Origin of the sequence: Gordonia sp. NPDC057258, from assembly GCF_042668985.1 — a bacterium.
GTDB classification, from domain to species: Bacteria; Actinomycetota; Actinomycetes; order Mycobacteriales; family Mycobacteriaceae; genus Gordonia; species Gordonia hongkongensis.
Window position 1 is genome coordinate 1 of the sequence record NZ_JBHUXZ010000029.1, and the last position, 56920, is coordinate 56920.

Annotated in this window: 56 protein-coding genes (1 of these 56 cut by a window edge); 37 read left to right on the forward strand and 19 right to left on the reverse strand. The window is 68.7% G+C overall.

Translation table 11 applies throughout. The features are described from left to right. The first annotated feature begins 77 nt into the window (after positions 1–77). From ACFUEJ_RS18020 to ACFUEJ_RS18030, 3 genes are all read left to right on the forward strand, one after another. The gene (locus ACFUEJ_RS18020; protein WP_338857771.1) at positions 78–476 is read left to right on the forward strand and encodes a DivIVA domain-containing protein; all 399 of its coding nucleotides are present in this window, start codon (positions 78–80) and stop codon (positions 474–476) included. A gap of 105 nt (positions 477–581) precedes the next feature. After that, positions 582–749, forward strand: a complete 168-nt coding sequence (locus tag ACFUEJ_RS18025; protein ID WP_004019232.1) for a DUF3117 domain-containing protein — start codon at positions 582–584, stop codon at positions 747–749. A gap of 2 nt (positions 750–751) precedes the next feature. Next, positions 752–1723: a putative RNA methyltransferase gene (locus ACFUEJ_RS18030; RefSeq protein ID WP_288812178.1), complete on the forward strand. Its 972-nt coding sequence runs from the start codon at positions 752–754 to the stop codon at positions 1721–1723. On the opposite strand, the gene glgA is transcribed toward ACFUEJ_RS18030, so the two are convergent. Further along, positions 1702–2865 (reverse strand): glycogen synthase, encoded by a 1164-nt coding sequence (glgA, locus tag ACFUEJ_RS18035; protein WP_388030938.1) that lies wholly within the window; start codon positions 2863–2865, stop codon positions 1702–1704. The genes ACFUEJ_RS18030 and glgA overlap by 22 nt on opposite strands. 129 nt (positions 2866–2994) lie before the next feature. Here glgA and glgC point away from each other — a divergent pair, with 129 nt between their 5' ends. Next, entirely contained in the window at positions 2995–4209 is a 1215-nt protein-coding gene (gene glgC, locus ACFUEJ_RS18040) for a glucose-1-phosphate adenylyltransferase (protein ID WP_388030940.1), read from the forward strand. On the opposite strand, the gene ACFUEJ_RS18045 is transcribed toward glgC, so the two are convergent. From ACFUEJ_RS18045 to cofD, 3 genes are read right to left on the reverse strand one after another with little or no spacing between them, the layout of a single operon-like run. Next, positions 4206–4802: an NUDIX hydrolase gene (locus ACFUEJ_RS18045; RefSeq protein ID WP_058252536.1), complete on the reverse strand. Its 597-nt coding sequence runs from the start codon at positions 4800–4802 to the stop codon at positions 4206–4208. The two genes, glgC and ACFUEJ_RS18045, sit on opposite strands and share 4 nt — an antisense overlap. Further along, positions 4799–6148: a coenzyme F420-0:L-glutamate ligase gene (locus ACFUEJ_RS18050; RefSeq protein ID WP_065632649.1), complete on the reverse strand. Its 1350-nt coding sequence runs from the start codon at positions 6146–6148 to the stop codon at positions 4799–4801. Before ACFUEJ_RS18050 ends, ACFUEJ_RS18045 begins: the two co-directional genes overlap by 4 nt. Next, the gene (gene cofD / locus ACFUEJ_RS18055) at positions 6145–7182 is read right to left on the reverse strand and encodes a 2-phospho-L-lactate transferase (protein ID WP_388030944.1); all 1038 of its coding nucleotides are present in this window, start codon (positions 7180–7182) and stop codon (positions 6145–6147) included. The genes ACFUEJ_RS18050 and cofD overlap by 4 nt, the downstream gene beginning before the upstream one ends. 689 nt (positions 7183–7871) lie before the next feature. Between cofD and ACFUEJ_RS18060 the strand changes: the two genes are divergently transcribed. Further along, positions 7872–8129 carry a WhiB family transcriptional regulator gene (locus tag ACFUEJ_RS18060; protein WP_171011557.1) on the forward strand — a complete coding sequence of 86 codons (258 nt, stop codon included), beginning with the start codon at positions 7872–7874 and terminating at the stop codon, positions 8127–8129. A 64-nt stretch (positions 8130–8193) separates the two neighbouring features. Here ACFUEJ_RS18060 and ACFUEJ_RS18065 read toward each other — a convergent pair whose 3' ends face one another. Next, a complete protein-coding gene (locus ACFUEJ_RS18065; protein WP_058252540.1) occupies positions 8194–8715 on the reverse strand; it encodes a metallopeptidase family protein in 522 nt (173 codons plus the stop codon). A gap of 142 nt (positions 8716–8857) precedes the next feature. Between ACFUEJ_RS18065 and ACFUEJ_RS18070 the strand changes: the two genes are divergently transcribed. The 3 genes from ACFUEJ_RS18070 to manA all read left to right on the forward strand — a co-directional run bounded on the left by ACFUEJ_RS18070 (position 8858) and on the right by manA (position 11906). After that, complete coding sequence (locus tag ACFUEJ_RS18070) at positions 8858–9367, forward strand: DUF3499 domain-containing protein (RefSeq protein WP_388030947.1); 510 nt, start codon at positions 8858–8860, stop codon at positions 9365–9367. A 98-nt stretch (positions 9368–9465) separates the two neighbouring features. Then, positions 9466–10623, forward strand: a complete 1158-nt coding sequence (locus ACFUEJ_RS18075; protein WP_388030949.1) for a hypothetical protein — start codon at positions 9466–9468, stop codon at positions 10621–10623. Further along, on the forward strand, positions 10620–11906 hold the full coding sequence (gene manA / locus ACFUEJ_RS18080) for a mannose-6-phosphate isomerase, class I (RefSeq protein ID WP_226513686.1): 1287 nt from the start codon (positions 10620–10622) through the stop codon (positions 11904–11906). Before ACFUEJ_RS18075 ends, manA begins: the two co-directional genes overlap by 4 nt. A gap of 10 nt (positions 11907–11916) precedes the next feature. Here the strand turns inward: manA and eccE are convergent, their stop codons facing one another. Further along, positions 11917–13632: a type VII secretion protein EccE gene (eccE, locus tag ACFUEJ_RS18085; RefSeq protein ID WP_388030951.1), complete on the reverse strand. Its 1716-nt coding sequence runs from the start codon at positions 13630–13632 to the stop codon at positions 11917–11919. 224 nt (positions 13633–13856) lie between these two features. On the opposite strand from eccE, the gene eccB reads away from it, so the two are divergent. After that, positions 13857–15353, forward strand: coding sequence for a type VII secretion protein EccB (gene eccB / locus ACFUEJ_RS18090; RefSeq protein ID WP_388030953.1), 1497 nt, complete (start codon positions 13857–13859; stop codon positions 15351–15353). A gap of 23 nt (positions 15354–15376) precedes the next feature. On the opposite strand, the gene hpxO is transcribed toward eccB, so the two are convergent. Together hpxO and ACFUEJ_RS18100 are read right to left on the reverse strand one after the other, a co-directional pair. Further along, complete coding sequence (gene hpxO / locus ACFUEJ_RS18095) at positions 15377–16534, reverse strand: FAD-dependent urate hydroxylase HpxO (protein WP_388030956.1); 1158 nt, start codon at positions 16532–16534, stop codon at positions 15377–15379. A gap of 109 nt (positions 16535–16643) precedes the next feature. Next, complete coding sequence (locus tag ACFUEJ_RS18100; RefSeq protein WP_388030959.1) at positions 16644–17270, reverse strand: TetR/AcrR family transcriptional regulator; 627 nt, start codon at positions 17268–17270, stop codon at positions 16644–16646. 118 nt (positions 17271–17388) lie between these two features. Here ACFUEJ_RS18100 and ACFUEJ_RS18105 point away from each other — a divergent pair, with 118 nt between their 5' ends. The 6 genes from ACFUEJ_RS18105 (at position 17389) to nrdF (ending at position 23331) form a co-directional block, all read left to right on the forward strand. Next, the gene (locus ACFUEJ_RS18105) at positions 17389–17946 is read left to right on the forward strand and encodes an NAD(P)H-dependent oxidoreductase (protein WP_078112944.1); all 558 of its coding nucleotides are present in this window, start codon (positions 17389–17391) and stop codon (positions 17944–17946) included. A 421-nt stretch (positions 17947–18367) separates the two neighbouring features. Then, positions 18368–18601, forward strand: a complete 234-nt coding sequence (locus tag ACFUEJ_RS18110) for a redoxin NrdH (RefSeq protein WP_004019249.1) — start codon at positions 18368–18370, stop codon at positions 18599–18601. Between the two features lie 188 nt (positions 18602–18789). Further along, positions 18790–19254, forward strand: a complete 465-nt coding sequence (gene nrdI / locus ACFUEJ_RS18115; protein WP_388030963.1) for a class Ib ribonucleoside-diphosphate reductase assembly flavoprotein NrdI — start codon at positions 18790–18792, stop codon at positions 19252–19254. Positions 19255–19354: 100 nt separating this feature from the next. Continuing rightward, positions 19355–21547 (forward strand): class 1b ribonucleoside-diphosphate reductase subunit alpha, encoded by a 2193-nt coding sequence (nrdE, locus tag ACFUEJ_RS18120; RefSeq protein WP_388030965.1) that lies wholly within the window; start codon positions 19355–19357, stop codon positions 21545–21547. 51 nt (positions 21548–21598) lie between these two features. Further along, positions 21599–22339 (forward strand): NUMOD3 domain-containing DNA-binding protein, encoded by a 741-nt coding sequence (locus ACFUEJ_RS18125; RefSeq protein ID WP_388030968.1) that lies wholly within the window; start codon positions 21599–21601, stop codon positions 22337–22339. Positions 22340–22356: 17 nt separating this feature from the next. Continuing rightward, positions 22357–23331 carry a class 1b ribonucleoside-diphosphate reductase subunit beta gene (nrdF, locus tag ACFUEJ_RS18130; RefSeq protein WP_065632743.1) on the forward strand — a complete coding sequence of 325 codons (975 nt, stop codon included), beginning with the start codon at positions 22357–22359 and terminating at the stop codon, positions 23329–23331. A 49-nt stretch (positions 23332–23380) separates the two neighbouring features. On the opposite strand, the gene ACFUEJ_RS18135 is transcribed toward nrdF, so the two are convergent. Together ACFUEJ_RS18135 and ACFUEJ_RS18140 are read right to left on the reverse strand one after the other, a co-directional pair. Then, positions 23381–24190 (reverse strand): hypothetical protein, encoded by an 810-nt coding sequence (locus ACFUEJ_RS18135; protein WP_311277030.1) that lies wholly within the window; start codon positions 24188–24190, stop codon positions 23381–23383. Next, a complete protein-coding gene (locus ACFUEJ_RS18140) occupies positions 24187–27189 on the reverse strand; it encodes a DEAD/DEAH box helicase (protein ID WP_388030971.1) in 3003 nt (1000 codons plus the stop codon). The genes ACFUEJ_RS18135 and ACFUEJ_RS18140 overlap by 4 nt, the downstream gene beginning before the upstream one ends. Before the next feature lie 154 nt (positions 27190–27343). Between ACFUEJ_RS18140 and ACFUEJ_RS18145 the strand changes: the two genes are divergently transcribed. Beyond that, positions 27344–27517, forward strand: coding sequence for a hypothetical protein (locus ACFUEJ_RS18145; RefSeq protein WP_091344398.1), 174 nt, complete (start codon positions 27344–27346; stop codon positions 27515–27517). Positions 27518–27536: 19 nt separating this feature from the next. Here ACFUEJ_RS18145 and ACFUEJ_RS18150 read toward each other — a convergent pair whose 3' ends face one another. After that, positions 27537–28025: a carbonic anhydrase gene (locus tag ACFUEJ_RS18150; RefSeq protein ID WP_211539382.1), complete on the reverse strand. Its 489-nt coding sequence runs from the start codon at positions 28023–28025 to the stop codon at positions 27537–27539. A gap of 140 nt (positions 28026–28165) precedes the next feature. After that, a complete protein-coding gene (locus ACFUEJ_RS18155) occupies positions 28166–29215 on the reverse strand; it encodes an ABC transporter substrate-binding protein (RefSeq protein WP_388030975.1) in 1050 nt (349 codons plus the stop codon). Between the two features lie 291 nt (positions 29216–29506). Between ACFUEJ_RS18155 and ctaD the strand changes: the two genes are divergently transcribed. Genes ctaD through ACFUEJ_RS18175 form a run of 4 tightly spaced genes read left to right on the forward strand, consistent with a single transcriptional unit; the run spans position 29507 to position 33774 of the window. Next, positions 29507–31291: a cytochrome c oxidase subunit I gene (gene ctaD, locus ACFUEJ_RS18160; protein ID WP_065632663.1), complete on the forward strand. Its 1785-nt coding sequence runs from the start codon at positions 29507–29509 to the stop codon at positions 31289–31291. 4 nt (positions 31292–31295) lie between these two features. Further along, on the forward strand, positions 31296–32537 hold the full coding sequence (gene serB / locus ACFUEJ_RS18165; RefSeq protein ID WP_068970709.1) for a phosphoserine phosphatase SerB: 1242 nt from the start codon (positions 31296–31298) through the stop codon (positions 32535–32537). 14 nt (positions 32538–32551) lie between these two features. After that, positions 32552–33328, forward strand: a complete 777-nt coding sequence (locus ACFUEJ_RS18170; protein WP_388030979.1) for a peptidyl-tRNA hydrolase — start codon at positions 32552–32554, stop codon at positions 33326–33328. Next, on the forward strand, positions 33325–33774 hold the full coding sequence (locus ACFUEJ_RS18175; RefSeq protein WP_388030982.1) for a cupin domain-containing protein: 450 nt from the start codon (positions 33325–33327) through the stop codon (positions 33772–33774). The genes ACFUEJ_RS18170 and ACFUEJ_RS18175 overlap by 4 nt, the downstream gene beginning before the upstream one ends. A gap of 21 nt (positions 33775–33795) precedes the next feature. Here the strand turns inward: ACFUEJ_RS18175 and ACFUEJ_RS18180 are convergent, their stop codons facing one another. After that, positions 33796–34797, reverse strand: coding sequence for an LLM class flavin-dependent oxidoreductase (locus ACFUEJ_RS18180; protein ID WP_388030983.1), 1002 nt, complete (start codon positions 34795–34797; stop codon positions 33796–33798). Between the two features lie 99 nt (positions 34798–34896). Between ACFUEJ_RS18180 and ACFUEJ_RS18185 the strand changes: the two genes are divergently transcribed. Both ACFUEJ_RS18185 and ACFUEJ_RS18190 read left to right on the forward strand, forming a co-directional pair. Further along, entirely contained in the window at positions 34897–35733 is an 837-nt protein-coding gene (locus tag ACFUEJ_RS18185) for an ABC transporter ATP-binding protein (RefSeq protein ID WP_065632666.1), read from the forward strand. After that, positions 35734–36561 (forward strand): NUDIX domain-containing protein, encoded by an 828-nt coding sequence (locus tag ACFUEJ_RS18190; protein WP_137809018.1) that lies wholly within the window; start codon positions 35734–35736, stop codon positions 36559–36561. A gap of 12 nt (positions 36562–36573) precedes the next feature. Here the strand turns inward: ACFUEJ_RS18190 and ACFUEJ_RS18195 are convergent, their stop codons facing one another. Further along, positions 36574–37173: a maleylpyruvate isomerase family mycothiol-dependent enzyme gene (locus ACFUEJ_RS18195; protein WP_388030985.1), complete on the reverse strand. Its 600-nt coding sequence runs from the start codon at positions 37171–37173 to the stop codon at positions 36574–36576. Positions 37174–37274: 101 nt separating this feature from the next. Here ACFUEJ_RS18195 and ACFUEJ_RS18200 point away from each other — a divergent pair, with 101 nt between their 5' ends. Continuing rightward, positions 37275–37679, forward strand: a complete 405-nt coding sequence (locus tag ACFUEJ_RS18200; RefSeq protein WP_388031008.1) for a MarR family winged helix-turn-helix transcriptional regulator — start codon at positions 37275–37277, stop codon at positions 37677–37679. Here the strand turns inward: ACFUEJ_RS18200 and ligD are convergent. After that, positions 37660–38640, reverse strand: coding sequence for a non-homologous end-joining DNA ligase (ligD, locus tag ACFUEJ_RS18205; protein ID WP_137809015.1), 981 nt, complete (start codon positions 38638–38640; stop codon positions 37660–37662). The two genes, ACFUEJ_RS18200 and ligD, sit on opposite strands and share 20 nt — an antisense overlap. A 127-nt stretch (positions 38641–38767) precedes the next feature. Here ligD and ACFUEJ_RS18210 point away from each other — a divergent pair, with 127 nt between their 5' ends. The 3 genes from ACFUEJ_RS18210 to ACFUEJ_RS18220 all read left to right on the forward strand — a co-directional run bounded on the left by ACFUEJ_RS18210 (position 38768) and on the right by ACFUEJ_RS18220 (position 41812). Next, positions 38768–39556, forward strand: coding sequence for an enoyl-CoA hydratase/isomerase family protein (locus ACFUEJ_RS18210; protein ID WP_058252172.1), 789 nt, complete (start codon positions 38768–38770; stop codon positions 39554–39556). A gap of 62 nt (positions 39557–39618) precedes the next feature. Beyond that, a complete protein-coding gene (locus ACFUEJ_RS18215; RefSeq protein WP_165629812.1) occupies positions 39619–40593 on the forward strand; it encodes a class I SAM-dependent methyltransferase in 975 nt (324 codons plus the stop codon). A gap of 19 nt (positions 40594–40612) precedes the next feature. Beyond that, the gene (locus tag ACFUEJ_RS18220) at positions 40613–41812 is read left to right on the forward strand and encodes a class I SAM-dependent methyltransferase (RefSeq protein WP_165629813.1); all 1200 of its coding nucleotides are present in this window, start codon (positions 40613–40615) and stop codon (positions 41810–41812) included. Between the two features lie 70 nt (positions 41813–41882). Here the strand turns inward: ACFUEJ_RS18220 and ACFUEJ_RS18225 are convergent, their stop codons facing one another. Then, positions 41883–43220: a PQQ-binding-like beta-propeller repeat protein gene (locus tag ACFUEJ_RS18225; protein ID WP_165629814.1), complete on the reverse strand. Its 1338-nt coding sequence runs from the start codon at positions 43218–43220 to the stop codon at positions 41883–41885. A gap of 125 nt (positions 43221–43345) precedes the next feature. Between ACFUEJ_RS18225 and ACFUEJ_RS18230 the strand changes: the two genes are divergently transcribed. After that, entirely contained in the window at positions 43346–44098 is a 753-nt protein-coding gene (locus ACFUEJ_RS18230; RefSeq protein WP_065632672.1) for an acyltransferase, read from the forward strand. Positions 44099–44137: 39 nt separating this feature from the next. Here ACFUEJ_RS18230 and ACFUEJ_RS18235 read toward each other — a convergent pair whose 3' ends face one another. From ACFUEJ_RS18235 to ACFUEJ_RS18245, 3 genes are read right to left on the reverse strand one after another with little or no spacing between them, the layout of a single operon-like run. Continuing rightward, complete coding sequence (locus ACFUEJ_RS18235) at positions 44138–45445, reverse strand: glycosyltransferase family 4 protein (RefSeq protein ID WP_068970700.1); 1308 nt, start codon at positions 45443–45445, stop codon at positions 44138–44140. Then, the gene (locus tag ACFUEJ_RS18240) at positions 45442–47004 is read right to left on the reverse strand and encodes a glycoside hydrolase family 57 protein (protein ID WP_068970699.1); all 1563 of its coding nucleotides are present in this window, start codon (positions 47002–47004) and stop codon (positions 45442–45444) included. The genes ACFUEJ_RS18235 and ACFUEJ_RS18240 overlap by 4 nt, the downstream gene beginning before the upstream one ends. 2 nt (positions 47005–47006) lie before the next feature. Continuing rightward, positions 47007–47825: a bifunctional 2-polyprenyl-6-hydroxyphenol methylase/3-demethylubiquinol 3-O-methyltransferase UbiG gene (locus ACFUEJ_RS18245; RefSeq protein WP_068970698.1), complete on the reverse strand. Its 819-nt coding sequence runs from the start codon at positions 47823–47825 to the stop codon at positions 47007–47009. Between the two features lie 186 nt (positions 47826–48011). Here ACFUEJ_RS18245 and ACFUEJ_RS18250 point away from each other — a divergent pair, with 186 nt between their 5' ends. The 10 genes from ACFUEJ_RS18250 to ligA form a co-directional block, all read left to right on the forward strand. Next, positions 48012–48797, forward strand: a complete 786-nt coding sequence (locus ACFUEJ_RS18250) for an electron transfer flavoprotein subunit beta/FixA family protein (protein WP_004019278.1) — start codon at positions 48012–48014, stop codon at positions 48795–48797. Between the two features lie 53 nt (positions 48798–48850). Beyond that, the gene (locus ACFUEJ_RS18255; protein ID WP_068970697.1) at positions 48851–49807 is read left to right on the forward strand and encodes an electron transfer flavoprotein subunit alpha/FixB family protein; all 957 of its coding nucleotides are present in this window, start codon (positions 48851–48853) and stop codon (positions 49805–49807) included. Between the two features lie 100 nt (positions 49808–49907). Continuing rightward, the gene (locus tag ACFUEJ_RS18260; RefSeq protein WP_165630808.1) at positions 49908–50894 is read left to right on the forward strand and encodes a GNAT family N-acetyltransferase; all 987 of its coding nucleotides are present in this window, start codon (positions 49908–49910) and stop codon (positions 50892–50894) included. After that, positions 50891–51835 (forward strand): 1-acyl-sn-glycerol-3-phosphate acyltransferase, encoded by a 945-nt coding sequence (locus ACFUEJ_RS18265; RefSeq protein WP_165629815.1) that lies wholly within the window; start codon positions 50891–50893, stop codon positions 51833–51835. Before ACFUEJ_RS18260 ends, ACFUEJ_RS18265 begins: the two co-directional genes overlap by 4 nt. A 62-nt stretch (positions 51836–51897) precedes the next feature. Continuing rightward, entirely contained in the window at positions 51898–52377 is a 480-nt protein-coding gene (locus ACFUEJ_RS18270; RefSeq protein ID WP_159371154.1) for a DUF4334 domain-containing protein, read from the forward strand. A 69-nt stretch (positions 52378–52446) separates the two neighbouring features. Beyond that, entirely contained in the window at positions 52447–53667 is a 1221-nt protein-coding gene (locus tag ACFUEJ_RS18275; RefSeq protein WP_175401208.1) for a cysteine desulfurase family protein, read from the forward strand. Beyond that, entirely contained in the window at positions 53667–54785 is a 1119-nt protein-coding gene (mnmA, locus tag ACFUEJ_RS18280; RefSeq protein WP_058252159.1) for a tRNA 2-thiouridine(34) synthase MnmA, read from the forward strand. Before ACFUEJ_RS18275 ends, mnmA begins: the two co-directional genes overlap by 1 nt. Then, the gene (locus tag ACFUEJ_RS18285) at positions 54782–55798 is read left to right on the forward strand and encodes a vitamin-B12 independent methionine synthase (protein WP_288811326.1); all 1017 of its coding nucleotides are present in this window, start codon (positions 54782–54784) and stop codon (positions 55796–55798) included. The genes mnmA and ACFUEJ_RS18285 overlap by 4 nt, the downstream gene beginning before the upstream one ends. Positions 55799–55840: 42 nt before the next feature. After that, positions 55841–56227, forward strand: a complete 387-nt coding sequence (locus tag ACFUEJ_RS18290; RefSeq protein WP_058252158.1) for an MmcQ/YjbR family DNA-binding protein — start codon at positions 55841–55843, stop codon at positions 56225–56227. Positions 56228–56364: 137 nt separating this feature from the next. After that, a protein-coding gene (ligA, locus tag ACFUEJ_RS18295; protein ID WP_388030995.1) for an NAD-dependent DNA ligase LigA crosses the window boundary here: on the forward strand, positions 56365–56920 show its 5' portion. 1535 nt of this gene lie beyond the right edge of the window; the window shows 556 of its 2091 coding nt (coding positions 1–556); the start codon lies at positions 56365–56367; the stop codon falls past the right edge of the window.

Consider the following 56920-nt stretch of genomic DNA (forward strand, 5'->3'; position numbering starts at 1 on the left):
GCCCTGACGCGGGTGGCCGTCGCCGGGTCGGTGCTGTGCCGGGCCGTCGTCCGGGCGCTTCTGCCAGGATGGAACGCATGCAGACGCTGCTGCTGTACCTGCTGATCATGGGACTCGTCGTCGCGATCGTGTTCGCTGTCGTCTGGTTCGTGTTCGGACGCGGAGAAGATCTGCCGCCGGTCGAGCCCGACACCACGCTCACCCGGTTGCCGTCGGTGGGCATCACCGGTGACGACGTGCGTGCGTTGCGCTTCGCCCAGACCCCGCGTGGTTACAAGCAGGCCGAAGTCGACTGGGCGCTGGCACGTCTCGCGCGTGAGGTCGACGACCTGCGGTCGGTGATCACGCGTCTGCGCGAACGGGAGTCGGTGCCCGGGGCGGAAGCGGGCGCGGCTCCGGACGATCCCGCCGCTGGTATCACCGGGAACGGCGGCGTGGAGGCCGGGCGGTCCGGCCCGCCGAGCACCCCCCGGTAGGGGCCGTACGTCGAGACCGCGCGGCGCGCGTGTCGCGCACTGACAATCGTGTGCGACCCGGGCACGTATCATGTTCGGAGCAGGGACCTTGAAGGGAGCTTGAGAATGGCGGCAATGAAGCCACGTACTGGGGACGGCCCCCTCGAAGCGGCCAAAGAAGGGCGTGGAATCGTTGTCCGGATTCCGATCGAAGGTGGAGGTCGACTGGTCGTCGAGCTGACCGCCGACGAAGCAGCCGCGCTGGGCGAGGAACTCCGCGGGGTAACCGGCTGAACATGCCCCACGAGGGCAGTTCCCATGAGGCCCGGGCGGACCCACCGACTCCGCACCGGGCGCATGGCCTCACTCCGGTACTCGAGATCCTGCGCTGCCCGGTGTGTACCGGGCGCCTGTCGGCCGACGGCGCGTCGCTGCGCTGTCCGCAGGCGCATTCTTTCGACCTCGCCCGTCAGGGCTATGTCTCACTGCTCGACGGCCGGTCCGGCGCGCTGCGCGCCGACACCGCAGCCATGGTGGCCGCCCGAGCCCGCGTGCACGACTCCGGTTTCCTGCTCCCCGTGGTCGATTTCGTCGCCGGCCGCGCGGCCGAGGTCACGGGTGGACACGACCGGCCGGTGATCCTCGACGCGGGGGCCGGTGGCGGACACTATCTTCGCGCCGCGGTCGAGGCGAGTGGGGTGCCCGGCGGTGACGGACGGTCCTCGGCCGCCGGAATCGGCCTGGACCTCTCGAAGTACTGCGCGCGGGCCATGGCGCGGGGACCCCGGCCCCTCGCTGCCGTCGTCGCCGACGTCTGGCGCGGACTGCCCGTCGTCGATGATGCTGTCGCGGTGGTGCTCTCGGTGTTCGCGCCGCGCAACGCGAGCGAGTTCGCCCGCGTACTGGCCCCTGATGGCGCACTGATCATCGTGAGTCCGGGGCCCGACCACCTCGGCGAACTCATCGAGCCGATGGCGATGCTGCGTGTCGACGAGGCCAAATCCGAGCGCCTCCGTGCCTCGCTCGACGCGGGCTTCGAAGTGGTCGACGAGTCACCTGTCCGGTACTCCGCAGACGTCGACGCGCAGACCGTGGGGGATCTGGTCGCCATGGGCCCGTCGGCATTTCACTCCGACGAGGCCGACATCCGCTCGCGGGCCGCGGCCTTCGCCGGGGACGGTCGGGTGCCGGCCACGGTGTCGGTCGTGGTGACCACGTGTCGGCCCGTCCGCGGACGCTCACCCGCTCAGCGCCGTACGGACTCGTAGACACCCAGCGTCTGTTCGGCGATCGACGCCCAGGAGAACTCGGCCTCGGCGCGTTCGCGGCCGGCCACCCCCATCGCCGACGCCGCCGCATCCGAGGCCACCGCGTTCACCGTGTCGGCGAGATCGTGTTCGAAGGTCGCCGGATCGACGGGGTCGTACCGCACGAGGCGGCCGGTGACGTTGTCGCGCACCACCTCGGGAATGCCGCCGACCGCCGAGGCCACCACCGCGGTACCGCAGGCCATCGCCTCGAGGTTGACGATGCCCAGCGGTTCGTACACCGATGGGCACACGAAGACCGTTGCCGCGGTCAAGATCTCGCGGATCCGGGGGAGTGGGAGCATCTCGCGCACCCAGTGGACGCCGGGACGCGAGGCGGAGAGTTCGCCCACCGCGCTCTCGATCTCGGCGCCGATCTCCGGCGTGTCGGGGGCACCAGCACAGAGGACGAGCTGGATGTCCGGATCGAACCGGTGCGCCGCGGCCACCAGATGTGCGACGCCCTTCTGCCGGGTGATCCGGCCGACGAACGCCACGATCGGGCGGTCCGGGTCGAGCCCGAGTGCGGTCGGCGTCGAGTCGGGTCCGAACGGATCGTAGACCGGGAACCATTGAGATGTGTCGATCCCGTTGCGCACCACATGGACACGCTCAGGGTCCAGACGCGGGTAGGTGTCACAGATCTCGGTGCGCATCCCCGAGCTCACCGCGATCACCGCGTCGGCGTACTCCACCGCGTTGCGTTCCACCCAGCTCGACACCCGGTACCCGCCGCCGAGTTGCTCGGCCTTCCACGGGCGCGACGGTTCGAGCGAGTGGGCGGTCAGCACGTGCGGCACGTCGTAGAGCCGTCCCGCCAGGTGCCCGGCAAGGCCGGTGTACCAGGTGTGGGAGTGCACGACGTCGGCACCGGACGCACCCACCACCATCCGCAGATCGGCCGACAACGTGGTGATCGCCGCATTCGCCCCGGCCAACCCCGGGTCGGGGGTGTACACCGCGGCGGTCTCCCGCTCGGCGCCCATGCAGTGCACGTCGACGGTGATGAGATCGCGCAGATACCGGACCAATTCGGTGACGTGGACCCCGGCGCCGCCGTAGACCTCAGGTGGATATTCCCGTGTCATCATCGCCACCCGCATGATCTCGACGCTAGTGCCAACGCGCGCAGATCGCCATCGGTGCTGCCAAACCCTGGTCGCGACCGACGCCACGCATACTGACCGCCCGGTCATCTGGCCGACGGCTTCGATCGCGGTTAAGTTGGGGGAGTGAGATCTGAGCCGCACGTCCTCGGCATCGTCCTCGCAGGCGGCGAAGGCAAGCGTCTGTACCCGCTGACGATGGACCGCGCCAAACCTGCGGTGCCCTTCGGCGGCGCCTACCGGCTCATCGACTTCGTGCTGTCGAACCTGGTCAACGCCGGTTACGAGCGCATTTGCGTACTGACACAGTACAAGTCGCATTCGCTGGACCGGCACATCTCGCAGACCTGGTGGACGTCGGGATTCCACGGCGAGTACATCACCCCGGTGCCGGCCCAGCAGCGACTCGGACCACGCTGGTACACCGGCAGTGCCGATGCGATCTTCCAGTCGATGAACCTCATCACCGACGAACGACCCGAGTACATCGTCGTCTTCGGAGCCGATCACGTGTACCGGATGGATCCGTCGCAGATGGTGGCCGCGCACATCGAATCCGGCGCCGACGTCACGGTGGCCGGGATCCGCGTGCCCCGAGCAGAGGCGGTGGCCTTCGGCTGCATCGACTCCGACGAGAGCGGGAAGATCACCCGCTTCCTGGAGAAGCCGGCCGATCCGCCCGGCACGCCGGACGATCCCGACGTGACGTTCGCGTCGATGGGCAACTACGTGTTCACCACCGAGGCGCTGGTCGACGCGCTGCGCGCCGACGCCGCCGACTCGGACTCCGACCACGACATGGGCGGTGACATCATCCCGGCCTTCGTGCGCCGGGACACCGCCTTCGTCTACGACTTCAAGGACAACCAGGTACCCGGTGCCACCGAACGCGACACCGGTTACTGGCGCGACGTCGGAACCCTGGATGCGTTCTACGAGGCGCACATGGACCTGGTGTCGGTCCACCCGATCTTCAACCTCTACAACGGCCGCTGGCCCATCCGCGGCGAGACCCACAACCTGCCGCCCGCCAAGTTCGTCCAGGGCGGGGTCGCGGAGGACTCCGTGGTCGGTTCCGGATGCCTCATCTCCGCCGGCACGGTGCGCAACTCCGTGCTGTCGTCGAACGTCATCGTCGAGGACGGCGCGGTGGTCGAGGGCAGCGTGCTGATGCCCGGCGTGCGCGTCGGCAAGGGCGCGGTGGTCCGCAAGGCCATCCTCGACAAGAACGTCGTGGTCGGTGACGGCGAGCAGCTCGGTGTCGATCTCGAGGCCGACCGCGAACGGTTCTCGGTGAGCGCCGGCGGTGTGGTCACCGTCGGCAAGAACATCCAGGTTTAGCGCCGCCGCCCGTCGCGTAGGGCCGCGTCGATGAGCGTCGCGATGTCGTCTCCGGCGTCGTCCGGAAGCGCGTCGACCGGCCACCAGCGGAGGTCCACGGACTCGTCACTGCATACGACGCGGGGGAGTTCACCGTCGGGCGTCGGGGCGGCGACCACCCGGTAGCGGACGTCGAGGTGGCGGGTGGGGACTCCCAAGGAGCAGGTGATCGGGTGGGTGTGGAGGTGGACCATCCCGTCACCGGCGAGCGTGGGGTCGGCGGTGTCGAGCACGAGTTCGGGCATGCCCGACTCTTCTCGCGCCTCGCGTAGCGCCGCGCCGGCGAGGGAATCGTCGGAGGGTTCGCAGTGACCGCCGAGCTGTATCCACTTCCCGACGCGGGGGTGCAGGGTCAGCAGGACGTGTCGGCGCGTCGCGTCGAAGACGATCGCCGAACCCGTCAGATGTCCTGGTGCGCAGGCCCGAAGACACCCGTCCGGGGACGCGGCGAGGAACGCGAGATATGCGTGACGCAGGGAGTCCTGGGCGGGATCGGGTGTCTCCCACCGTGTCAGGGCCTCGACGGCGGAGGCGTGCAGCGACTCGGCGGTCACAGTTCGACGACCCACTCCGCGGTGGGGGCGGGGTCGCGCAACCCGGCCGGTTCGAGCGGATGTCCGATGGCGACGGCCCCCAGCGGTTCCCAACTCGGATCCAGATCGAGAACGCGGCGCACCGTCGGCGCGGCGAAGATGGTCGACCCGACCCAGCAGCTGCCGATGTCGCGGACCGCCAGCGCGGTGAGCAGGGTCGCGACCGCCCCGCCCGCGGCCACGGTGAACATCGTGTGCTCGGCGGCGTTGCGACGATCATCGGGGTAGTCGTGGGCGCCCTCGGGTACGAGGAACGGGATCACCAGTTCCGGGGCGTCGTAGAGGATCTGCCCGCGTCGAAGTCGCTTCTCGATGGATTCGGCTGTCTTGGAGTCCGATTCGAGGTCGGTGCGCCAGTCGCGCGTCATCGCGTCGAGCAGTTCGCGGCGTCGCGAGGCGGAACGCAGCCACACGAAGCGGACCGGATGTGTGTGGTGGGGTGCCGGGGCGGTGAGCGCCTCGGCGAGGGCGTCGCGCATCTCCGCGGGGTCGACGGGCCGGTCGGCGAAGGTGCGCACCGAACGCCGGGTGCGGATGGCCTCTCGGCGGCCCTCTGCGATCGCCTCTTCGGTCCCGAGACGGAACAGGTCCTCGTCGTAGGGACGGATGAGGTCGGCGGCGGTGGTGCCGTCGTCGGCCGGAGCGAATCCGCGGACGACGGCGACCGGGACGGCGGCGAGCTTGCCCTTGACGAGGTCCGCCGCAGCGGCGAGTTCGTCGGCCACCGCTATCTCGGTGACGATCAACGGATTCCCGTAGTCGTCGACGCCGCCCTCGTAGGGATGGGTCACGGCGATGCCGGCCGCGCCGATGGCGACGTCGGTCTGTCCGGTCCGCCAGGCCCGACCCATCGTGTCGGTGATGATCACCGCGACGTCGAGGCCGGCGGCGTCGGCTATGGCACGCCGCAGTGACGCCGCACTGCGGTCGGGGTTCTCCGGCAGGAGTGCCAGTTGGTCGCTGCGCACATTCGAGCCGTCGATCCCGGCCGCTGCCTGCACCAGGCCGAGGCGGTTCTCGGTGATGAGGGTTCGGTTCTTGCGGGCCAGGACGCGCACCGATTCGGCGTCGACGAGGCGACGACGCAGCGCGTCCCGCTCCTCGGGGTCGCTGGGCGCGTCGACCATCCGCCCTTCGGCCTTGGAGATGATCTTGCTGGTGACCACCAGGACGTCGCCGGACTCGAGCCAGGGTGCGGCGCCGAGGATCTCACCCGCGACGTCGGAGTCGGCGGTGAACTCGGGCAGGCCGGTCACCGGCCGGATCTCGAGATGTCCCGGTGCGCGGTGGTCGGGGCGAGCGGTCACCGCACGCCCTTGTTGGTCTCGGGCAGCGGTACGTCGACGAGCGCGCAGGCCGCACGCACCATCTGCGCGGTGGCCGCGGGGTCGGTCATGAGCAGCGGTGCGGCGCCGACGGCGATGCCGTCGACAGCGGCGTGGTCACCCTCGGCGATGAGCCAACCGTCGAGAATCCCGTTGCCTCTGCGGGCGCCGTAGTGTCCGGCGATCCCCTGTGCCGAGGACTCGACCTCGATCACGGACAGGCACTCGTCGGCCATGCCGCGCAGGGGACGGTTGTCGATGACCGGTGAGATCCCGACCACCGGGGCCCTGGTCTGGCGCAGCGCGCTGCGCATCCCGGGAACACTGACGATGGCGCCGATGCTCACGACCGGGTTCGACGGCGCGAGGAGGATGACATCGGCGTCGGCGATCGCGTCGAGGACGCCGGGTGCCGGCGCCGTGTCGTCCGAACCGACCTGCGCGAAGCCGAAGGTGGGGATCTGCGCGCGATGGCGTACCCACCATTCCTGGAAGTGGATCGCGACCCGTTCGCCGTCCTCGCCGTCGGGTTTGGCGACCACGACGTGGGTTTCGTGACGATCGTCGGTGACGGGCAGGAGCCGCACCCCGGGGACCCAGCGCCGGCACAGGGCGGCCGTGACGTCGGACAGCCGGTACCCGGCGTCGAGCATCTGGGTCCGGATGAGGTGGGTCGCGAGATCGCGATCGCCGAGTCCGAACCAATCCGGGTCGGCCCCGTAGGCGGCGAGTTCCTCTTTCGCGCGCCAGGATTCGTCGCGCCGACCCCACCCGCGTTCGGGATCGATCCCGCCCCCGAGGGTGTACATACAGGTGTCGAGGTCGGGGCAGATGCGGACGCCGTGCATCCAGGCGTCGTCGCCCACGTTCACGATGGCGGTGATCTCGTGCTCGGTCGCCGGGGCGCCGGACGCGTCGTCCTGGGGGGCCGGGAACGCCGTCGGGCCGAACAATTCGCGCAGACCGAGGAGGAATCGTGCCCCTCCGACGCCCCCGACGAGTACGGTCACCTTCACAGCAGGTACTCCTTCACACCGCCACTGTAGTGCGCGGTGCGAGTCGGCGGTCAGGCGCTGTCGGTGCGGTGCGGATGGTTTCGACCCGTGCCGGGTTCGGTGTGACATTCACGTCGGGTTGAGGTCAATGTCGTGTCGAGTCACAGGGTTGTCGGATCCTGGTGGTAAACAGAGAATCTTTGACTTCAACTTGACCGGGACCGCCTTGGGCGTGTGTAATCACATCAGTGTCATTCCGAGTTTGAGATCGAGAACCTTCGGATCGAAAACCGCTGGACTTCAACGGATTCGATCGTATGTTCGAACTCGGGAGAGGGTCGGTTCCGGCACTTCGCGGGCCGTCGCTCGGGCGCTGTGTACGTCTGATGTGGGTGTTTCCACATCCGTAGTACAAGTGGTGTGGCAACAGTGGTGGGTGCGGCACACAGGCCGTGTTCGCAGAGGACGCAGAAACTACCAACATCCCGAGCTAGGAGGCGCCGACGATGGCTTTGGAAAACCCGATCGGCAATCCGCTTGAACCACAGAACCGCCCGCAATTCACCGCCGAATTCAACACCCTTGGCCCCGTTGATGATTCGATGATCGGCGGCACTGCCGCCGCGTCGGCCATCGGCATCGGGACCGATTTCGGGTCGCCGCACGGGCCCGTCGCCGACGATGCCGACCCGGGTCGTCGTCATCTTTCGTTGGTGCCCAACGACTTCGACGATCTCTTCGACGCCGTCGAAGAGCAGTGGCAGGACCGTGCCCTGTGTGCGCAGACCGACCCCGAGGCGTTCTTCCCGGAAAAGGGTGGGTCGACACGTGAGGCCAAGCGGATCTGCCAGGGCTGCGAGGTCAAGTCCGAATGCCTCGAGTACGCACTGCACAACGACGAACGCTTCGGTATCTGGGGCGGCCTGTCGGAGCGTGAGCGCCGGCGTCTCAAGCGCGGCATCATCTGACCGGCGTCACCATCTGAGCGGACGGCTCGCGACGGAGTCGTCCCCACCGATCATCGACCGCGGATCACTCTGGTCCGCGGTCGATCGTGTCTTCGTCGACGCCCAGATGCGTCGCCACCTGTTGCACGAGTACCTCGTGGATCAGATCCAGCAACTCGGTGCCCTTCTTGGCCCGGGACTCCAGTGGCCGGCGGAACAGGATGATCTGCGCCCGCGTCGGTGCGCCGTTCACATCCATCCCGGCCGGGATCAGCCGTGCGAGCGGCACCGCACCGTCCGCGGTTACCTCGTCGGGCCACTCGACCGTCTCGGGGTCGCGGGGCAGGAGCCGGGGGATCTCGTCGACGGCGATGTCGAGTCCGGCGATCTGGTCATGCCACTGCGCGTCGATCTCGGCGAACGCCTCCAGGGCGACCGCGTCGAATTCATCGGACCGGCTGTTGTGGGCGGGCACGCCCTGTGGCAGCAACGGCGAGCGCAGTCCCCGTCCGCGACGATCGCGGTGACGACCCGTCCGCCGACGACCGCGGCGCGCCTCCGGCAGGCCTGAGGAGCCACGTGGAGTCGGCTTCGGGTCGATACGCATGGCGAGAGTGTAGGAGGTCGGACGAGTCCGTGTCTCCTCCGGTCGCTGCGTGTCTGCTCCGGCGGTCCGGGTCTTCGCCGGCCGCCCGCCCGGTGAGCGTGTCGCCGACGCGGTTGCGAGCGACGAGGGCTAATCTCGTCACGTGAAGCTTCCCCGACTGTGCTGCCGACCCGGCTGCGCCCGATCCGCGGTGGCTACCCTGACCTTCGTCTATGCCGAGTCGACCGCGGTGATCGGTCCGCTCGCGACGTCGCAGGAGCCGCACTCGTGGGACCTGTGCGACGATCACGCCCGCCGGATCACCGTCCCGCGCGGCTGGGAGATGCTGCGCAGCGAGCGGGGATTCTCCGCGCCGCCGGCCGAGGATCAAGAGCTGACCGCGCTCGCCGAGGCGGTTCGGGAAGCCGGAGCCGTCGCCGGCGGTGGACGCCCGCGGTACGTCGACCGCAGTCCGATCGACGCCCTCGATGCCTTCGAGGACACCGCGTTCGTCGAGGTCCATCGCGATGCCGTGGACGACCGTCGGACGGGTCGGCACCGCGCCGGCCCGGTCGATGCGCCCGCCCCGACCGCCGGGGCGTCGCGTCACCAGACCCGGCCGCGCCCGGGGCGCCGCGGACACCTGCGGGTACTGCCGGACCCGGTCGACTGACCGGTCACCACCGCGCGGGGGGCGTGGACCCCGAAGGCATCGCCGCAACTGTGCCGAGTACGTGCGCGCCGACTTCGCGACCTGGCTACCCTGGTGACATGCGAACCGGTTCCCCCGACCTCGACGACGCCGAGGAGCTGATCTCGGCCGATGTCGACGGTTTGCTGAGAGCGGTCGCGCTCGCCGGCGCACAGGTGCGCGCCGTCGCCGAAGCGGTGCGCGAAGGCGTGCTCGCCCCGCTCGCGGACCTGCGTCCCCGTAGCGTCATCGTGGTCCACGGTTCCAGCGGCGTCTCCCATCGGGCGACCGACTTCGCGGTGGCCACGCTCGGGGCCCGGGTGGACGTCCCGGTGGTCAGCGGTCCGGTGTTGCCCGGGTGGATCGGCCCGCTCGACGTCGTGATCGTCGCCGGCGACGATGCCGGGGACATGGCGCTCGCCGACGCCGCCGCGCGGGCGTTACGCCGGCGGGCCGAGGTCGTGGTGGTCGCACCCGTGGCCGGGCCTCTTCGAGATGCGCTGGGCGGCAACGGGATCAACCTCGCGCCGCGGTTCGACATCGAACCCCGCTTCCGCTTCGTGGGGTTCGCCGCCGCGCTGCTCGCGGTGTTCGGTGCGCTGACCCAGGTCCGGTTCACCGGGAGCGTGCGCGCACTCGACGACCTCGCCGACGCACTCGACGACGAGGCCTCGACCGGACACCCGGCCCGCGACGCCTTCCACAATCGCGCCAAATCGCTGGCGCTGCGCGTCCAGGGCCGCCCCACCGTCTGGACGGCGGACAGCCCGGCCGGCGCGGCCATCGCCCGGCATGCGGTCGCCGGGCTCGTCGGACTCTCCGGGATCGTCAGCGCCGCAGCCGAACTCACGGACGTCTCGCGAATGGTGCAGTTGCTCGGGTCGCGCTCGGATGTCGCACCGAGTGCGGACTCGATCTTCTACGATCCCGACTTCGACGGACCGCCGGCAGCTCCCGCGCCGCGTGTCCAGGTCGTCTCGACCGGGCGGCGGGAATGGTTCACGCGTCAGCGGGTCACCGGCCTCGGCGAGGTCGATCTCCTCGTCGGAATCGATCGTGCGCAAGAGACTTCGGCCGCCGGGGGCGCGGACGGCCGCGAGTGGGAGGACCGGCGTCCGGCGCCGGGTGAGGATCCGGTGGCCGACGGCCCGGGGGATGTACTGGATTTCCTGATCGTGGCACTACGGGTCGAGATGGCGGCGGTGTACCTCCGCCTGGTTGGGAACGCGTTGCAATGAGGATCATCGACGGAGTGGTGCGGCCATACGCCTGGGGGTCGCGGACCGCGATCGCGTCCATGCAGGGTAGGTCCGTGCCGTCCGCGCACCCGGAGGCGGAGCTGTGGTTCGGGTCCCATCCCTCGGGGTCGGCTCGGTGCGTCGATGTCGCCGGGATCGAGCAGGATCTCGTCGACGTGATCGACGCGGATCCGATCGGCACGCTCGGCGCGGCGAGCACGGCGGCTTTCGGCGAGCGTCTGCCGTTCCTCCTGAAGGTGCTCGCCGCCGAGGAACCGCTGTCCCTGCAGGCACATCCGTCCGCCGAACAGGCCCGGGCAGGATTCGAACGCGAGAACGCCCGCGGTGTCGCGCTCGAAGCCCGCGACCGCAACTACCGCGATCCATGGCACAAGCCCGAACTGATCGTCGCGACGACCCCGTTCGACGCCCTGGCCGGCTTCCGTCGACCGGAGGACACCATTCGGTTGCTCCGCGCACTGCAGGTCAGTGAGCTCGACCCCTATCTGGGGATGCTCGCGGGGCAGCCGGACTCGGAGGGGCTGCGGGCGCTCTTCACGACGTGGCTGACGCTGCCCGAGTCGCTGCTCCGTCAGCTGGTCCCGGCGGTACTCGCCGGCGCGGTCACCGTGCTGAGCACAGGTGAGACGGAGTTCGTCGCCGAACTGCGGACGGTGTGTGAACTCGGGGAGGCCTACCCGAACGATCCCGGTGTCCTGGCATCGTTGCTGCTCAACAACATTCACCTCGAACCCGGGCAGGGTCTCTATCTGTCCGCGGGCAACCTGCACGCCTACCTCCGCGGTACGGGCGTGGAGATCATGGCGAACTCCGACAACGTGCTGCGGGGCGGACTGACGCCCAAACACATCGACGTTCCCGAGTTGTTGCGCGTCCTCGACTTCACCCCGGTCGATGTCTCGGACCTGACACCGCAGATCCGGACCGTCGGCGCCGAGCGCGTCTACCTCACCCCCGCTCCCGAATTCCGGCTGTCGCGTGTCGAACTCGACGGGACGGGCCTCCACCACGCCTCGTCGATCTGCTTCGACATGCCGGGCCCGCAGATCCTCGCCGTGCTCAGCGGCGCGGTGGAGGTCCGACCGGCGGGTGGGAACCCGCTCACCGTGACGGCCGGACGGGCGGTGTGGATCACCGACGACGACCCGGACGTCATCGTCCGCGCGGCGTCGGCTCGTGCGGTCTTCTACCGCGCGCTGGTGCCGGCCGCGGTCTCGGCGCAACCCGACCTGACCTCATCGGTGGCGTCCGCGTCCGAATGATGTCAGTCCGTCAGCGCCGAACCGGAGTCGCCGCGGCGGTGCCCGCGGGTTCGGGGTAGCCGCCGATCAGGTTCCATTCGTCGGGGGTCGCGACCATGGTGACCAGGATCGGTCGCCCACCGGTGTCGAGTGCGATGTCCTGTGGCGTACGCGGATTCTGACGCAGCGCGACGGTGGCGCCGTCGGCGGGTTCGCCGAGGCCCGGTGCGACGACGATCATCCGCGTGGTGTCGGGCTGTGGGGAAGGTGGCGCCACACCGTCGACGATGACCAGGCCGGGGCCGGGGCGCGCCGGGGTGCGGTCGCCCGAGAGTGACAGCGCGCTCGGATCGCCCACGGCGGTGACCACCGGGGTCCACCGGTGCGGGCGGTCGGTGTGCACGCGCACCGCGGCGCCGACCGCGACTGCGCGGAGAGCGATCTGGGCCACGACGTGAATGCCCGCGGCGACCGAGACCGTGGCGATACCGGGTCCGACGAGCCGGGTGGCGACCGCGCGGCCGGCGTGATCGGCGCCGATGAGCTGGCCGCAACCGCCTGCCGGGATACGCGCCGAGGCGAGGAACGCCTCCGCCTCCGAACCCGTGAGTGCGGGTACGGCCCGGTCGAGCCGGGTCGGCGTCGAGATGGGGAGACTCGCTGCGAGAGCGTCGAACTGGCGGCCGTCGAGGGGGATCAGACCCGCGGGCCATCCACCGAGTGCGCGCCTCGCGGCGGGGAACTCGTTGACGCGGACGATCCCGGACACCTCGACCGTCGTGCGATCGCCGCGACGCCTGCCCTCGGTGACTCGTGGGCACAACTTCACGGTGACGGTCGTCGAGACCGCGGAGTTCACCCAGATGCCGCGCAGCACGTCGGTCAGGGCGGCCGGTTCGACGGCGGCGCTGCGCATCCGCAGACCGGCGACGCCGACCGAGTAGCGTTCCTCGGCGAGCGAGTCGAGGCTTGCGCCCTCGATGAGCTGCGCCGTGATGGCGGTGATCTGTGCCGCCGACAGGATGGTCGTCGACAAGCCGTGTTCGGCGAGCCTCTTGGCGACGCGGCGGGTGGTCACCGTCGCGGTGCGCAGTGCACCGGTCGCGCCGCCCCCGCGGCGGGCGACGGCGTCGGCGCAGTCGAGGGGATTGAGCCGGAGGACGACCAGCACCGACCGTTGGGCCGTCGCCGACAGCGGGCCCAGGGTGCGGTCGTAGGTGTCCGGCGCGATGCCCGAACCCCACACGCGCACACCGTGACTGATGACCTCGATAGAGCTGAGCCGGATGTCGTAGGGACTGATGCACTCGGCCAGGACGCCGAGGGGCACCACCTGGCCCGATTCGTCGCCGAGTTCGCTGTGGCCCGGGGTCAGGTAGGTGACGGCCGGGCTGCCCGGGTCCACCCGGACGACGGTGACCAGGGTGTCGCCGACCCACCTCGCGCCGATGGTCGTCGGAGCCGATGTCCGCCGTGCGGTGGCGGGGGTGCTGGGTGCGGGCAGCGGGATGTCGAACGGGGCCGGGGCGAGATCGGCGTGGTCGCGGCGCATCCGCGACCACGAGAACGACAGATTCGCCACGATTCGGCCGAACACCGACGGCCGGCCGCCGACCCGCACCAGACCTGCGGAGACGACCGCGGCCACGCCGAGTGCGGTTGCACCCCAGACGCTGCCGGACACCACCCAGACGACGAGTCCGAGCGCCAGCACCGCCTCGATCACGACGAGTGTGGGCAGTGCCATCCCACGCCTGTTCCGCTCCACGGTTGCGACCCCCTCGATCACCGCTGCCGACTGCCGCGTGCCGTCCACCGAGAGTGTGCACAAGCGGTGGAGCCCCACACGTCAGGGGCATGTTTGTCGGCTAGGCTACTACCGCGCGGCAGGGGGTATGCCGCAGGAGATCACAACCCGCTCGCCGCCGGAGAATGTCCGACGCCGCGGCCCGGGTGCGGACAGGGGGAGCCGTGGCACGTCAGCTGACGACCAAAGCCCAGGTCAACGGCTACCGTTTCCTGATCAAGAGGCTCGAGCACGCGCTGGTACGACGCGACGTCCGGATGTTGCACGATCCCATGCGTTCACAGTTGCAGGCGCTCGTGGTCGGGACCGTCCTCGGCTTGCTGGTCCTCGGCGGGTGCGGAATCTGGGGCCTGATCCGGCCGCAGGGGTCCGTCGGCGACGCCACGATCATCGTCAGCAAGAACAGCGGCGGCACCTACGTCCTGATCGAGGACACCCTGCATCCCGTCCTCAACCTGGCCTCGGCACGGCTGGTGACGGGTAGCTCGGAGTCGCCGACCTCGGTCGGGGACAACAAGCTCAAGCCGTACCCGCGCGGACCCCTGTTGGGCATCCCGGGTGCGCCGGCGGCACTGCCGAAGTCGTCGCACGCGGACTCCTCCACCTGGACGGTCTGCGATTCGTCGACCGTGTCGGAGGCGCCGGTCGAGTCGATCGAGCAGACCGTCATCGCCGAGACGCCGCGTCTGGGTGACGCGATCGGGACGGCGAACCCCGCCGACGCCGTGCTCGTCGACGGCGGGGACCAGACCTTCCTGGTGTATCAGCTGTTCCGGGACGGTGTCTGGAGTCCGGTCCGTGCCGCTGTCGACACCGAGAGCGCGCCCGTCATGCGGGCTCTCGGTCTCGAGGGGGCCACGCCCCGGCAGATGTCCACCGGCCTGCTCAACACCTTCCCACTGGTCGATCCGCTTGCCGTGCCGGAGATCTCGGGCGCCGGCCGGCCCGGGGCAGTCGACGGCGCGAGCGTCGGCAGTGTCGTCAAGTCGGTCGGTGTCGACGACACGACGTCCTATCACCTGGTCCTGCGCGACGGGGTGCAGGAGATCAGCGCCCCGACCGCCGAACTCATGCGGCTGGCCGACTCCGACGCAGCGCCGGTGACGACCGTCGCCCCGGGGCAGCTCGCCGCGCTGAGAACCGTGGAGTCGGAACCCGTCTCGGACTTTCCCGAAGTCGCGCCGACGCTGCTGGACGTGAGCGGCGATCCGACGCTGTGCCGCACCTGGACCCGCGGGACGGGGGAGCCCCGCGCACAGACGACGTTGCTCGCGGGGCGCGAACTGCCGCTCGCGTCGGATGCGGTGCCGGTCCGGCTGACGTCGTCCGATGGTGCCGGACCGAACCTCGACGCGGTCTACATGCCGCCGGGCTCGGGTGAGTATCTGCAGGTGACCGGCAACGAGGCGGACAGCTCGCGTACCGAATCGCTGTTCTACGTCAACGATTCGGGTGTGCGGTTCGGCGTACCGGACTTCGAGACCGGCGGCATCCTCGGGCTCGGGGATTCACCGTCCCGCGCGCCGTGGTCGGTGGTGTCGCTGCTGGCGCCCGGGCCGACCCTCTCGCGCGAGAACGCCCTCGTCGCGCACGACGGCCTGGAGACCGCACGACTCGACGCCGGCGGGGAGCACACCGAAGGGCCCTCGACCGGCGGATGATCGACGGCGCTCCCGTCGCGGCCCTACGTGAGCGGGCCGCCGACGATGTTGCCGACGATCCCGCGGATGACGTTGGTGCCGTCCTCGGATCGCAGTTCCTCGTACCAGGCCGCGGTCGCCTCCGGGTCCTTGCCGTGCGTGACGTCGCAGCGCTTGCGTGCGCGGAGCACGAGGTCGGCGGCCCGTTCGGTGCGTGACGCCTCATAGGTCGCGAGGGCCGCGTGCAGGTCGTCGGGGTGATCACGGAAGGCGAACTGCAGGGTGATCGCATCTTCCATCGCCGAACAACCACCCTGTCCGATGTCGGGGGTCGTGTTGTGTGCGGCGTCGCCGAGTAGTGCGACACGTCCCCGGACCCAGGTGTGGAACGGATCGATGTCGAGGATCTCGACGCGGTTGGTGGTCGCGGGATCCAGTGTCTCGATGAGCTTCTGGACGCCGGGCGCCCATCCGGCGAACTCCTCGGCGAGCACCTCGCGTGCGGTTCCGCGTTCGAACGGAACCCCTTCGGGCGTGGTCACGTCGAAGAAGAAGTAGAACCGGTTGCCCGCCACCGGCATCACCGATACCCGACGCGAATCGCCCACGTAGGTGGTCCATTCGGTGGCCGGTCCGATCTCCTCGTCGATCGGGACGAGTCCGTTGAAGTTCACGTACCCGGCGTAACGACGCTCGACCGCGTGACCGAGCACATGGTCGCGGGCAAGCGATCTCGCACCGTCGGCGGCGATGACGACATCACCCTGGGCAGTGGTGCCGTCGGCGAATTCGACCGTGGCGCCGTCCGGACCGTCGTGGACGGCGACCATCTTCTTGCCGAACCGGATCTCGTCGTGGCCGAAGGCGTTCATGAGCATGAGCTGGAGTTCGGCGCGTGCGATCGGGTAAGGACGTTGCCCGACCTCGTCGATGAGCGGTGCCATGCTGAAGCGGCACATCGTCTCTCCGGTGAATGCGTCGATGTAGCTCATCGAATCGACGATGCCGCCCAGCGCGGCGGTCTCGGCTTCGAGGCCGAGGTGGTTCAGGCACTTGACCCCGTTGGACCACACCGAGATCGCCGCGCCGACGGGGCGGTTCTCGGTGACCTGCTCGTATATCTCGACCTCGTGCCCGAGCTGTCGCAACGCGATGCCCGCCGAGGTCCCGCCCATACCGGCGCCGATGATCACTGCTTTCACAGGAACCCAGGCTAGGTGTCCGCGAGCCGCGGCGCGCGGCGAGTACGCCGGACGCCTCGCCGCCTGACCGCCGCCGCGACGACGTCGTGACCGGGATGGACCCGACGGGTCAGGACCGGTCGTGTCCGGTGACGAGCGCGGTGACCATGTCCTGCCACTGATGGGTGATCGTCTCGAGGTCGAGCCCGACGTCCACCAACAGGTAGCGGACCGAACTCGCCGAGAGCGGCGCCTGGACAGTGAGGGCCAGGAAATCCAGCGCGCCGTCGAAACCCAACTGGCGCAACAGGATCTGCACATGCTGGGTGGACGTTCGGGCCACCGGGTGGGTCATGAAGTCCTCAGCACCGGCGCCGGCCTCCAGCAGGATGTCGAGGTGGTCGGCGGTGAGCTTGAGGCGAGCGCGACCGTAGGCGAGGAGTCGGTCGAGCGGGGGAGCGCCGGGACCCAGCGGCTCCGGACCGGACAGATACGCCTGCTGGATCTCGGACTCGCTGTGGTCGAGGAGAGCCAGCATGAGCCCGGTCCGGCTGCCGAAGCGGCGGAACACTGTGCCCTTGCCCACACCCGCTTCGCGGGCGACCGCCTCCATCGTCACCGCGGCCGCACCGTGGTGATCGATCAGGTTCTTGGCGGCAGCCAGCAACAGACGCCGGTTACGTGCGGCGTCGGCACGTTCGGTCCCCGAAGAATTGAGAGAGATGTGGAGGGGGGAGTGGTCGGGCCCGTTTGGCACGTGATGAGCGTAACTCTTGACCAGAGGGGGAATGAATCGGACCCTGGTCCGGTTAGAGCATGTCGTAGACAAGGTCGCGTGGACTTCCACGGACCTCTGTGCCATCGAGAGGAATCACATGTCGGAACGAGTCGTCGAACTGGTCGCGCTGGTCGGAAGCCTGCGTACGGCCTCGGTCAACCGCCAGCTCGCCCACCTGGCCGCGGACAATGCGCCGTCGGGAGTCTCCATCACGGTCGTCGACAACCTCGGCTCGCTGCCGTTCTACAGCGAGGACATCGACATCGAGGAGCAGCTCGACCCAGCCGTGGCGAACCTGCGCCAGGTCGTCGGCGCCGCCGACGGCGTGCTGATCGCAACCCCCGAGTACAACGGCACCATCCCCGCCGCACTCAAGAACGCCATCGACTGGTTGTCTCGGCCCTACGGCACCGGCGCGCTCACGGGCAAGCCCGTCGCGGTGCTGAGCGCGGCCCTCGGCCAGTACGGCGGCGCGTGGACCCGTGAGGACACCCGTAAGTCGGTCGGCATCGCCGGCGGTCGCGCGATCGCGGAAGCCGACCTCGGTCTGCAGCTCGCGGCACTGCCCGAGGCCGGCCTGGATTCTCCGGAGGTCGTCGAGAAGGTCGTCGCGTCCGTCACCCGGCTCGTCGACGAGGTCGCTGTCAGCGCCTGACCCCACACCGACGTCCCGACGCCGCGCCCGGCCCTTGCCCGCCGCGGCGTCGTCGTGTCCGGGGGTGCCGGCGTCGGGCCGCGAGTGCGACCGGGGGCGGATGTGGATGGTCGGTGGACATGTTGTGGACCGCCTCGGGACAGCCTGTGAACGACACGCCGGACACGCGGAGGACACGCGGGGGATTTGTGATCGTGCACCGCTCCGACCTGCATGTCTTCCATCAATGTTATTCACAAGCCCTTGTGGTGACCAGAAATGTCAGCCACTAGGTGTAGTGTTTGAGCTACCAGTCAGGCAGACGACGAGAAGCAGTTCGACTCCTCGGAGAAAGCCACCACGATGGTGATCCAGGTCACCATCTTCACGCTGGGAAACCGCACGTCACTGGCGATTCCTACGACCCGAGGAGTACCTCCGAATGTCTATCACCGTCTACACGAAGCCGGCCTGCGTCCAGTGCAATGCCACCTACAAGGCCCTCGACAAGCAGGGTCTGTCCTACGAGATCGTCGACATCAGCGAAGATGCCGAGGCGCGTGACTACGTGATGGCGCTCGGCTACCTGCAGGCACCCGTCGTGGTTGCCGGCGACGCGCACTGGTCGGGCTTCCGTCCCGACCGCATCAAGGCACTCGCCACCGCCGCTGCCTGATCTGCCGTCACCATCACGGTGACATCGCCCGCCCGACCGGCGGTGCAGAGGCGATCCGACGGGGAAGCCGGATCACACCGCATCGCGAGGTCCTCGAGGAAATGGTCACGCCGCTCACGGCGTTGACACCGACAGTGCCGGGCCGGACACGGCCGGCGAGATCACGAGAACTACCGGCTGGAGGAGACATGGCGGCAGAATCGCCGTTGATCGTGTACTTCTCCTCCGTCTCGGAGAACACCCACCGGTTCGTCGAGAAACTGGACATGCGCGCCGCGCGCATCCCGGTCCTCGATCGGACCGGTGTTTTCCGTGTCGACGAGCCGTATGTCCTGGTCTGCCCGACCTACGGCGGGGGCAAGGCGACGGGGCAACCCGGCGGCTACGTACCCAAGCAGGTCATCCGCTTCCTCAACGACGAACACAATCGGTCATCGATCAGGGGGGTGATCGCGGCGGGTAACACGAACTTCGGCGAGGAGTTCTGTTATGCCGGCGACGTCATCGCACGCAAGTGCGGCGTTCCCTACCTCTACCGATTCGAATTGATGGGCACCTCCGACGATGTCGACCGCGTCCGCGCGGGACTCGCCGAATTCGCCCAGAGTCCGGCGTTCGCGGCGAGCGTGTCGCTCAGCGCCTCGCCCGCCTGAACTGCGGATTCCGCTCGATCAGGCTTTGTCGTACCCCTCCCATACTCTGGCCGCACCGGCCCTCGGTAACAGCCACCACTACCCGCAGGAGTCATCTGTCGTGTCGCCCACCGCCGCCGTCTCGGACACCACTTCAGCCAGCAAGTCGGGCGTGCACCCCGGGCCCTCGGGACACGACCCGGGCGAGCTCGACTACCACGCTCTCAATGCGATGCTCAACCTGTACGACGCCGACGGCAAGATCCAGTTCGACAAGGATCGCGAAGCCGCGAACCAGTACTTCCTGCAGCACGTCAACCAGAACACGGTCTTCTTCCACGATCTCGACGAGAAGCTCGACTACCTCGTCGAGGAGAACTACTACGAGCCCGAGGTTCTCGCGAAGTACGACCGCGAGTTCGTCAAGAGCCTCTTCGGGCACGCCTACAGCAAGAAGTTCCGTTTCCCGACCTTCCTCGGGGCGTTCAAGTACTACACGAGCTACACGCTCAAGACGTTCGACGGCAAGCGGTACCTGGAGCGTTTCGAGGATCGCGTGTGCATGGTGGCGCTGACCCTGGCCGACGGCGACACGGCCCTCGCGCGCAACCTCACCGACGAGATCATCGAGGGCCGGTTCCAGCCGGCGACGCCGACCTTCCTCAACTCCGGCAAGAAGCAGCGCGGCGAACCCGTCTCGTGCTTCCTGCTGCGTATCGAGGACAACATGGAGTCGATCGGCCGGTCGATCAATTCGGCCTTGCAGCTCTCCAAGCGTGGCGGCGGAGTTGCCTTGCTGCTCAGCAACATCCGTGAGCACGGTGCGCCGATCAAGAAGATCGAGAACCAGAGTTCGGGGGTCATCCCGATCATGAAGCTGCTCGAGGACTCCTTCTCCTACGCCAACCAGCTCGGTGCCCGGCAGGGCGCGGGCGCGGTGTACCTGCACGCACACCACCCCGACATCTACCGCTTCCTCGACACCAAGCGCGAGAACGCGGACGAGAAGATCCGTATCAAGACCCTGTCGCTCGGTGTGGTCATCCCGGACATCACGTTCGAGCTGGCCAAGGCCAACGACGACATGTACCTGTTCAGTCCGTACGACGTCGAACGTGTCTACGGCGTACCGTTCGCGGACGTCAACGTGACGGACAAGTACCACGAGATGGTCGAGGACCGTCGCATCCGCAAGACCAAGATCAAGGCGCGCGAGTTCTTCCAGACCCTCGCCGAGCTGCAGTTCGAGTCGGGATACCCGTACATCATGTTCGAGGACACGGTGAACCGGGCCAACCCGATCGACGGCAAGATCACGCATTCCAACCTGTGCTCGGAGATCCTGCAGGTGTCGACGCCGTCGACCTTCAACGACGACCTGTCGTATGCCGAAGTGGGCAAGGACATCTCGTGCAACCTGGGTTCGCTGAACATCGCCAAGACGATGGATTCGCCCGACATCGGCCAGACCATCGAGACCGCGATCCGCGGCCTCACCGCGGTGAGCGACCAGACCACGATCACGTCGGTGCCCTCGATCGAGCACGGCAACAACCAGTCTCACGCCATCGGCCTGGGGCAGATGAACCTGCACGGATACCTGGCGCGTGAGCGGGTCTTCTACGGCAGCGAAGAAGGCATCGACTTCACGAACATCTACTTCTACACGGTGCTTTATCACGCGCTGCGCGCGTCGAACCGGATCGCCGCGGAGCGCGGCCGGGCGTTCACCGGCTTCGAGAAGTCGAAGTACGCGAGCGGTGAGTTCTTCGACAAGTACACCGAGAAGGTGTGGGAGCCGGCGACCCAGAAGGTGCGAGACCTGTTCGGGCAGGCCGGGATCGCCATCCCGACCCAGGATGACTGGCGTGAGCTGAAGGCCGCCGTCCAGCGTGACGGCATCTACAACCAGAACCTGCAGGCCGTCCCGCCGACCGGCTCGATCAGCTACATCAACCACTCGACCAGTTCGATCCACCCGGTCGCCGCCAAGATCGAGATCCGCAAGGAAGGCAAGATCGGCCGCGTCTACTACCCGGCGCCCTACATGACGAACGACAACCTGGAGTACTACCAGGATGCGTACGAGATCGGGTACGAGAAGATCATCGACACCTATGCCGCGGCCACGCAGCACGTCGACCAGGGCCTCAGCCTGACTCTCTTCTTCAAGGACACCGCCACCACGCGCGACGTCAACAAGGCGCAGATCTACGCATGGCGCAAGGGCATCAAGACGCTCTACTACATCCGCCTGCGCCAGATCGCGCTCGAGGGGACCGAGGTGGAAAATTGCGTCAGCTGCATGTTGTGACCTGTTGAGTGTGAACCATTGCATACGAACAGGGTTCCGGCCACAGGCGGCGTGATCTACGGGGTTCGGTTGCGGGCCGCGTATGACTACCGTTACATCGGGCTCACCACAAAAACTGGGCAGCAGCGGCTGCGGCAACACTTCAAAGTCGCGGCGGCCGGAAGAAAAACGCCGTTCTATGACTGGCTCCGATTGCAAGATCGCGACAACGTTTTGGCGGACGAGTTGCAGTTCGTCGAAGGACTCAACGAGCTGGGAGAGGCCGAGATCGCTTGGATCGCCTACCTCAAGCGCGACGGCCAACCGCTGCTGAACCTGGCAGAGGGCGGACTGGGTCCTACCGGGGTGGTTTGGACCGAGGAGATGCGAGAAGCGGCTCGGGTTCGCTCCACTGGACGGAAGGGGCTGAGCCGGTTTGCGGATGACAATCCGTTTTTCGGTCTCAAGCACTCTGATGAACAGCGTGAGAAGTGGTCGGTCCAGCGCAGAGGCTCTACCACCGGAGAAGCAAATCCGAACTTCGGGAAGTTCGGACCTGCTCACCCCAGCTACGGGCACGTCATGTCGGAGGAAGCTCGTGCTCGACTGTCGGAGCAGCGAAAGGGCGAGGGAAATCCGAACTTCGGGCGGCGCGCGAGCGAGGAGACACGCCGCAAGATGTCCGAGGCTCGGAGGGGGCGTCCCATGCCCTCGAGTAAACGGAACGCCCACACCAGGCACCACACAAACAAAGGCGTGTTCAAGAGCACGTGTCAGTACTGCATCGACGATGTAGCCAAACCCGATGATTGAAGAAAGCGACACCTGCCATGTCTGAGAAGCTCAAGCTGGTCAGCCGGGTCTCGGCGATCAACTGGAACCGTGTGCCCGATGAGAAGGATGCCGAGGTGTGGGATCGCCTCACCGGCAACTTCTGGTTGCCCGAGAAGGTGCCGGTGTCCAACGACATCCCGTCGTGGGGCACGCTCACCGAGTACGAGAAGCAGCTCACCATGCGGGTGTTCACCGGTCTCACCCTGCTCGACACCATCCAGGGCACGGTCGGCGCGGTGTCGCTGATCCCGGACGCCACCACTCCGCACGAGGAGGCGGTGCTCACCAACATCGCCTTCATGGAGTCGGTGCACGCCAAGAGCTACAGCTCGATCTTCTCGACACTGTGCTCCACCAAGGAGATCGACGAGGCGTTCCGCTGGTCGGAGGAGAACGAGCAGCTGCAGCGCAAGGCGCAGATCGTCATGGACTACTACCGTGGCGACGACCCGCTGAAGCGCAAGGTCGCCTCGACGCTGCTCGAGTCGTTCCTGTTCTACTCCGGCTTCTATCTGCCGATGTACTGGTCGAGCCGCGCGAAGCTCACCAACACCGCCGACCTGATCCGCCTGATCATCCGCGACGAAGCGGTGCACGGGTACTACATCGGCTACAAGTATCAGCGCGGACTCGAGGTCGAGACCCCGGAGCGTCGTCAGGAGCTCAAGGACTACACCTTCGAGTTGCTGTTCGAGCTCTACGACAACGAGAGTGACTACACCGAGGCTCTGTACGACGAGGTCGGGCTGAGCGAGGACGTCAAGAAGTTCCTGCGCTACAACGCGAACAAGGCCCTGATGAATCTGGGCTACGAGGCGATGTTCCCGCGCGACGAGACCGACGTGAACCCGGCGATCCTGTCGGCACTGTCGCCCAACGCCGACGAGAACCACGACTTCTTCTCCGGGTCGGGCAGTTCCTACGTCATCGGCAAGGCCGTCAACACCGAGGACGAGGACTGGGACTTCTAGTCCCACCGAGGATTTCGTAGCGTCAATGCGTGCTATATGCGCATTGGCGCTACGAACCGCCGGCGGTGAGACGGTCGTAGAGGTCGCCGAGCTCGTCGATCGCCTCGGCGATGTCGGCGGGCGCGACGCCGGTGGCGCGCAACGCCGCCCGTAGTTCGCCGCCGTCGAGCGCGGTCAGCGGGTTCATCCGCGACGGCGACGGCAGCGGAGGCAACGTCGAGGCGGTGCCGTAGTAGTCGTCGACCTGCAGTGAGGTTGCTGACCCGCCGTCGTCGGAGGTCCGTGAATCCGGTGGGCGAGAGTCGATCTCGGCCAGCAGCGCTCGCAGGTCGGTGCCCATCACGGTCAGCAGGGTCAACGGGGTGCGGTCGATCTCGGCTGCCACCTCGTAACAGGTGACGAGAGCATGGATGCACCGCGGCGCCTCGTCGGGGCACGTGCAGTCGGTCTCGACGTCGGCGGACTCCGTGGGCACCAGCAGCTCACCCAGCGCCGGCGGCTGTTCGCCGCGGGTGAGCAGCATGAGTTCATCGACAGCGTTGCACTCGCGGAGAAGGTTCGCAAGTGTCGGTGTGTCGACCGTGCGGGTGGTCAGGATGACGTCGAACGGCTCGAGCTGGGTGCCCTCCACCGAGGCGGTCACCCGGCCGGCGTCGATCCGCAGGCCGCGCAGATGCCGATCGCGGAAATACCTGCGCGCCTTGGTGATACGACGGCTGTCGGCGACCGATTCGCCGTCGGCGCCGCGTCCCTCGACGACATCGACGAAGGCGCGTGACCATGAGGTGAGGCCATAGCCGCGGACCGCGATCGTGCCGCGCTCACCGCGTCGTTGCGTGCCCTTCTTGCGCACCGTCATTCGCTGACCGCCTCGTCGCGCAGCCGGATGAGTTCGAAGAGTTCGTCGTCGGCGAGGTCGGACACCCAGTTCTCGCCGGCCGCGACCGTCAGCCGGGACAGCTCACGTTTCTTGGCGATCATGTCGTCGATGCGCTCCTCGATGGTGCCGACACAGACGAACCGATGCACCGACACCTTCTGGTCCTGGCCGATCCGGTAGGCGCGGTCGGTGGCCTGGTCCTCGACAGCCGGGTTCCACCACCGATCGACATGGATGACGTTGTTGGCCGCGGTCAGGTTGAGCCCGGTGCCGCCGGCTTTCAGCGTCGCCAGCAGGACCGGCGGCCCGTCGTCGGACTGGAAGTCGGCGACCAGGCGGTCGCGCTCGGTGCGACCCAGACCGCCGTGCAGGAGCGGGATCTCGCTGCCGAACTCCGCGGACAACCACGACGACAGCATGTCACCGAAGGCGGCGAACTGGGTGAAGACCAATGCGCGGTCGCCCTCCTCGGCGACGGTGGAGACGATGTCGGCCAGCAGTTCGACCTTGCCGGAGCGGTGTTCGCCGTCGCGGACGAGGTCGGTGCCGTCGGCGAGATAGTGCGCGGGGTGATTGCACACCTGCTTGAGGCGGGTCAGTGCGGCCAGTACGTTGCGGCGTCGTAGTGTGCGCTGCTGCTTGTCGCGCAGTGCCGTCATCAGTTCGTCGATCACCGCGCGGTACAGCGCCGCCTGCTCGACGGTGAGGTTGGCCCGGACGGCGAAGTCCGCCTTCTCCGGGAGGTCGGCGGCGATCGCCGGATCGGTCTTCTCGCGGCGCAGGATGAACGGCCGGGTGATCGCGGACAACCGTCGGAGGGCGGCCGGGTCACGATCCCGTTCGATCGGTTCGGCGTAGCGTGCACGGAAGACCGACGCGGAGCCGAGTAGTCCAGGGTTGACCAGGTCGATGACGGCGCGGAGATCCTCCAGGCGGTTCTCGACCGGGGTGCCGGTGAGAGCGAGGCGATGGCCGGCGGGGACCGTCCGAACCGCCTTGGCCGCAATGGTGTTCACGTTCTTGAGGTGCTGGGCCTCGTCGACCACGATCCGATGCCAGGGTTGCGAGGACAGCAACTCGTGGTCGCGCGCCGCGATCGCGAAGGTGGTGACCACGATGTCGACGGAGTCGCGGATGCCCGCGAACGCCGCCCCGGACTCGCGAGAGGGCCCGTGGTGGATCGCCACGCGGAGCGCGGGCGCGAACCGGGCGAATTCCCGCGCCCAGTTGCCCACCAGGGACATCGGGCAGACGACGAGCGTCGGCTTTCGAGGATCATCGGCAGGCGACGCGGACGGACCGCTACGCTCGTGGCATTCGAGTGCGATGACCTGCAGGGTCTTGCCCAGGCCCATGTCGTCGGCCAGCACGCCGCCCACGCCGAGGGTCGACAGATGGGCGAGCCAGTCCAGGCCGCGCTGCTGGTAGGGACGCAGGGTGGCGGTCAACCCCGTCGGTGGCGCGACGGATTCTGGACGAAGGACGCCGGTGTCGGCGACGTCGTCGAGCCAGGAGAGGCCTTCGACCCGTGACACCGGTACGGGTAGACGGTCCGACTCGCCGGTGACGAGGTTGAACAGCTCGCCGAAGTCGCTCGGCGGTTCGGCCGCGGCCAGCGCGCGCTGGGTGGCGACGAACGTGGCTGCCCGGGTCAGCGCGGCGCCCTCGGCGCGCATCCACACCCCGCGCACGCGGACGAGATCGCCCTTCTGGCCGGACAATTCGTCGAGGTCGGCATCGGTGAGCGTGATCGCGTCGGGTGTGTCGCCGAGGGCGAGACGCCACTCGAATTCCCGGATCTCCCGCAGGCCGACCATGGCTGCCGGTGCCCCGCCGCCGGGCGGGGCGAGCGCGCGCAGCGTCAGGCTCGGACGGACCTCGGCGATCGTCCTCGGCAACAGAACCGGTATGCCGACGGCCCCGAGCGCCGCCGCGCCCGTGGCGAAGAGTTCCTCCGCGATCGCGGTCGGCAGCAGGAAGTCGAGGGAGCCCCGATCGGGGTCGGCGCGGCCCAGTTCGGGGAATTCACGGACTGCCGTGGCCAATTCGGTCGTCAGTTCGTCGAGTTCGTGGGCGTCGAGGCGGTGCGGTGCGACGGGTTCGACTTGTCCATCGATGCTCCGACGACAGACCTGCAGTCGCCACCGCGAGGTCTCGGCCACTTCGGCGCGGCTCGGCGGGTCGACCGTGTCGTCGTCCCATGCGTCGGCCCACTGAGCGTCGGCGAGGTCGTCGTACTCGGGTTCGTGCAGCCGGAAGATGAGCGAACGATCGTCGCGCGGAGCGCCGGCGTTCCACCGCGACCAGCCACCCGCGGCGGCGGCGAGACGTTCCGGTGAGCTGGGCGGGCGGGGATCGGCGTCGGGGAGCAGTGCCCGCACGATGGGTGACGCGGGCCGTGGTTCGCCGAGGCGGACGGCGGAACGCGCGATGGCGGAACGGCATTCGTGGTCGACGAGTTCGGCGAGGAAGTCGTCCAGGGCGGGTGCGGACCCGTTGTGCAGCAGCGCATCCGGCGCGCTTCCCACGACGACGGCATGCCAGCTGCGCCACGTCGGCGTCGCGACGACGACCCAGCGCACCATCCACTCGCCGGCCACCTGCTGGACCGACGGCGCCACGGTGCCCGACCGCACGAAGGCCCGCACACCGTCGAGGAGATATCGATACCAGCGGACATCGCCGGTCACCGCGATGGATCGCGACGCGTCGAGGAGCGTGATCGCCGACGTCATGCCCAACGTCGCGGCGCGGACGAAACGTCGGTGGCCGTCGGCGTCGACGACGGGGATCTCGCTGCGGAAGCGACGGCCGTCGAGTAGGTCGCGAAGTGGCGCGGCGAGATCGGACGGGTCCCCGTCGACCCACACCGCCAGGCCGACGCCCGGTCGCCACAGGGCGTGCAGGGGCTCGGCGGGGCTGGGCTTCGGGGCAGAGTCGGTGGCAGGCTGCCCGCTGGACGGCGCATCATGTGGCATGGAGGATCGTCGGCCAGTTTAGCGACGGGCTCCGACACCAGTCGTCGACGGCGGACGGTGCGCGAGACCACCCGACAGTGGTTTGCCCGTTCGGGGAGCCGGGTATCGACGATCGTCGCCCGGCAGACCGGCCGGAAGATCGTAGGAGGTACCGATGGGACAGTCCGAGAGCTCCGCGACCTCGGGGGACAGGGATACCGGCAAGGGTCCGGACACCGAAGTCGAGAAGGATCCGCCCGGCCCGCAGGACCACGGACGCGAGGGCGGGATGGCCACGCGCGAGAACGCCCCCGAAGCGGTCCAGCGCTCCGAGGGCGGCGACTCGTAGGAAGGTCGGGTAACCCGGGTCAGGACACCTCGCGCAGGAGTCCGGTCGCGACGTCGAAGACGAACCCGCGCAACGACGTGGTCTTGGTGACGAACGGGCTGTTCTGGATCCGGGTGATCGATTGGCGGACGTCCTCGTCGAGATCGGCGAACGCCTCCGCCGACCACGCGGGCTTCTGCCCGATCTCGTCCTGGATCTGGCGCTTGAAGTCGTCGTCGGTGAACGTCAGCATGCCGCAGTCGGTGTGGTGGATGAGGATGATCTCGGTGGTGCCGAGCAGTCGCTGACTGATGGCCAGGGAGCGGATCTCGTCGTCGGTCACCACCCCGCCGGCGTTGCGGATCACGTGGGCCTCGCCCTCGTTCAATCCGAGGATGCGGTAGACGTCGAGGCGGGCGTCCATACAGGCCACCACCGCGACGTGCTTGGCCGGCGGCAGGGGCAACGGCCCGGTGAAGGTCTTGGCGTATTCGGCGTTGTTCTCGAGGCATTCGTCGGTGACACTCATGCGCCGATCCTGATGTGTCGACGTCGCCCCGGCGAGGGTTTGGACGTCGGTGATCGGAAGTGACCGAAACGGCACCCGGCAGATGTAGCGCATCGTTGCGCCTGGGGCAACGAATTGCGACACCTGCCGATCGGAGACCGTCAGGAGTTGCCGTCGAGTGAGCCCTTGACGTCGTTGAGGACCAGCCAGGCCGCGGCGAGTCCCGAGGACTCGTACCAGACGTCGTCGTCGACGGCGAGGACGCGCTTCCAGACGGGCGCCCCGAGGCTGAGCCATTCGTCGCTGAGCAGGACCTCTTCCCCGTGGGCGAGGCCTTCCTCGCCTTCGAAGCTCACATAGATGAGGTCGGCGTCGGCGTCGCGGAAGTTCTCGTCGGTGACGGCGAAGGAGTCGGGCACGCGCTGCGGGCCGGGCCGCTGGACGCCGATGTCCCCGAGCACCTGGCCGGCGAAGGTGTTCATCCCGGCGATGGTCTCGGAGTCGTCGCCGAAGCGCACCAGCGACACCTGGGTGTGCGAGGCGTCCATCCGCCGGCCGGTCTTGGTGGCCTCGGTCGTGTACTCGGCGAGACGCGTCCGACCCGACCCGCTGCGGTTCACGGCGTCGGCGACGGCCTGGAACTGCTCTTGCCAGGTGCCGTCGGCCGGGATGGTGACGGTGCGGACACCGGGGAACGCGCGGGCGGAGTCCGCGGTGTCGGCGGTGGTGAGGACGAGTCCGGCGTCGGCGTCGGCGACCGCCGCGGCGTCGGGCATCGGTCCGATGGCCGGGACCGAGGTCAGCTGGGGACCGAGATACTCGGGCACGGAACCGGGCTCGGCAGCCACCGCGACGACCTCGGGGCCGAGCCCGAGGGCGCACAGCGCGTCGAGAACAGCGGGGTCGGTCACGACGATGCGTTCGACGTCGGCCTCATCCGGATCCGGCGCGGTGGGTGCGAGGCAGGTCTTCGCGTAATCACGGTCGGCCGAGACGATGTTCACCTCCGCCACCCGTGTCGTCACGGTGGAGATGGGGGAGCCGTCCGGAGTCGTCAGCGGCTCCTCGGCCGAACAGGCGGCCAGCGCGACCACGGTCAACCCGATCGTGGTCGCCAGGCCGATGCGTCGGACGAGTGAGCACCGGGTCTCGCCGGTGGCTGCCTCGACACTTCTGGCGGCCTCGTTCGCGACCGTGACCCTCCGTTGCACCCGCCCAACCTAGCACCGGTCCCGAGGCACCCGGAGTAGGCTCGGATGCGCACTCCCGGGCGCCGGACGCCGGTGATCGGAGGGGTGCTCCGAGAGCCTGGCGCGTCGTCGAAGAAACCGCCGATGAGCACTGCCGATCCGGTGGCTCCGACATCGAATACGACAGATCGTAGGACCCGCTCGGCCCGGGCACCGGTGAGGGTTTAGGATCAGTAACCAGCGCTCGGTTTGTTCATGTGCCGACCGACGGCCGAAGGGGTTCGGCGTCGGGTTCGGGCAAGAGGAGGATCTGTGACCGCGGTAGACCAACCCACCACGCAAGTGGCTCCAGTGCGTCCGTTCCCGGAGCGCTATCAGCCCAAGGGTTCGTTCATCTACAAGCTGCTGACGACGACCGATCACAAGTTGATCGGCATGATGTACATCACCGCCTGCTTCGCGTTCTTCCTCATCGGCGGCCTCATGGCCCTGCTGATGCGTGGCGAGCTCGCGATGCCGGGCATGCAGTTCCTGTCCACCGAGCAGTTCAACCAGCTCTTCACGATGCACGGCACCGTGATGCTGCTGATGTACGCGACGCCGATCGTGATCGGCTTCGCCAACTTCGTGTTGCCGCTGCAGATCGGTTCGCCCGACGTCGCCTTCCCGCGACTCAACGCACTCGGCTTCTGGCTGTTCGTCTTCGGTTCGACCATCGCCGTCGCCGGCTTCATCACGCCCGGTGGCGCCGCCGACTTCGGCTGGACCGCGTACACGCCGCTGACCGACGCCGTGCACAGCCCCGGCATCGGCGCCGACCTGTGGATCATGGGTCTGGCCGTCTCGGGTCTCGGCACCATCCTCGGTGGCGTCAACATGGTCACCACCGTGATCTGTCTCCGTGCACCCGGCATGACGATGTTCCGCATGCCGATCTTCACCTGGAACATCCTGGTGACCAGCGTGCTGATCCTCCTCATCTTCCCGCTGCTGACCGCGGCGCTGATGGGTCTCGAGGTCGACCGCCAGTTCGGTGCCCACATCTACGACCCGGCCAACGGCGGCGTCATCCTGTGGCAGCACCTGTTCTGGTTCTTCGGACATCCCGAGGTGTACGTCATCGCCCTGCCGTTCTTCGGCATCGTGTCCGAGGTCTTCCCGGTCTTCTCGCGGAAGCCGATCTTCGGCTACTCCGGTCTGATCTACGCCACGCTCGCCATCGCCGCCCTGTCGGCCGCGGTGTGGGCCCACCACATGTACGTCACCGGCGCCGTGCTGCTCCCGTTCTTCGCCTTCATGACGTTCCTGATCGCGGTGCCCACCGGCGTGAAGTTCTTCAACTGGATCGGAACGATGTGGCGCGGTCACATCACGTTCGAATCCCCGATGCTGTTCTCGGTCGGCTTCATCGTGACGTTCCTCTTCGGTGGTCTGACCGGTGTGCTGCTCGCGAGCCCGCCGCTGGACTTCCACCTGTCCGACAGCTACTTCGTCGTCGCGCACTTCCACTACGTGCTCTTCGGCACCATCGTGTTCGCCACCTACGCCGGCATCTACTTCTGGTTCCCGAAGATGACCGGGCGCATGCTCGACGAGCGACTCGGCAAGATCCACTTCTGGCTGACGTTCATCGGCTTCCACATGACCTTCCTGGTGCAGCACTGGCTGGGCAACGAGGGCATGCCGCGTCGCTACGCCGACTACCTCCCGTCGGACGGCTTCACGACGCTGAACATGATCTCGACCGTGGGCGCGTTCATCCTCGGCCTGTCGACCCTGCCGTTCCTGTGGAACGTCTTCCGCAGCTACCGCTACGGCGAGGTCGTGACCGTCGACGACCCGTGGGGCTTCGGCAACTCGCTCGAGTGGGCCACCTCCTGCCCGCCGCCGCGCCACAACTTCACCGAGCTGCCCCGCATCCGGTCGGAGCGACCGGCGTTCGAGCTGCACTACCCGCACATGATCGACCGCATGCGTGCCGAGGCACACGTCGGCCCGGGTCACGCCGCGGGCAAGGACCGTCAGATGGAAGAGGCTCGTCGCGAGCCGTTCACCGTGGGAACGCACGAGGGATCCCCGGATCCCGACCCGCGCTGACCCGGTGAGCAAGGACTCGACAGCCAGTTCCGGTACGACCGTCCTGGTCACTGTCACCGGTCCCGACCGGCCAGGTGTCACCTCTGTTCTCATGGGTGCCCTGGCCGGTCAGGCCGTTGCACTGCTCGACGTCGAGCAGGTGGTCATCCGCGGACAGCTGACCCTCGGCGTGCTGGTGTCCTCCACCGGCGACCCCGAGGCGCTGCAGGAAGTCGTCGAACAGGCGATGGCGTCCATCGGTTTCGACGTCCGGGTGGAGATCGGGGTCGATCCCGGTAGCCGTTCGCCGTCGTCGCATGCCGTCGTCATCCTCGGCAGCCCGGTCACCGCCACCGCGTTCAGCGCCGTCGCGGCGAAACTGGCGAGCCAGGGCGGCAACATCGACTCGATCCGCGGAATCGCCGACTACCCGCTCACCGGCCTCGAACTCATGGTCAGCGTTGCCGGCCGGGGTGGTGTCGCCGCCGACGCCGCCCTCCGCAAAGGCCTCGCCGAGGTTGCTGCGAAGCATTCGGTCGACATCGCCGTGGAGCGCGGCGGACTCGCTCGGCGCGCCAAGCGCCTGATCGTCTTCGACGTCGACTCGACCCTCATCCAGGGCGAGGTGATCGAGATGCTCGCCGCGCACGCGGGCCGCGAAGCCGAGGTCGCCGCGGTGACCGAGGCGGCGATGCGAGGTGAACTCGATTTCGCGCAGTCCCTTCACGAACGCGTCAAGGCCCTGGCCGGACTCGACGCGAGTGTTCTCGACGATGTCGCCAAGTCACTCGAACTGACCCCCGGTGCCCGGACGACGATCCGTACGCTGCACCGTCTCGGATTCCACTGCGGTCTCGTGTCCGGCGGTTTCCGTCAGGTCATCGACGGACTCGCGCACGAACTCGAACTCGACTTCGTCCGGGCCAACACCCTGGAGATCGTCGACGGGAAGCTGACCGGCCGGGTCGTCGGCGAGGTCGTCGACCGGATGGGCAAGGCGCACGCGCTGCGGTCGTTCGCCGATCAGGTCGGGGTGCCGATGGAGCAGACGATCGCGGTGGGCGACGGCGCCAACGACATCGACATGCTCAGCGTCGCCGGGCTGGGAATCGCCTTCAACGCGAAGCCTGCACTGCGCGAGGTCGCCGACGCCACGCTGAATCACCCGTTTCTCGACGGGGTCCTGTTCATCCTGGGCGTCTCCCGCGACGAGATCGAGGCGGCCGACGCCGCCGACGGCGTCTATCGCCGGGTACCCCTGGGCTGACCTCGCACCGCTCCATGGAATCCGAGCGCACGGTCTCTCCGCAGGTCGATCCGGAAGCGATCGCGGCCGATCATCGGCGGCTGGTCGCATACGTCGGAGGCGGCGACGACCCGTCGGACCCCGCCGACGTCCTGGCGATGGCGATGGTGCTCCGCATCGAGAAGAACGATCCGCCCGACCGCACCGAACTGCTGACCGCGGCGGCGCGAGCGGTGGCGTTGGTGTGCCTCGACGAACGAAGTGCGGGCGACGGTCCGTGGTCGGCGGCGATGGACGCCTGGTGCGACGCACGGATCCGCAAGATCGCCCGGCGCGCGCGTGGCGCGCAATGGGCTGCCGCGCAGGAGGTCTGGGGTGTGACCGCCACCGAGGGCGGGGCGTCGGCGCGGGCGTTTGTGCCCGGCCGCGTGGGTGACCTCGACCGTCGTGTCGCGAAGTTGCAGATCGGTGGGACCGAGGTCGAGGGAGAGCTGCCCGAGCAGCCGCCTGTCTCGGGCGTCGTGCTGTGGACGAACCCCGACCTGCCGATGACCGTCGGCAAACTGGCCGCACAGGTCGGTCACGCGTCGATGCTGGCGGCCAAGCTCCTCACCGCGGACGACGCGATCGCGTGGCGTCGGGACGACTGCCCGCTCGCGGTCCGTCAGGCCACGCCCGGGCGGTGGCGAGAACTGCTCTCCGCCGATGCCGCCGGGAGGGCGGTGGCCGTTCGAGACGCCGGGTTCACCGAGATCGCGCCCGGTTCGGTGACCGTCGTCGCCGAGGTCATCCGGGCCCAGGAGGACACGTGAGCGCTGCGGTACCGCCGGAATGGGTGAAAGCTCTTGATCTGCAAGCCCATCCGGAAGGCGGCTGGTTCCGGGAGACGTGGCGGAGCGACGTCGTCGTGCCGTCGGCGTCGCTTGCCGACGGCTATACCGGCGACCGTGCCGCCGGCACGGCGATCTACTTCGTCCTCATGCCGGGCGACGAGTCGGCGTGGCACACGGTACGCGGCGCCGAACTGTGGCTGCACCATCGAGGAGCGCCGGTCGAACTCGATCTCGGCGGGGACGCCGATGCCCCCGGTGACCCCACCACGATTCTGGTCGGGCCCGACATCGAATCCGGTGAGCACCCGCAAGCGCTCGTGCCGCCGGGCGTGTGGCAGCGTGCCCGGCCCGCCGGGGACGAGCCGTCGCTCGTCAGCTGTATCGTCGTGCCCGGGTTCGACTTCGAGGACTTCCGGCTGGCCTGACGGTCGGCCTTCGAATCCCGCCTAGCCGGCGGCAACCGGTGAGTTCACCGGCGCGAGGTGGCCGAAGGTGCCCAGCCACACGTCACGATCGGGCGCCAGCGATGCGACGATCAGCTCGTCGGCGTCGGCGTGTCCGGCGAACCACGAGAGGTAGTCGCGCACGTCGCCCGGCGTCCCGACGCCCGAGTACGTCAGCATCTCGTCGATTTGGCGTCCCTGCGGCATCGAGAGGATGGCGTCGGCTTCCTCGTCGGTGAAGGTCCGGCCGCGGCCGTAGAGCAGCGACACGCGTTGACGTTTCGCGATCTGCAGCTGCGTCTGCGCACGGTCGGCGTCCTCGTCGGCGATCGCTCCGACACCCGCGATGACGTAGGGCTCGGCGAGGACCTCTGACGGCCGGAACTCGCGGCGGTACAACGCCACGGCCTCGGTGAGCGCCTGCGGCGCGAAGTGGGAGGCGAAGGCGTACGGAAGTCCGAGGGCCGCGGCGAGCTGCGCGCCGAACAGCGACGAGCCGAGGATGTAGAGCGGCACGTGGGTGCCCGCCCCCGGGGTCGCGCGGACGCCTTCGACACGCGACTCGTCGCCGAGGAAGGCCTGCAGCTCCAGGACGTCGTGCGGGAACCGCTCCGCGGAGGCGTGGGTGCGGCGCAGGGCCGCGAAGGTCTGCTGATCGCTGCCGGGGGCCCGGCCGAGCCCGAGGTCGATGCGCCCGGGATGGAGTTCGGCGAGTGTGCCGAACTGCTCGGCGATGGTCAGCGGGGAATGGTTCGGCAGCATCACGCCGCCGGCGCCGAGACGGATGGTCGAGGTGTGCGCGGCGATGTGTGCGATGAGCACCGCCGGTGCCGACGACGCGATGGCCGACATGTTGTGGTGCTCGGCGTACCAGATCCGGCGGTAGCCCCACTTCTCCGCGTTCTGTGCGAGATCGACACTGGCGGACAGGCTTTGCGCGGCAGTCTCGTCACGACCGATCTGCGCGAGATCCAGGATCGACAAGGGGAGGTTCGAAGGGGTCACGACGATGTTCAATGCGGCCGACGCCCCGGACTATTCCCGCCGTCCGGTCTGCCGTGAGTCGAACGGGTCGACCATTCCCTCGTGGTGCAGGATGGGGGAGTGACCGAATCCGATCCCGACCTCCTGATCGATTTTCGCGACGTCGCCGTCGTCCGGGGCGGCAAGACTCTCGTCGGCCCGCTGTCGTGGCAGGTGGAACTGGACGAACGCTGGGTGATCATCGGACCCAACGGCGCGGGCAAGACGACACTGATCCGACTGGCCGGGGCGGAGATCCACCCGACGTCGGGCACCGCCTTCGTGCTCAACGAGAAGCTCGGCCGGGTCGAGATCCGCGAGCTGTCGACCCGGATCGGGGTCTCGAGCCCGTCGCTGGTCGATCGAGTGCCGCCAGAGGAGATCGTCAGCGACGTCGTCATCTCGGCGGGATATGCGGTCCTGGGGCGGTGGCGCGAGAGCTACGACGCCGTGGACCGTGCGCAGGCCGTCGAATCGCTGGAATCGATGGGTGCCGAGCACCTCGCGGACCGTCGCTTCGGCACGCTGTCCGAGGGCGAGCGCAAGCGTGTCGTGATCTCGCGCGCGCTGATGACCGACCCCGAACTGCTCTTGCTCGACGAACCGGCCGCCGGGCTCGACCTGGGTGGCCGCGAAGAACTCGTCGATCGTCTCGCGCGTCTCGCCGCCGACCCCGACGCCCCGGCCATCGTGCTGATCACCCACCACGTCGAGGAGATCCCCGAAGGTTTCACACATGCGATGATCCTGTCCGAGGGTGGCGTGGTGGCCCAGGGGCTGCTCGAGGAGGTACTCACGAGTGAGAACCTCACCGCCGCCTTCCGCCAGCAGATCGTTCTGGACAAGGTCGACGGCCGGTACTTCGCGCGGCGCCGGCGCCGTGCGGGTGGCCACCGTCGAGCAGCAGGAGGTAACTGAATGACGTCGACACAGCAGCAGGGCCCGGACATCGTGTCCGCACCGTTGCGGGATGCCGCGACCGTCGTGCTCGTCCGCGACGCTGCCGACGGCATCGAGGTCTTCCTGCAACGCCGCGTCAAGCAGATGGCCTTCGCGGGGGGAATGACGGTGTTCCCGGGCGGCGGCGTCGACAAGCGGGACGCCGACGCCGACCTGGCGTGGACGGGTCCCGAGGCCACCTGGTGGGCCGGGCAATTCGGCAGCGACGCCGAGATCGCCCAGGCCCTGGTGTGCGCGGCCGTCCGCGAGACGTTCGAAGAGTGCGGCGTCCTGCTCGCGACCGATGCCGACGGCGCCTTCGCCGACCCGGAGGGACTGGCCGAGGATCGGCAACGCCTCGTCGAGAAGTCGTTGTCGTTCGCGCAGTTCCTCACCGCGCGCGGACTGACGCTGCGTGCCGATCTGCTGCGTCCGCTCGCGCACTGGATCACCCCGGTGAACGAGAAGCGACGCTACGACACCCGGTTCTTCCTGGCCGCGATGCCCGACGGACAGCACGCCGACGCCGAGACCACCGAAGCCGAGGTCGCCCGGTGGGTGAACGCCCGGGTCGCGATCGATTCCTGGGCCGCGGGCCAGCACTTCCTCATGCCGCCCACGTGGTCGCAGCTCAACTACGTCTCGCAGTTCTCGACCATCGACGAACTGCTCGACGCCGAGCGTGTCATCGAACCGATCCTGCCGAACGTGACACCCGGCGCCGGGCTGGCCGGCCTCGGTTTCCCCGGCTCCGACGAGTACTTCCGGACTCTCGGCGATCAGCAGCCGCCCGAGATCACGCTCTGACCGGACGCGCTGTCAGGTTGAGGGCGCCAGTGCCCCGGCGGCGTTCGTCCGTCCGCCGAACAGCATGACGATGTCGCGGATCGGCGCCTCGACGACCTCGCCCGTCCCGGCCGCGAAGTCGCTGTCGGTGGCCACGTAGCGTCGTCCCTCGTTTCGGCGACGTGCGTGGAACGGGAAACCCGTCGACCACAGGTAGTCTGCGCACGCCGTCGCGGCGTCGGTCGGCATCGGCCGGTCGAGTCCGAGCGGGACCGCGATGTCCTGCCCGTGCAGGAGCGAATCCAGCAGCGGCGCCATGGGAGTCGTCCCGATCGGATGCCGACGCGAACCGACCATGGCGCGCAACTTCGAGGCGGCCTGATCCGCCGTGGTGTCGTCGCGCAGCGCGAGTTCGCGGATCATCGTGTTGAACCGGAATCCGTATCGGCACGCGGCGATCATCGCTCGTGCCGGTGAGGTGTGGGAGTGGGTGAGGTGGACCGCGACGTCGCGCACCGTCCACGCGTCGCACAGCGACGGGGTGGCGAGTTGCTCGGGCGTGAGGGTCTCGATCAGTCCGGCGAGTTCGAGTCGTTGCTCGTCGATCCGTTGCCAGATGAGGTCGGTGTCCATCGGTCGCTCCCGCCGCACAGATAGTCAGGTTCCCTGACTGATATTAGTCAGGGTTTCGTACTAAAGTCAACGTCGTGTCCGACCCGCAGATCGCCGTCCTGATGTTCATCGCCCATCGCGCGACCGAGCGCCGGGTGTTGGCACGGATCGCCGAGGAAGGGGCCGACGACATCACTCCGGCGCAGTCCCGGGTGCTACAGCGGCTGGCACCCGAACCCATGCGGTTGACCGATCTCGCCGAGCAGGCGGGTGTCACCAAGCAGACCGCGGGTGGCATCGTCGACCAACTCGAGGCGGCTGGCTACCTGACCCGGGTGCCGGACCCGTCCGACCGTCGCGCCCGGCTGGTGACGCTGAGTGAGCGCGGCGTTCATCTGTGCGAGGTAGCTGCGCGCGAGGTCGAGGCGCAGCAGGAGGAGTGGCGCGAGCATCTCGGCGACGCTGAGTTCGCCGCCCTGGAGAAGGCATTGCGGTCGTTACGCGACGTCACCGATCCATATCGATGATCTCGGCGTCCTCGTCGGTGCCGATGTCGTCGCGGTCGGCCCAGTCGATGAGGGTGTCGAGTCGGTGCGCGACGTCGTCGATCTCCGCGTGCAGGTCGCCGAGTTCGGCGAACCGGGCCGGCACGGTGGCGATGGTGAAGTCGTCGGGTTCGATGTCGTCGATCTCGGCCCAGGTGATCGGCGTCGACACGGTGGCCCGCTCGTTGCCACGCACGGAGTAGGCCGACGCCATGGTGTGGTCGCGGGTGTTCTGGTTGTAGTCGACGAAGACCGCCGCCGGGTCGCGGTCCTTGCGCCACCAGGTCGTCGTCACGTCGTCGGGCGCCCGACGCTCGACCTCCCGAGCGAAGGCCAGCGCCGCACGCCGGACCTGTGGGAAGCCCCACTCCGGCGCGATGCGGACGTAGATGTGCAGCCCGCGACCGCCCGAGGTCTTGGGGAACCCGCGCATACCCAGTTCGTCGAGAACCTCTTCGACGACGTGCGCCACCCGCCGGATCCGGGGGAACGTGCAGTCGGGCATCGGGTCGAGGTCGATACGCCACTCGTCGGGCGACTCGGGGTCGTCGCGTCGTGAGTTCCAGGGGTGGAACTCGACGGTCGACATCTGCACCGCCCAGATCACCGACGCCAACTCGGTGACACACAGTTCGTCGGCGGTGCGGCCGTACCGCGGGAAGTAGATCTCGGTGGTCTCCAGCCAGTCCGGCGCGCCGGCGGGGACGCGCTTCTGGTGGACCTTGTTGCCGCTGACGCCCTTGGGGAACCGGTGCAGCATGCACGGACGGTCGCGCAGCGCACGGACGATCCCGTCGCCGACGGACAGGTAGTACTCGGCGAGATCGCGCTTGGTCTCACCGCGCTCGGGAAAGTAGACGCGGTCGGGACTCGACAGCCGGACGGTGCGGTCGCCGACCTCGAGTTCGATGGGATCACCTGCGGAACCCGACGTTTTCGCCATGACCGCCACTGTATGGCTCCGATGCCGGCGAGCGGCGGACTCCGGGCCGCGTCGTGCGTGCCGGGTCGTCGGCCTGGGTCGCCGGGCTGGGACATCGATCGGACTTACCTACCGGTAGCCTTCGACCATGCCTGAGTTCGTGACCCTCGAGTGCTCCGACGCTCATCCGGGGGTCGGCACCATCCTGCTGCACCGGCCGCCGATGAACGCGTTGAGCCGGCAGGTGCAGGCCGAACTGGCCGCCGCGGCCGAGGAGGCCACGGTCCGCGCCGACATCAAGGCCGTCGTCGTCTACGGCGGCCCGAAGATCCTGGCGGCCGGCGCGGACGTCAAGGAGATGCGGGACGTCGGCTACGCCGAGATGAGCCGGGTGGCGGGTCGCCTGCAGAGCGATCTCGGCGCGATCGCCGCCATCCCGAAGCCGACCGTCGCGGCCATCACCGGGTACGCGCTCGGCGGTGGCCTCGAAGTCGCGTTGGGTGCCGACCGACGGATCGCGGGCGACAACGCGAAGCTCGGGCTGCCCGAGGTCCTGCTCGGTCTCATCCCCGGCGGCGGCGGCACGCAGCGGCTGGCACGCCTCATCGGGCCGTCGAAGGCCAAGGACCTGATGTTCACCGGCCGCTTCGTCGACGCCGCGGAGGCGCTGGCGATCGGACTCGTCGACGAGGTCGTCGCGCCGGACGAGGTCTACAACGCCGCGCTCGCCTGGGCCGGACAGTTCGACGGCGCCGCCTCGGTGGCGCTCGCCGCGATCAAGAAGGCCGTCGATCAGGGGCTCGGCGTCGACCTCGACACCGGGCTCAAGATCGAAGAGCAGTTGTTCGCCCCGCTGTTCGCGACCGAGGACCGCGCCATCGGTCTGACTTCGTTCCTCGAGAACGGCCCCGGGAAGGCGGAATTCGTCGGCCGCTGAGCCGTCGTCGCCGCGTACCCCTCGACCACAGCACCCCATCACCACGCACACAGGAAGCGATCATGACCACCGACGCCACACCGGGCACCGATCCCGCTCCCAATCCGCACGCCACCGAGGAACAGGTCAAGGCGGCCCTCACCGACACCAAACTCGCCCAGGTGCTCTACCACGACTGGGAGGCCGAGACCTACGACGAGAAGTGGTCGATCAGCTTCGACGAACGCTGCATCGACTACGCGCGTGGCCGTTTCGACGCCGTGGCCACCGACGAGCCCCTACCGTACGGCCGCGCGATGGAACTCGGTTGTGGCACCGGCTTCTTCCTGCTGAACCTGATGCAGTCGGGTGTTGCGTCGAAGGGGTCGGTCACCGACCTCTCGCCGGGCATGGTCAAGGTCGCCCTGCGCAACGCGGAGAACCTCGGTCTCGATGTCGACGGCCGGGTCGCCGACGCGGAGAAGATCCCGTACGACGACGACACCTTCGACCTTGTCGTCGGACATGCTGTGCTGCACCACATTCCCGATGTCGAGCAGGCGCTGCGTGAGGTGCTGCGGGTCCTCAAGCCCGGCGGGCGGTTCATCTTCGCGGGTGAGCCGTCGACGATCGGTGACTTCTACGCGCGCTGGATGAGTCGGGCGACGTGGTTCGCCACGACGAACGTCACGAAGCTCGGTCCGCTGCAGGGGTGGCGGCGCCCGCAGGAGGAACTCGACGAGTCCTCGCGTGCGGCCGCGCTCGAGGCCGTGGTCGACATCCACACCTTCGATCCCGACGAGCTCGCCGGCATCGCCCGCGCCGCCGGCGCGCAGAAGGTGGCCACCGCCACCGAGGAACTGGCCGCCGCGATGCTCGGCTGGCCGGTCCGCACCTTCGAGGCCGCTGTGCCGCCGGAGAAGCTCGGCTGGGGCTGGGCCCGCTTTGCCTTCGGTGGCTGGAAGCGGCTGACCTGGCTCGACGAGAACGTGCTGCGGAAGGTCGTGCCGCCGAAGTTCTTCTACAACGTCGTGGTGACGGGGACGAAGCCGCAGTAGGCGGTTCCGTCGTCAGGCCATGGGCTACTCCTTCGATCTCGACGACGTCGCGTTCCTGCGGTCGCGGCACGGCGAGAAGGCGCTCGACACGGTGGCCGGCCTCGAGCTCACCCCGTCGACGATGCTGGCCGACATCACCGAGGTACGCAGCCGATACGCGCCCCACGACGCCGCGCTGATCGAGACGGTGCAGTGTCGTAGGCGCGCCCGCTCGAAGCTGCGCGATGCCGAGGCGCTCCTGCTCACCGACGACGCCCTGCAGCAGGCGACCGCGTCGGTGGTCGCCGCGCACCGTGCGGCCGAAATCGCGGCGCGGTTCCCGGAATCGGTGGTGCACGACCTGACCTGTTCGATCGGGGCGGAGTTGCGAGAGCTGGTGCGCGCCAACGGCATCTCGGGTGTCATCGGCAGCGACATCGACCGGGTCCGGCTCGCGATGGCGCGTTCCAATTTGCCGGAGGCGACGCTGCTGGTCGCGGACGCGCTCACCCCGACCTCGACCGCGGACGTGCTCCTCGCCGATCCCGCGCGGCGATCGGACGCGGGCCGCATCTTCCGACTCGATCAGCTGACCCCACCGCTCTTCGAGCTGTTGACCACCTACCCCGGCCGCGCGCTCATCGTGAAATGCGCTCCCGGACTGGATCATCAGATGCTGCGAAACCGCTATGGCTTCGACGGCGAGGTCCAGGTCACCTCAGTCGACGGCGGCGTGCGCGAGGCGTGCCTGTGGACGGGCCCGGGTGTGGAGCCCGGCCGGCGGGCCACCGTGCTCCGCACCCGCGCCGACGGAACCATCGCCGAGGTCGAGGTCACCGACCGCGAAGACGACGACGTGCCGGCCGGTGAGGCGGGCGAGTGGATCGTCGACCCGGACGGGGCGATCGTGCGCGCCGGGCTGGTCAAGCACTACGCCCACCGGTCCGGGCTCTGGCAACTCGATCCGCAGATCGCCTATCTCACGGGTGATTCCGTCCCCGACGGCGCCCGCGGATTCCGGGTGATCGAGCAGACGGGCGTGACCGAGAAGGCGCTCCGGAAGGCGCTCGCGGCGCTCGACTGCGGCCCCCTCGAGATCCTCGTCCGCGGACTCGACGTCGACCCCGACCGATTGCGGAAGAAGCTCAAGCTCAGGGGCTCCCGGCCGTTGTCGGTGGTGCTGACCCGGATCGGGCGGAAGGGTGCCGCGTTCATCTGTGAGCCGGGCGTCCGGTTCTGAAACGAACCCGATCACGCAGAGTGCGGGATCGGTATCGGTTTCCGGTACGAATCCCGCACTCTACGAACACCTACTCGAGATCGGCCTTGCTGTCGAAGAAGTACACCTCGCCGAGATTGGTCGCGGTCGCGATCTGTCCGGAGTAGGACACCGAGACGCCGGTCGCGAAACCGCGCGAATTCGGCAGCGGCAGAATCCGTTTCGTCGCGCCGTCGGTCGTGGACACCTCGACCAGGGACAGGGAGTCCTTGCCGGGATCGCGGGCGACCGTCCACGCGGTCTGCTGCTGGGTCAAGGCGGACAGGCTCACCGTCGCCAGATCGGTGCGCTGCCAGACCTGTTCGGCACCATCGCCCCGATCACGCAGCAGGGTCAGCGGGGCGCCGAGCGAACCGGTCGGGATGATCAGACCGTCCGGGGAGACGGTCATCGTCGCGAATCCGTGGCCGCCGATGTCGTAGGTCCACCGCGTCGATCCGTCCTCGGCGTTCAGGGCGACGATCTTGCCGTCGCGCGAGAACGCATAGACGGTCGCGCCGTCGGCCGAGAGCGTCGGGGTCCCGATGACGCCGCTGGGGACGTCGGCCTGCCACGCAGTCCGGACTTCGCGGTTCCCGGCAACGGCGCCGTACTTCATCGCGCGGATCTGCGACGTCGCTGCGCCCTGGGGAAAGAAGTTGAGGAAGAAGCGTTCTCGTTCGGTGTCGACGGCAGCGGGGGCGGGGATCGCGCACTGCGGCCCGTTGCTCACGCAGTCGCCGAAGCCGCGGAGCGGTTGCGCGGGGTCGGCGTCGTCGCGCAGTCTCACCTCAGGCGCGAGGAGTTCGTTGCGCTGGGTGTCGATCAGCAGGATCTGACCCTGTGTGGTGGCGACCAGCACCTCGTTCGGGGCCGCGAACTTCGCCGACAGCGGTACCCCGATCACGCCGGCCCGCCAGCGGATGGCGCCGCCGGCATTGAAGGCGAGAAAGGTCGTCTCCTCGCCGAGATAGGGCTGGTCGTACTGATCGACGAGCATCGCGTTGATCTCGACACCGGCCCGCATGTCCTTGCAGAAGTTCTTGCGTCCGGAGCGGCTGTCGAGCACGAGCACGTTGCATCCCTGCGCCGCATTCGACGTCACGCCCACGTTCCCCTTGCCGGAGATCGTCACCGGCGCGGTGACCGGGCCGCCGGTCGGCCGTGTCCAGCTCAGCGTGAGGTCCTCCGGCACATCGGCATACGCGAAGTTGGCGTTGCCCGGGACGCCCCCGTAGCTGGGCCAGCCGACGCTCGGCACGGAGCGGACGTCGATGTGGCCGTCCGAGCAGGCGGCGAGCGCCATCGAGCACACGGCCGTCAGCGCGACGAGCAGGCGGGTCAGCGCGGATCGGCGGCGTCGAGACACCTGCGGTCGTGCCAAAGCCATCCTGCTCCTCGTCGTCGTGCCCTGTTCAGCGTCGGGTCCAGGCGCCGGGCATGCCATCGAACGGCACTCCGCGCCAGCAGTGAGCCTATCGTGCGCGAAAATCGCGTCGATTAGGGTTTCTGGTCATGACCACCATGTGGAATGCGTCGTACCGGTCCCGCCGGCGCGCAGGCCGACGCCGCGACCCCGACCAGGCGCGTTTTCTCACGCTGGACTCGCTGCGCTGGATCAGACGCAACCGGGCGTACACACCGTGGTACCTCGTGCGCTACTACCGCCTGGCGCGGTTCCGCCTCGCCAATCCGCACATCGTGCTGCGGGGCATGGTGTTCCTCGGGCGCAACGTCGAGATCCACGCGACGCCGGAACTCGCGCGCATGGAGATCGGTCGCTGGGTCCACATCGGCGACGGCAACTCCATCCGCTGCCACGAGGGCAGCCTCCGCATCGGCGACAAGACCGTCTTCGGCTGCAACAACGTGGTGAACTCCTACCTCGACCTCGAGATCGGCGGTTCCACCCTCATCGCCGACTGGTGTTACATCTGCGACTTCGACCACAAGATGGACGACATCACGCTGCCGATCAAAGACCAGGGCATCGTGAAGGGCCCGGTGCGCATCGGGCCGGACACGTGGGTCGCGGCCAAGGTGTCGGTGCTGCGCAACACCATCGTCGGGCGAGGATGCGTGCTGGGCTCGCACGCGGTGGTCAAGGGCGTCATCCCCGACTACGCCATCGCGGTCGGCGCCCCCGCCCGGGTGGTCAAGAACCGGATGGACGACTGGGCCTCGAACGCCGCCGAACGCGCCGAACTCGAACGCGCCCTCGCCGACATCGAACGGAAGAAGGCCGCGGCCGAGCGGGACCCTTCGTGACGCCCTCCGCAGGCTCCGGGCTCCTCAGGGAGCAGGGGGCTATGGCTGGCCCGAGTCCCGTTCTGGCAGCGGACGTTCCGGGATGTCGGGCCGTCCGATCGCGTGCCGGACCCGACGCTTCGCGGCGAGGTGCACGCTCGCGGTGCGCTCGGCGACCTCGGCCCAGGAGAACTCCGCGGTGAGCCGCGCCCGGGCCCGCAGTGCCCGCTGCGCGGCCGCGCCCGGATCGGACAGCGTGGCCCGGACCGCCGCGGCCAGACCGGCGACATCCGCGGGCTCGAACGTCAGCCCGGTGTCCGGCTCGCGAACCGCCTCACCCAGACCCCCGGCCGTGGTCACGATCAAGGGCACGCCGGTCGCCGCCGCCTCCAGCGCCACGATCCCGAACGGCTCGTAGCGACTCGGTAGCACGATGGCGTCGCAGCGGTGCATCAGCGTCACCAGCTCGGTGTGGTCGACCGGGCCGACGAACCGCACCGCCTTGCCGACCCGATGCTTGCGCGCCTGCTCCATCAGCCAGTCTCGCTGGGTGCCGTCACCGGCGATCGTCAGCGTCGTACCCGGATGGCTGCGCCGGATCCGGGGGAGAGCCGCGAGCAGATCCTGCACGCCCTTCTCGTATTCGAGCCGACCCGCGAACAGCAGCTCGGCCGGACCGCTCGTCCGAGCACGTTCGGCGAACGGCCACGTACGGATGTCGATGCCGTTGTGGATCACCGTGATGTCGGTGGCGTCGTAGCCGAACAGTCGGTTCACCTCGTCGCGCATCGACGCCGAACACGTGATGAGAGCATCGGATTCGGACACCAGCCACCACTCGACCGAATGCACCTGCCGGTTCGTCCGGCCGCTCACCCAGCCGCTGTGCCGCCCGGCCTCCGTCGCGTGGATCGTGGAAACCAATGGCACATCGAAGAACTCGGCCAGCGCGATGGCCGGGTGGGCGACCAGCCAATCATGCGCGTGCACGACCTCCGGTACCCATCGCGACCCGATCGCTCCGCTCCCGGCGCCGTGCGGATCCGGCCCGCTCGCTCCGCTTCCGGCGCCGTGCAGAATCCGAAGTCCCGCCCGCACGAAGGCATGCCCCATCGCCAGCGTCCAGGCCATCATGTCCTGCCCGAACTCGAACTCCGGCGGGTCCTCGGCGACGGCCAGAACCCGAACACCCTCGACGACGGTGTCCGTCGTCGGATGACTCACCGCATCGGTCCCCGACGGACGCCGGGTCAGCACGACCACGTCGTGCCCGGCGGCGGCCATCTCGGTGGCGAGGTGATGGACATGCCGGCCGAGTCCGCCCACCACCACCGGCGGGTACTCCCACGACACGAACAACACCTTCATCGGATTCCCCCCTCGACACCGACCCGGTCGGCGGTCAGAGCCGTGTGCAGCCGGCGCGCATCGAGTGCGGGAAAGAGATTGTCGGCACGCGCCCAGGCGGCGGCGAGCGTCTCGGCTGCGTCGTCGCGGCCCCGCATCGCCGCGTCGCTGATTTCGCGGGTGGCATGCGCATGCGTGTGAGCTCGCGACACAGCGTACTGCGCCGCGGTGTCCTTCGACACCATGAACGGCCAGTCCGAGGACACGGTCAGCAGCGCCTCGCGCACGATCTGATCGGCGACCCGGCTGCGTGCATTCACTCGTTGCCGCAGCTTGGCGACCGCGTCGAGCGCCGTCTCGGTGACCTCGGCGTTCAGGTCGACCAGGTGCTGCACGGCCGGGCCGTTCCACACCCGCCAGTCCTTACCCGACCCCCACGACGACCTGGGGAGGTCGATGGGCGCGCCGACGAGCCCGGCCTGCGTTGCGCCCGCGAGTGTCCCGACGGTGACCCCGACCTCGGGCAGACGTCGCAGCACCCGTTCCAGCCAGACCGGGCCCTCATGCCACCAGTGCCCGAACAATTCGGTGTCGAACGCGGCGACCACCAGCGCGGGCCGGCCGATCCGCGCGGACTCGTCGACCAGACGCTGCCGCACATGCGCGACGAAGTCCTCGACGTGCCGGTCGACCACCGCGTCGACGCGAGCCGGGTCGTAGGGCTTCTTGTCCTGCCCGGACACGGTCCGGCCGGTGACCCGGAACCGCTTGAGCCCGGTCTCATGGTCATAGGTGTGGAAATCCCGATAGGCGCCATGACCCGGATAGCCCGACTTCGGCGACCAGACGCGATAGCTCACCGTCAGGTCACGTCCGTAGGCGACGACGACGCTGTCGCCGACGGGGCGTCCCAGCGCGGTGTCGCCGTGCAAGGCGGGCCCGTCGACCATGAAGTGGCGCACGCCCGCTCGGTCGTACTCCGTTTCCATCCCCGGCGCGAAGGCGCACTCGGGTGCCCAGATCCCGGTCGGGTCGACACCCCACCGCGCATGGGCGTCCGCGAGCCCCTCGGTCAGCGAGAATCGGCGCAGTCGCGGGTCGAGCAGCGGTGCGAACGGGTGGGCCAGGGGGCCGCCCAGGATCTCGACGACGCCGCTCGATGCCAGTCCGCGGATCAGTGGCGACGCGCCGTGACGCCATCGGGACGCAAAGGTGTCCAGCGCGCGTTGGGCGTCGAGGTACTCACGGCGGCCCGCCGCGGCTCGGTCGGCGTCGCGGGACATCGCTGCCTGCGTGGCCCGGAGCTGCCAGTCGGCGAGCCACTCGTACATCGACGACGCACAGTGCGGATCGTCGAGCTGCGCGGCCAGCACCGGCGTGATCCCGAGGGAGAGCTGGTCGCTGAAACCGTCGGCGGCCAGCCGCTCGAGCATGTCGAACAGCGGCAGGTACGACGCGGCCCACGACTGATACAGCCACTCCTCGCCGACCGGCCAACGTCCGTGATTGGCCAGCCACGGCAGATGCGAGTGCAGGACCAGCGTGAACTGGCCCGGGACGGGTTCGGTGCGGGTGGTCACCCTCAGCCCCGCAACGCGACGGCGAACAGGTCGAGCGAGTCGTCGATGTCGTACACGCCGGAATCGACGACATCGAAGTCCGCGGCGACCACGCCGGCGACATCCGCGGCCAGCTCGTCCGGCCAGGGCTCGCCGGCGAGCGCACGCTCGATCTGGGCGTCGATGAGCGAACCGCCCCATTTGGTGTCCAGGGCGCGAAGGCGCGGTCCGTGGACGACTCCCCACATCGCGTCGATCACGAAGCCGCCGTCGAGAAGCAGTTCGGTGAGTTCGGCCGCGTCGAGCTCACGGGTGTGGAACGGGTTGAGCGGTGTGTCGCGACCGGGGGAGAAGGTGATGCGGTTGGGCGTCGACATGAGCAGGACCCCGCCCGGACGCAGCACGCGGTGGCATTCGGCGACGAATCGCGGCTGATCCCAGAGGTGTTCGATGACTTGGAAGTTGACCACGATGTCGACCGAGGCGTCGGCGAGGGGGAGGTCGACGAGGTTGCCCTGGTGGACGACGAGCTGGGGATAGCGGCGTCGGGTGTGTTCGACCGCGGCGGCGTCGTAATCGACGCAGACCACCGACGACGCCCCGGCGTCGGCGATCATCGCGGCGCCGTACCCCTCGCCGGAGCCGGCTTCGAGGACGTCGTGGCCCGCGCACCGGTCGGCGATGTGGCGGTAGGCGATCTCGTGGCGCCGGAACCAGTAGTTCTCGGCGGGAATCCCCGGGACCGTCCGCTCGCCGGTCAGCGCCAATTGCTGGTCGGTGTCGAGCGCCTCGAGACCAGTGGTTGCCGTCCCGCGCGACGATCCGAGGTCTGCGTCAGTCATCTGACAGAGAGTAGGGCATGCCCCGGGGACCGCCGGGGCCGTCGTAGCGAGCGAGCGAACGGTAGCGTGCATTGTGTGAGGTAGTCGATGTTTAGTGGAAACATGGGAGACGCTAAAGTGGTGGGGACCCATGGCCTTACCCGCCGGTAAGTTGCCGAACCCGATGCAGGAGGTCGACGTAGACCCATGACAAACATTGTCGTACTGATCAAGCAGGTTCCCGACACATGGTCCGAGCGCAAGTTGTCCGACGACGACTACACCCTGGACCGTGAGGCCGCCGACGCCGTCCTGGACGAGATCAACGAGCGCGCCGTCGAGGAAGCGCTGAAGATCAAGGAGGCCGACGGCGGTGAGGTCACCATCCTGACGGCGGGTCCCGAGCGCGCCACCGACGCCATCCGCAAGGCCCTGTCCATGGGCGCCGACAAGGCGATCCACATCAAGGACGACCTCATGCACGGCTCGGACGCGGTCCAGACCGCCTATGTGCTGGCCCGGGCGCTCGGCACGGTCGAGGGTGTCGAGCTGGTCATCGCCGGCAACGAGGCCACCGACGGTCGCGTCGGCGCCATCCCGGCCATGATCGCCGAGTACCTCGAGCTCCCGCACCTGACCCACCTGCGCAAGCTGACCCTGGAGGGCGAGACCCTCAAGGGCGAGCGGGAGACCGACGACGGCATCTTCCACGTCGAGGCCAGCCTGCCGGCCATCGTCAGCGTGAACGAGAAGATCAACGAACCGCGCTTCCCCTCCTTCAAGGGCATCATGGCCGCCAAGAAGAAGGAGGTCACCGTCCTGACCCTCGCCGAGATCGACGTCGAGGCAAGCGATGTGGGCCTGGAGAACGCCGGCTCGGTCGTGACGGCGAACACCCCGAAGCCGCCGAAGACCGCGGGCGAGCGCGTCACCGACGAAGGCGACGGCGGCACCAAGGTCGCCGAGTACCTGGTCGGCCAGAAGATCATCTGACCTTCTCCACGCAGACCACCGGCGAACCCCCAGACATTCAGGAGAAAACCACCATGGCAGAAGTACTCGTTCTCGTGGAACAGGACGCCGAAGGCGCCCTGAAGAAGGTCACCAGCGAGCTCATCACCGCCGCCCGCGCACTCGGCACCCCGTCGGCGGTCGTCGTCGGCAAGCCCGGCTCGGCCGACGGCATCCTCGACGGACTCAAGGAGGCCGGCGCGGAGAAGATCTACGTCGCCGAGTCCGACGATGCGGGTAGCTACCTCATCACCCCGCAGGTCGACGTGCTGGCCTCGATCGCCGAGACCGCCTCGCCGGCCGGCATCCTCGTCGCGGCCACCGCCGACGGCAAGGAGATCGCCGGCCGCTTGGCCGTGCGCCTCGGCTCTGGCGTCCTCGCCGACATCGTCGACGTCAAGGAAGGCGGCGTGGGCATCCACTCCATCTTCGGTGGCGCCTACACCGTCGACGCCCAGGCCAAGGGCGAGGTCCCGGTCTTCTCGATCCGCCCCGGTGGCGTCGAGGCCGCGCCGCAGGCCGGCGCCGGCGAGCGTGTCGACGTCGAGGTCCCGGCTCAGGAAGAGGGCGCGGTCAAGATCACCAAGGTCGAGCCGAACGTCGGCGGCGATCGTCCCGAACTGACCGAGGCGTCGATCGTCGTCTCGGGTGGTCGCGGTGTCGGCAGCGCCGAGAAGTTCTCCGTCGTCGAAGAACTCGCCGACGTGCTCGGTGCCGCCGTGGGCGCGTCGCGCGCGGCCGTCGACTCCGGTTACTACCCCGGTCAGTTCCAGGTCGGTCAGACCGGTAAGACCGTGTCGCCGCAGCTGTACGTCGCCCTGGGCATCTCGGGCGCCATCCAGCACCGCGCCGGCATGCAGACCTCGAAGACGATCGTGGCCGTCAACAAGGACGAAGAGGCCCCGATCTTCGAGATCGCCGACTACGGCGTTGTCGGCGACCTGTTCAACGTTGCGCCGCAGCTGACCGAAGAGGTCAAGAAGCGCAAGTGATCATGAACTGATCAACTGCAGAACCCGGTGACCCCCGACTCCCCGTCGGGGGTCACCGTGCGTTCGGGGGTCGTTCACCCGCAGGTGGCCGTGGCGAGGCCTGTTCATCCGGTGGCGGCCCGAGTTCATCGAACCCGCACCGACACGACACGCTGCGGTGGTCCCGCCGATGCCCGGTCTCGTTTTCATTCGAGTCATGAACGCCATGCAGTCGCCAGTCCGCACCAGCCATGTCGCGCGCGCTCGGTTCTCGCGGGCCGTGCCGACGACCCTGCTCACCGCGGGGCCCATCCGGGTCCTCGTGTCCGACGATCCCGCCGACATCGTCGCCGCCCAGGAACTGCGGTATCGCGTCTTCGCCGACGAACCCGGCTTCTCCAACTGCATCGGTGACGCGGTCACCGGACGGGACGCCGACCGGTTCGACGCCTTCTGCGAGCACCTCATCGTCCGCCACGCCGACGACGGGGTCGTCGGGTGTGCGCGCCTGCTCTCCCCGGCGCGGGCGATCGCCGCCGGCGGCTGGTACTCGGCCACCGAGTTCGACCTCCGCGAGATGAACGACATCGTCTCCGCCACCGTCGAATTGGGTCGGGCGTGTGTCCACTCCGAGTACCGCGACGGGTCGGTCACCGCGCTGATGTGGGCGGCGCTGCTGCAGTACATGGACGACGCCGACCTGCGATACCTGATGGGCTGTGTGTCGGTGCCCCTGCACACGCCGGGTGAATGGCTGCCGGGGTCGTCGCTGCGCGCCCTGCGCGATCGTCTGCGGGACGACCACCGGGACCCCGAGCGACGTGCCCACCCGCTGGCACCGGCGCGCATCGGCGGACGCCTGCTCGACGACATCGTGCCGTCCGACACTGTCGCGATGCCGGCGCTGATGCGTGGATACCTCCGCCTCGGCGCCCGCATCTGTGGCGAGCCGGCGGTCGACGACGTCTTCGACGTCGCGGACTTCCTGACCCTGCTCGACCGCGAAGGGGCCAACAAGCGATACCTCGACCGGCTGCGATCGAGTGCCCGACGGCTGGGTTCGGCCCGCGCGGATGCCACGCCGGAGCCCGGTGGCGCGGCACGATGACCGCCCTGCTGGTCGGTCCGGTCGGACCTCGCTCCGAGCGTCCCCGACGCGAACACGCCGCGTGTCCGCCTGCCCGCCCGGCCGGCGCGCTCGCGCACCCGTGGTTCCCGATCAGCACCTGTGGCGACGGTTGCATCGGTGCACCGCGGGCCGGGCGGTTCGACGCGGTCTTCGGCGCGACGATCGTCGCGTGGCGTCTGTGCCGACTCGTCGTGGTCGTGGTGTGGATCGTCTGGGCGGCGCTGACCACCGGGGCGGTGGCGCGGCTGCGTCGTCGTCCGCCGCGTCCCCTGCGTCGATCCGCGTCGGGTGCACTGCTGGCGGCCCTGGGCATCGCCGTCCGCGTCGAGGACCGGCGCTGTGGCCCGACCCGCGCCGGACTCGTGGTCGCCAACCACATCTCGTTCCTCGATGTCTTGGCGCTCGCGCTGATCAGCCCTGCTGACGTGGTGGCCAAATCCGATGTCGTCGGGATGCCGGTGGTGTCGTCCCTCGCGCGCCGGTTCGGCGTCATCGCCGTCGACCGCGGCACACTCCGCGGTCTGCCGGGGACGGTCGGCGACGTGGCCGGGCGGCTGCACCGCGACTCGTCGGTGATCGTGTTCCCCGAGGGCACCACGTACTGCGGCCGCTCGGCCGGTGCATTCCGACCCGCGTTCTTCCAGGCCGCGATCGATGCGGACGTGCCGGTCGTGCCGGTGAGGTTGCGTTTCGTCGGCAGCGACGGGACCACCGCGACGGCACCGAGTTTCATCGGCGCCGACACCCCCGCCGACACGCTGCGGCGGGTCCTGCGGGCGCGTGGTCTCGTCGTCACGATGGTCATCCACCCGCCCGAGGAACCCGGCGCAGATCGTCGCGAGCTGGCGCGTCGGTGTGAGCGCGTCGTGGCGGGGCGGTTCCCGGCCGCGGAAAGTGACATCACCCGTTCTCTGATATAGGTTTTCCGGTAGCCGTCCGCAGCTCTGCGGACGATCAACCGCGTACCCCCAGGAGGCCGACGATGACGTCCACTCAGACCCGAGAAGCCGCGCGCGCCAAGTTCTTCGAACTCCGGGACGTCGACGGCCGAGTTGACGACGCCGACCTCGACACCGTGTGGGCGGGACTGTCGCCGCTACGGCCCGAGGAGATGCTCGGCGCATGGAAGGGCGGCGAGTTCACCACCGGGCACGCCATCAACGGTGCGCTCGCCAAGGCCAACTGGTTCGGTAAGACATTCACCTCACGCAGCGACGTCCAACCGCTGGTGTGCCGCGACGAGAACGGCAACCTCTACTCCAACACCACACTCGGCAAGGGCGAGGCCAGCCTGTGGGCGATCGAGTTCCGCGGCGAGATCACCGCATCGATGGTCTACGACGGTCAGCCGGTCATCGACCACTTCAAGCGCGTCGACGACACCACGGTGATGGGGATCATGAACGGCAAAGGCGGAGTCATCGACGGCCGTCACTTGTACTTCTACCTCGAGCGGGTCTGAGGCGGGCTGTCGTTCCGCGTCCGATCGCGGAATTTGTCGGCGACCTACGCGCGTTTATCCTTGCTAGCGATGCCCGTGCCAAGCCGACCGCCCGTGAAGGCGCCTGTCTACCTCGACCACGCCGCTTCGACGCAGATGCTGCCCGAAGCCGTCGAGGCGATGACGGCCGTCTTCGCGCAGCCGGGTAACGCCTCGTCGCTGCACGGATCCGGTCGCACCGCACGTCGTCGGCTCGAGGAGGCGCGCGAGGCCATCGCCGCGGCGGTCGGTGCCCGGCCCTCCGAGGTCGTCTTCACCGGCGGCGGCACCGAGGCCGACAACCTGGCGGTCAAGGGGATCTACTGGGCACAGCGGAACGCCGATCCTCGCCGTCGCCGGATCATCACCTCGGCGATCGAACATCACGCCGTCCTCGACCCCGCGCAGTGGCTGGCCGAGCAGGCCGGAGCCGAGCTCGTCCTGCTCCCGGTCGACGCCGACGGTGTCGTCTCGCCCGCCGACCTGCGCGCGGAGCTCGAGGAGCACGCCGCCGAGACCGCTCTCATCTCGCTGATGTGGGCCAACAACGAGGTCGGCACGATCCAACCGATCGCCGAGCTCGCCGCGGTCGGGTCCGAATTCGGCGTCCCGGTGCATTCCGACGCGATCCAGGCCGTCGGCCATCTGCCGGTCGACTTCGCCGCGAGCGGCCTCTCGGCGCTCAGCCTGACCGCCCACAAGTTCGGCGGGCCGCAGGGTGTCGGCGCCCTGCTGCTGGGTCGCGATGTCGGGTGTGTGCCGCTGCTGCACGGCGGCGGCCACGAACGCGACGTGCGCTCGGGAACCCAGGACGTCGCCGGTGCGGCCGGCATGGCCGCCGCACTGTCGTGGTGCGTCGAGCACCTCGACGAGAACACCGCGCACGTCCGCGCCCTGCAGACCCGGCTGACCGACATTCTCCTCGGCGTCGACGGAACGGTGCGGAACGGTGCCGACGGCGATCGTCGCCTCCCGGGGAACGTGCACGTGTCGTTCGCCGGTTGTGAGGGTGACTCGCTGCTCATGCTTCTCGACGCCAAGGGCGTCGAGTGTTCCACCGGATCGGCCTGCACCGCCGGGGTCGCCCAGGCCAGCCATGTCCTCCTGGCGATGGGTCTGGACATGGCCGACGCGCGGTCGTCGCTGCGGTTCTCCCTCGGCCACACCACCACCGAGGCCGACATCGACGCGGTCGCCGCGGTCATCGACGAGGTCGTCGACCGGGCGCGGGCGGCCGGACTGGTCTCGGTCCCCGGCGGAAGGATCTCCTGATGCGCGTATTGGCAGCGATGAGCGGCGGCGTCGACTCGGCGGTTGCCGCGGCCCGGGCGGTCGAGGCCGGTCACGAGGTGGTCGGAGTTCATCTGGCGTTGTCGACGGCTCCGGGTGCGCTGCGCACCGGTTCGCGCGGATGCTGCTCGCGCGAGGACGCCTCCGACGCCCGCCGCGCCGCCGATGTCCTCGGAATCCCGTTCTACGTGTGGGATTTCGCCGACCGGTTCAAGGACGATGTGATCGACGAGTTCGTCGAGGCCTACGCGGCCGGACGCACCCCGAACCCGTGTCTGACGTGCAACGAGAAGATCAAGTTCGCGGCCCTCGCCGACAAGGCGATGGCGCTCGGCTTCGACGCGCTGGCCACCGGTCACTACGCGCAACTGACCGACGGCGAGTTACGACGAGCGGTCGACGCCGACAAGGACCAGTCGTATGTGCTGGCCGTGCTGACGCGTGATCAGCTGTCGCGGGCGATGTTCCCGATCGGTGACACCCCGAAGTCCGAGATCCGGGCCGAGGCGGCCCGGCGCGGCCTGGCCGTCGCGGACAAGCCGGACTCCCACGACATCTGCTTCATCCCGAGCGGTGACACCCGCGCGTTCCTCGGAGCCCGCATCGGTGTCCGGCCGGGCGCGATCGTGGACGCGACGTCGGGCGAGCGCCTCGCCGAGCACGACGGGGTCCACGGTTTCACCATCGGGCAGCGCAAGGGCCTGGGGGTCGAGGCGCCGGCCGCCGACGGCAAGCCCCGCTATGTCACCGAGATCGACCCGGATTCGGGAACGGTGACGGTCGGGACGGCAGCCGATCTGCAGGTCTGGGGCATCACCGCGACGCGCGCGGTCTGGACCTCCGGGGTCACTCCGGACGAACCCTTCGACGCGATGGTGCAGGTGCGAGCCCACGGCGGGCTCGCGCCGGTGCGCGCGACCGCCACCACGATCGACGGTGAACCCGGTATCGACATAGCGCTGCAGGAGCCGCTCACCGGCGTCGCCCGCGGTCAGGCCGCGGTGCTGTACCTGCCCGATGCCCGACGCGGCGACCAGGTCGTCGGGTGCGGACGCATCGCCACCACCTCGTCGCAGCCGACTGTCGTCGCGTCTCGGTGACCGGAGCGGCACTGCCCACCGGAGTGGGCACCGGCGTGGGGTCGATGCCCGGCACCGACGCACGTGCCGCCGCCGCGGTGGTGAACGGCGAACTCGATCTCGCCCACCTCGTCGAACTGCCCGCGCGAGGTATCGGTGCGGACCTGATCGGCCGGATGGCGGCGATCCTCGTCGGCCTGCCGATGGACACCGCGACATGGGGTTACCGGCTGGCGCAACGCCACTCCCGCCTGGCCCGACGCGCCGCGGACCTGCTTGCCGAGGACCTCGACGTCGTCGAGGAACTCTGGGAGACAGCGGGTTTCATCGGTACCGGCCGCACCTTCAAGGTGCAGGTGGCCGGTCCGTTCACCACCTCGGCATCTGTCGAGCTGACGAACGGGCAACGAGTCCTGAAAGACCACGGAGCCGTCCGCGACATCGTCGAGTCGACGGCGGAGGGTGTGCGCGAGCACGTCGCCGAGGTGGAACGCCGACTTGGTGCGCGCGTGGTGGTCCAGATCGACGAGCCGATGGTCGGCCAGGTCATCGACGGCACGGTGAAGCCACTGACCCGCTTCGACCCCATCCGGGCGATACCGGCGGTCGAGGTGGCTCGCGCACTCACCGAACTCGTCGACCACGTCGGCGTCCCGGTGGTCTTGCACGATTGCGGCACACCGCGGTGGGACCTCCTCGAACATCTTCCCGGGGTTGCGTATTCGATCGACATCACCACACCGTCGGCGACCGATCTCGACGGGATCGGGATGCTCGTCGACCGCGGCGGCGTCCTGCTCGCAGGTCGTGTGCCGTCGACCGCGCCCGATCGTCCGCTGGCCGCCGAACACGTGGCGACCGAACTCGCCGCGCTGACCGACCGCATCGGGCTGGACCGCAAAGTGTTGTCGGACAACGTGATCGTGACGCCGACCTGTGGTCTGGCCGGGGCATCGACGAAGTGGGCCAAGACGGCGCTGGCGATCACCGCGGAGGCCGGTCAGCTGCTCGGCAGCGATCCCTCCGCGCTCTGAAAACCCCTGCGGGTCCGACGTCGCGGACCTATTCTCGTCGGTATGCCGCACCCGATCATGTTCGACGACGCGGATCCCTATCTGGGCCGCATACGGGAGATCGCGCTCGCGCTGCCCGACGCAACCGAGGTCGTCGCGCACGGTCGCCCGACCTTCCGCTGCGGCAAGATGTTCGGCAACTACGGCGGTGGCGTCAAGGGCAGCAAGGTGCGTCACGATCAATCGATCCTGGTCCTCGCCGACGACTCCGAGCGGCCCGCGCTGCTGGACGATCCGCGGTTCTTCCTGCCCGCCTACCTCGGGCCGGCCGGCTGGGTGGGGCTGATCCTCGACGACGAGACCGACTGGGACGAGGTCGCCGAACTCCTCGACACGAGTTACCGCCAGATCGCACCCAAACGGTCGGTGGCGAAGCTCGGTCCGTTGTGATCGTCGGCGCGGAAACTCCCGCGGTCCCGTCTCCGTCCCGCTGATCGGATCCGATCAGCGGGAGGGAAGCAGTACCGCGCGAACGAGGCATCGGTTGACGAGCTGGGTCTGTCCCACCACTCCGATACCCTCGGAACGTGGCAGATACAACGGAGTCGGGTCAGCCGGTCACCGAGCAGTCGGGGCCGGAGGCGGACCTGCGTGAGGAGTGGACCGCGCTCGCCGAGGAGATCCGCGAGCACCAGTTCCGCTACTACGTGAAGGACGCGCCGGTCATCACCGACGGCGAGTTCGATCAGCTTCTCCGACGCCTGCAGGCGCTCGAGGACGCGCATCCCGAACTCGCGACCGCCGACTCACCCACCAAGCTCGTCGGGGGTGGCTTCTCCACGGCGTTCTCCGCAGTGGACCACCTCGAGCGAATGATGTCGCTGGACAACGTCTTCGACCACGACGAGATGCGCGCCTGGGTCGACCGCGTGGTCGCCGACGCCGGCGCCCGGGCCGACTTCCTCTGCGAGCTCAAGATCGACGGCGTGGCCCTGGCGCTGGTCTACCGGAACGGGGTTCTCGAGCGAGGTGTCACCCGTGGCGACGGACGCACCGGTGAGGACGTCTCACTGAACGCGCGCACCATCGACGACATCCCGATGCGCCTGACCGAGTCCCCGGAGTACCCGATTCCCGAGGTCC

Coding starts and splice junctions, on each gene's coding strand:
- ACFUEJ_RS18170 (WP_388030979.1), top strand. CDS start 32,552: ATGGAATCCGAGCGCACGGTCTCTCCGCAGGTCGATCCGGAAGCGATC.
- ACFUEJ_RS18195 (WP_388030985.1), bottom strand. CDS start 37,173: ATGGACACCGACCTCATCTGGCAACGGATCGACGAGCAACGACTCGAA.
- ACFUEJ_RS18210 (WP_058252172.1), top strand. CDS start 38,768: ATGCCTGAGTTCGTGACCCTCGAGTGCTCCGACGCTCATCCGGGGGTC.
- ACFUEJ_RS18225 (WP_165629814.1), bottom strand. CDS start 43,220: ATGGCTTTGGCACGACCGCAGGTGTCTCGACGCCGCCGATCCGCGCTG.
- ACFUEJ_RS18190 (WP_137809018.1), top strand. CDS start 35,734: ATGACGTCGACACAGCAGCAGGGCCCGGACATCGTGTCCGCACCGTTG.
- ACFUEJ_RS18255 (WP_068970697.1), top strand. CDS start 48,851: ATGGCAGAAGTACTCGTTCTCGTGGAACAGGACGCCGAAGGCGCCCTG.
- ACFUEJ_RS18220 (WP_165629813.1), top strand. CDS start 40,613: ATGGGCTACTCCTTCGATCTCGACGACGTCGCGTTCCTGCGGTCGCGG.
- glgA (WP_388030938.1), bottom strand. CDS start 2,865: ATGCGGGTGGCGATGATGACACGGGAATATCCACCTGAGGTCTACGGC.
- ACFUEJ_RS18025 (WP_004019232.1), top strand. CDS start 582: ATGGCGGCAATGAAGCCACGTACTGGGGACGGCCCCCTCGAAGCGGCC.
- ACFUEJ_RS18230 (WP_065632672.1), top strand. CDS start 43,346: ATGACCACCATGTGGAATGCGTCGTACCGGTCCCGCCGGCGCGCAGGC.
- nrdI (WP_388030963.1), top strand. CDS start 18,790: ATGGCGGCAGAATCGCCGTTGATCGTGTACTTCTCCTCCGTCTCGGAG.
- ACFUEJ_RS18250 (WP_004019278.1), top strand. CDS start 48,012: ATGACAAACATTGTCGTACTGATCAAGCAGGTTCCCGACACATGGTCC.
- ACFUEJ_RS18110 (WP_004019249.1), top strand. CDS start 18,368: ATGTCTATCACCGTCTACACGAAGCCGGCCTGCGTCCAGTGCAATGCC.
- ACFUEJ_RS18020 (WP_338857771.1), top strand. CDS start 78: ATGCAGACGCTGCTGCTGTACCTGCTGATCATGGGACTCGTCGTCGCG.
- manA (WP_226513686.1), top strand. CDS start 10,620: ATGAGGATCATCGACGGAGTGGTGCGGCCATACGCCTGGGGGTCGCGG.
- nrdF (WP_065632743.1), top strand. CDS start 22,357: ATGTCTGAGAAGCTCAAGCTGGTCAGCCGGGTCTCGGCGATCAACTGG.
- ACFUEJ_RS18145 (WP_091344398.1), top strand. CDS start 27,344: ATGGGACAGTCCGAGAGCTCCGCGACCTCGGGGGACAGGGATACCGGC.
- ACFUEJ_RS18235 (WP_068970700.1), bottom strand. CDS start 45,445: ATGAAGGTGTTGTTCGTGTCGTGGGAGTACCCGCCGGTGGTGGTGGGC.
- ACFUEJ_RS18105 (WP_078112944.1), top strand. CDS start 17,389: ATGTCGGAACGAGTCGTCGAACTGGTCGCGCTGGTCGGAAGCCTGCGT.
- ACFUEJ_RS18270 (WP_159371154.1), top strand. CDS start 51,898: ATGACGTCCACTCAGACCCGAGAAGCCGCGCGCGCCAAGTTCTTCGAA.
- ACFUEJ_RS18200 (WP_388031008.1), top strand. CDS start 37,275: ATGTTCATCGCCCATCGCGCGACCGAGCGCCGGGTGTTGGCACGGATC.
- ACFUEJ_RS18275 (WP_175401208.1), top strand. CDS start 52,447: ATGCCCGTGCCAAGCCGACCGCCCGTGAAGGCGCCTGTCTACCTCGAC.
- ACFUEJ_RS18290 (WP_058252158.1), top strand. CDS start 55,841: ATGCCGCACCCGATCATGTTCGACGACGCGGATCCCTATCTGGGCCGC.
- ACFUEJ_RS18140 (WP_388030971.1), bottom strand. CDS start 27,189: ATGCCACATGATGCGCCGTCCAGCGGGCAGCCTGCCACCGACTCTGCC.
- mnmA (WP_058252159.1), top strand. CDS start 53,667: ATGCGCGTATTGGCAGCGATGAGCGGCGGCGTCGACTCGGCGGTTGCC.
- ACFUEJ_RS18030 (WP_288812178.1), top strand. CDS start 752: ATGCCCCACGAGGGCAGTTCCCATGAGGCCCGGGCGGACCCACCGACT.
- ACFUEJ_RS18265 (WP_165629815.1), top strand. CDS start 50,891: ATGACCGCCCTGCTGGTCGGTCCGGTCGGACCTCGCTCCGAGCGTCCC.
- ligD (WP_137809015.1), bottom strand. CDS start 38,640: ATGGCGAAAACGTCGGGTTCCGCAGGTGATCCCATCGAACTCGAGGTC.
- ACFUEJ_RS18245 (WP_068970698.1), bottom strand. CDS start 47,825: ATGACTGACGCAGACCTCGGATCGTCGCGCGGGACGGCAACCACTGGT.
- ACFUEJ_RS18135 (WP_311277030.1), bottom strand. CDS start 24,190: ATGACGGTGCGCAAGAAGGGCACGCAACGACGCGGTGAGCGCGGCACG.
- eccE (WP_388030951.1), bottom strand. CDS start 13,632: ATGGCACTGCCCACACTCGTCGTGATCGAGGCGGTGCTGGCGCTCGGA.
- ACFUEJ_RS18065 (WP_058252540.1), bottom strand. CDS start 8,715: ATGCGTATCGACCCGAAGCCGACTCCACGTGGCTCCTCAGGCCTGCCG.
- ACFUEJ_RS18150 (WP_211539382.1), bottom strand. CDS start 28,025: ATGAGTGTCACCGACGAATGCCTCGAGAACAACGCCGAATACGCCAAG.
- ACFUEJ_RS18215 (WP_165629812.1), top strand. CDS start 39,619: ATGACCACCGACGCCACACCGGGCACCGATCCCGCTCCCAATCCGCAC.
- ACFUEJ_RS18075 (WP_388030949.1), top strand. CDS start 9,466: ATGCGAACCGGTTCCCCCGACCTCGACGACGCCGAGGAGCTGATCTCG.